We start from the raw sequence: 54,627 nt of genomic DNA, 5'->3' as shown, positions 1-54,627 counted from the left end.
GCGATCGCGTCGGCGGCCTCCTGACCGCCGTTCACCTCTGGAGCCAGGCTTGCCCGGTCGACCGTGGGGACCACCGCGCCGGGTGTGGCGACCACGACCTCGTGACCTGCCGCGGTGAAGGCGCGGTAGGGAGCCACGGCTTCCTCGCCCCAGAATCCGGTGGGGTGCCGGGTGCCGTCGGCCAGCGTCCAGTGGTCGGCACCGGTCATCACGAACAGGATCTTTGCCATGTCACATCTCTCCACGGGGGGCGACGGGCTGACGTTCCGCACGCGGAAGGTCAGCCCGCTGTTGACGTCGAACGTAGGCCGTCGATCCATCGAAATCCAATAGAATCACCACCATGACCGATAGAAATCCCAATGGATCGGAGCCGCCGGGCCCGGGGACGGGACCCGTGGACCTCACCTTGCTGCGGACCTTCCTGGCCGTGCACCGCGCCGGCTCCTTCACCGCCGGCGCGAAGCTGCTCGGCCTGTCCCAGCCGACCGTGACCACCCAGGTGCGCGCCCTGGAGGAGCGACTGGGGCGTCAGCTCTTCGAACGCCTCCCCCGCGGAGTCGCCTCCACCGCGGTCGCCGACCAACTGGCGGCCGACGTCGCGGGCCCGCTGGACGCCCTTGCCGCGGTCGCCGGCGGCCGTGACCACTTCGACCGGCGGATACCCGCCGAGCCGGTGCACCTGGCCGGTCCCGCCGAGCTGCTGTGTGTCCTCGCGCTGCCGGCCCTGGCTCCGCTGGCCGACCGGGGCGTCCGGCTGCGGATCACCACCGGCCTCACCGACGACCTGCTCGAGGGACTCCGCGCGGGCCGCTACGACCTGGTCGTCTCCACCACCCGGCCCCGCGGACGCAGCGTCACCGCGGTCCCTCTCATGGACGAGGAGTTCGTCCTCGTCGCGGCACCCGCCTGGGCCGAGCGGATCGGTCCCGGCCGCGTCGCCGCCGAGGGACCGTCCGCACTGCGCGACGCTCCGCTGATCAGCTACGCCGACGACCTGCCCATCGCCCGCCGCTACTGGCGCCACGTCTTCGGCACCCGGCTGACCGGACAGGCCGCCATCACCATCCCCGACCTTCGCGGCGTCCTCGCCGCGGTCGTCGCCGGCGCCGGTTTCAGCGTCCTCCCGCGCTATCTGTGCCTCGGCGAACTCGCCTCGGGCGCCATCGTCGCGCTCCTGGAACCCGGCGAACCCCCGATCAACACCGGGTACCTCGCCCAGCGCCCCGGCGCCGGCGAACTCCCGCACGTCGCCCTGGTCCGCGACCACCTTCTCCGGGCGGGCCGCACCTGGTAGCCGTGCGCCACAACTGTCGGGGGCCGCAACCACAGTCCGCGCACTCGGAGGTGGCGATTCCGCTGGAAAGATTGGATGACTTCCCATATCGCGCGGAGCAAGGGTCCTGAAAATCGCCGGGGATTGGCGTTTTTCCGGCAACTTCTCTTGACGGGCATCGCTGACGCCCACTAGACATCGGATGAAAGTTCCCGCTCCCGTTATTCGGATGAACCCTGTATCCACGCATCAACGGAGATGCCCATGATCCGCTCAGCACGCACGCTCCACCTGGTACTCGCCTTCGTGGTCGCGCTGGTCGCGGCCCTGAGCCTGGCCGGCGGTCCGGCCACCGCCGCGTCGGCCGCCGCGTCCACAACTCGGGCCGCCGCACCGGCCGTCGCCGGTCCCGGCACGAACTACGCCTACGACGATCCCTTCACCAGCGCGCGCACCCAGTGGTGGCGCGACGACCGGTTCGGCATGTTCATCCACTACGGCGCCTACTCCCAGTTGCAGGGGTCGTACACCCGCCCCGACGGGACGGTGTGCCGGGACGCCGAATGGATCGAGCGCAACTGCGCCATCCCGAAGCCGGAGTACGAGAACATCGCCGCCCGGTTCAACCCCGCGGCCTTCGACGCGAACGCGATCGTGAAGCTGGCCAAGGACTCGGGCCAGCGCTACATCGTGCAGACGGCCAAGCACCACGAGGGCTATGCGATGTGGCCGACGAAGGTCAACACCTGGAATCTGCGGGACCATTCGTCGTTCAGCAAGAGCCGCGACATGCTGGCCGAGATGAAGGCCGCCGCCGACTCCCAGGGGATCAAGTTCGGCCTCTACTACTCGATCTGGGACTGGCACAACCCGAACTTCACCGCCGACTTCACGCAGTACAAGAAAGACATGTACGCCCAGCTCAAGGAGCTGGTCGACAACTACCACCCGGCGGTCCTGTGGTTCGACGGCGAGTGGGCGACCGACAACCCGGCCAACCCGTGGTCGAGCGCCGACGGCGAGGCGCTGCAGACCTATCTGCACGGCCTCGACCCCAATCTAGTGATCAACAACCGGGTCGACAAGCGCCGGATCGCCGACGGCGACTATGGCACCCCGGAACAGGAGATCCCCTCGGCCCCGGTCGGCGGACAGCTCTGGGAATCCTGCATGACCCTCAACGACCACTGGGGTTACGCCAGTTACGACACCAACTGGAAGTCCGCGACCACGCTGACCCGCAACGTCATCAACATCGCCTCCCGCAGCGGCAATTACCTCCTCAACATCGGTCCCGACAAGACCGGTGCGGTGCCCGCGGCGGCGGCCGACCGGCTGCGTTCGATGGGATCCTGGCTCGCCGGCAACGGGCAGGGCGCCGCGGTCCACGGCGCGAGCGCGGCCAGGAACGTGGCCACGCCCTCATGGGGAGCGGTGGCCGCCGCACCGGGCAACAAGCTCGAGGCATCGGTCTACTCCTGGCCGGGCGCCGGTAAACCGCTGCACCTGACCGCCACCGCGGCCCTGGCCATCACCGGGGCACGGGTACTCGGCAGCGGTCAGCAGGTCACCTGGAAGGCGGCGGGCGACGGCTACGACATCACGCCGTCCGGATCGGCGACGAACGCGGTTGCCACCGTCATCGAGCTGACCTACGCCCCGCCGCGGCCGGCGACCGGTAACGGCACCGGACTGACCGCGCAGTACTGGGACAACGCCTCGTTCAGCGGAAGCCCGAAGGTGACCCGCACCGACAAGACGCTGAACTTCGTATGGCGCTACCTCGGCTCGCCCGACCCGGCCGTTCCGACCGACAACTTCTCCGCCCGGTGGACCGGATCGATCCAGCCCCGGTACAGCCAGGCGTACACCTTCCTCACCGTCTCCGACGACACGGTGCAGGTCTGGATCGACGGCAAGCAGCTCATCAGCAACACCACTCCGCATGACGCCGCCGTCGACACCGGCACGGTGGCTTTGCAGGCCGGAAAGAAGTACTCCATCCGCGTCGACTTCACCGAACGCACCGGTGAAGCGGCCATGAAACTGCTCTGGTATGCCCCCGACGAGGCACAGCGCATCGTGCCGGCAAGCGCGCTGTACCCGTTCTGACCGCATGACCGGGAGCGGCGGCCGTCCTTCCGACGGCCGCCGCTCCGCCGCGCCGGGCTCAGTCCTGCTTCGGGACGAACGGAGTGCCCGTTCGAGAGGAGACAGCGAGCGTGTGGACCAATCCGTCGGCGCCGATCTCGATGACGGGGACGGCCTTGTCCTGGGGAGAGCCGTCATTGCCGAAGGAGATGTACCCGCTGGCGCCATGCACCGCGTCGACCCGGTGCAGCGACTGCCAGATCTGGATCATCCGGGAGCCGGTCACCCGGCCGTTGGATGTCCTGGAGTCCAGACGGGCTCCCACGACAGCTGTGGTGACGGCGTCATAGCCCATGATCGCCTGACCGTCGTCGAGCGACTCCAGCGGGAACGTCGCCTGGAAGTAGCCCTTTCTGCCGAGGGTGCCGGAGGCACCGGTGACCGGGGCCGGGAACGCGGCGGGACGCCTGGCCCAGGCCTCGGGGTGGGCGAGGCCGGTGTACAGCAGCCGGACGGTGCCGCTCCGCAGGGTCTCCTTTATCTCGTCGAAGCCGGCGGCCTGGGCAACCTGCGAGGCGTCGTCGCCGGACAGCACGATGAGTTTGCGGTCGGGGCAGGGCCGGTTCTTGAGCGGGGCCAGGAAGCTGGGCAGGTCCACACCGCGGCCGGCGAAGTAGATGACATCCGGTTTCACCGCGCACAGATTCGCCATCCGGGTCGCGAACGCGGTGGCGACGCCGTCCTGCGAGGAGTCGTACTGCTCGACCTGTCCGGCCAGCCGTTCGGACGGGAGGACCGCCAGGAACGCCGCGCCGAGAGTGCGGCTGTACTGGTCGTCGGCGCGGGCGTCCTGGACCATCAGGACCTTCAACCCGGCGTACGGCGGCTGCTTGAGGAACGAGGCGGCGGCCGCCGCCTCGTCGGCGTTGGTCGGGGCGGTGCGGACCAGCCCGTGGATCTTGGCGAGGGTGTCCGCGGTGATGACGGAGCCGACCGCGGCCAGCTGCAGTCCGCCGGACTCCGGGTCACCCGTCACCTTCCCTATCATCCTCGCGGTCTCGTCGGTACTGGTGCCCAGTCCGGCCACAGCGACGATATGGTCCGGGCCGATCCGGCCGCGGATCTCCTCCAGCGCGGCGTCCCGCTGCTCATCGGTACCGCCGCAGTTGGCCAGCAGCAGCCGGATACGGGGGACATCGCCGCCGCCGAGTTTGTTGTCGGCCTCGTACAGGGCGGAATAGGCGCCCTGGACCTCGTGCCGTACGGAGTCGGGGGTGGTGGTGTCCTTGGGGCCGGGGATCATCGGCATGAGGTAGACGATGCTCACGAAGGACCGGCCGTCCTTGTCGACCGCCTCGTTCTGCGTACGGATCAGGTCGGAGACCGCCGCCAGGTTGTCGGAGAAGTGGTACGAGCCGTCCGTCACGCCGACGCACTGCCCGTCGGCCCCCACCTGCCGCACGGCGGCAGCGCATGAGGTGTCCTTCGGCCACAGCACCCAGGTGACGGTGGAGCCGGCGAGCGCGAGCACCAGAACGGCCAGCACCACGTTCCACGGCCACCGTATCCACAGGCGGCTGCCGGTCACCCATTGGCCCCGGGTCGGCATAGCGCGTTCCTCCTCAGACGGAACAGAGCGGATCAGAACTGCGGTCGGGTCCTCAGTCGGTGAACCGGGCGGCCTCGTCCAGCAGCGTGTCGGTGTCGGCGTCCGCCGCCAGCGCCAGCTGCCGGAACATGGCGCTGATCTTGTAGTTGAGTTCGGGACGGCCCGGTGGCAGCCGGTTACGGGGGTCGCCCGCGAGCCACAGCGCGGCGGTCAGTTCGGCCAGGGGCCGGCCGGTGACCGGCTCGGCGTACGCGGCCGGCGCGTGCTCGCGGGCCAGCCGGCCCGCGTTGTGCGACGGCTGGGCGTCCGTCAGCTGCACACGGTGCATGGGGGCCGCGGTGACGTGGTAGAGCTCGCGCAGCCACGGCGCCGCGTCGGCGGCGCCGAAACCCTGGGCGAAATGCTCTACCACCGCGTCGAGTTCGTTCAGCGCCAGCCGGTGGTAGAGGGCGTCCAGCGGGCGGCCGTGGCGCTCGTGCCAGGCGCGCAGCGCGTGGTGCGCCTGCTGCCAGGCGGCCGGGTCGTCGGCCCGGGCCGACGACCCGGCCAGCTCCTCGAGCAGCAGCAGCCGCAGCCATGGATGCAGGACGGGCCGCTCCTCCGGGGCATCGGCCGGCAGGAGATAGCCGGACGGGCCGCGGCCACCGCGGGTGTTGGCGTCCTCCGGTACCGGCGCGAACAGCCACAGCTCGTTGCGCAGTTCGAGCATGACGGTGTCCCGGGCGTGCTCGGACAGGTCATTGAGCAGACCGGAGTTGACAGCGGCCGACGGGGTCCGGGCCGCGGCGAGCGGTATCGCGGCGGCCCGCTGGTCGGCGGTCAGTCCGCTGAGCAGGTAATCGCGGACCACGGCGCCCAGCGGCGGCCTGTGGGCCGGATCGCCGTCCGCGCCCGGGACCGGGGGGTCCAGCAGACCGTACAGATCGCGGTCCGAGACACCCGCGGCGAGCAGCTCGCCGATGGCGGTGTGCACCTGCTGGACGCTCCACGGGTGGCCGTAGGTGAGCCGGTGCACCAGCGGGGTGGCGCGGGCGAGTTGCGTGGCGTGCAGGGGATGCCGCCCCGCCTCCAGTGACACCTCGACCTCGTACAGGTCGCGTAACCGGACCGGGTACCACCAGTCCGCGGGCGGGGCGTCGGCGCGCGGCCGCCAGTCGGCGTACGAGGCGCGGTCGGCCACCTGGATATGGGGGTCCGAGGGCCGGCCGTCGGCGGGGCCCGGGACCGCGCGGGTGGTGGCGCTGGTCGCCACGATCAGCAGCGGATCGTAGGTGCCGGGGTGCGACACGGCGTGCTCGGCGCGCAGCCGTACCAGCAGGTCGAGGAAGCGGGTGCCGTGGCTGTGGTCGATGTTGTCCAGCAGCACCAGGCAGTTGTGGTCGCGGCGGGCGTGGCCGTACGCGGCGCGCAGATCGGCGAGGAAGGCCTCGCACAGCCGCCGGTCCACGGCCTCGCGGTGCTCCTCCGTCGTGCTGCGGCTGCGCAGGTTCAGCTCGACCAGTTCGTCCATCGCGGTGGGCGGTCCGAGCGTTCCGTACCAGTGGTACGTCTGGTTGAGGAAGGTGCGGGTCGGCATGTACTCGAATCCGCGCAGCAGCACACCGATGATGAGGTCGGTACCGGGAATCGGGGACAGGCCGAGCGAATCGATGATCGAGCTGACCTCGCCCGCGTCGACCGAGACGCCCCGGCTGCGTGCCTGACGAAGCGCCTTGCGCAGTTCGCGGGTGGCCTGTTCCCGGTCGATCAGCGACAGCTCGGGCTGTACGGCGAGCAGCCCGAGCAGCAGCCGGGGGAAGCGCAGCGGCTTGAGGCCGCTGTGCCGGCGCGCCAGCAGGAACGCGAGATGCACGGCGACTTCGTACGGCCGCTGTTCGTCCGCGGCGGCGAAGTCGACCCGGGCGGCCGGGGCCCCGCGCGTCACGGCCTCGAAGTGGTCGAGCGCGAACGTCTTGCCGCTGCCGGGCCGTCCCAGCAGGGCTATCACCGGCAGCGCCCGATCCGGTGCGCGGGGCGGTCGCGACCAGCATTCGTGCACCAGGGCGTCGATCTCGCCCAGCCCAGGGGGTGGCGCCTGCACCATGCCGGTCCCCCTCGCGGCGAGCGTGATCGCAGAGACAGCATCGTGCCATGAAGCGCCCCGCGAGGCAGGGGGTTTGACGTACCGGGCCGCACCGGGAGGTGGTGCGCGGGGCGCGCGGCGGGGTGTGCGCCCGGGATCGTGGGGCAGGCGCGCTATCGGGACACGCTCATCCAGTTTCCGGACAGCTTCCGGACGAGCTCTCCCGCACGATGCGAAGGGCAACGGAAGGCATCTTGTGACTGCCGGCAGGCCGGCGGCTGCGACCGGACTCCGTCTGCCGGAAGGAGTCACACATTCATGATCCTCATGGATTCGGAGACGGGCGACACCGCTGAGGCCCGTGACGCGACGGCCCTGTTCGTGGCCCGGGTGTGCCCATGGGCCGATCTCGACGCGGTGGTCCTGGTCGTCTCCGAACTGGTGACCAACGCCGTACGGCACACCACCGGTTGGTGGCAGCTCAGTGTGGACGGACGCCGCGACCGCCTGACCGTACGGGTCGACGACTCCAGCCACACCCCGCCCACCGCGCGCATCCCCGATCTGTCCGGGGGCGGCGGCCTGGGATGGACCGTGGTGCGCGCCCTCACCACCACCGTGGAGGTCGTACAGCGCCCCGGCGGCAAGGCGGTTCGCGCTCAGTGGTGGCGCCCGGCGGCCGGCACCGCGGCCGGCTGAGTCCGTCCCGTTCAGGAAGTGCCGGGCGGGCCGGGGCATCAGCGGGATATCCGGGGACGTCACAGGGGCATGGAGTCGGGGATCGCGGGCAGACGAACGGTCGTCGGACCGAGCGAATGCCAACCGCACTGGGAGATTCACCTCATGGGCACTGCAGCCAAGGCGACGGTCCGAGCGCTCACTGGAATCGCGCCGGAGCGGGAGCTGCCCTGGGTGGAGGATGCCGGCACGGTCGCTCCGGCCGACGCGAGGGCACTGTCGAAGATCTTCTTCGACCGGCTGCGGACCCTCGACGAGGGCACGCGCGACCACCAGTACGCGCGCAACACCCTGATCGAGCTGAACATGGCCCTGGTGAAGTTCGCCGCCCGGCGCTTCCGCAACCGGGGTCCGAGCCCTTCGAGGACATCGTCCAGGTCGGCACCATCGGACTGATCAAGGCCATCGACCGCTTCGACCTGTCGCGCGAGGTAGAGTTCCCCACCTTCGCCGTGCCGTACATCATCGGTGAGATCAAGCGGTTCTTCCGCGACACCAGTTGGGCCGTCCATGTACCGCGCCGCCTGCAGGAGCTGCGACTGTCGCTGGCCAAGGCCGTCGATGAGCTGTCCGCCCGCCTGGACCGCTCCCCCACCACCGCCGAGCTGGCCGCCCACCTGCAGCTGACCTCCGAAGAGGTCATCGAGGGACTGGTCGCCAGCAACGGCTACACCGCCGGATCGCTGGACACCCCCACCTCCGAGGACGACGAGAGGGGCGGCGGCCTCGCCGACCGGATCGGCGATCTGGACCCCGCCATGACCGGCATCGAGAACCTGCAGACCCTCAAGCCTCTGATGGCCCGGCTGGGTGAACGCGACCGCCACATCCTGCAGATGCGCTTCGGCGACGAGTTGACGCAGGCACAGATCGGCCAGGAACTCGGTGTCTCCCAGATGCACGTCTCCCGCCTGCTCAACTCCGTCCTGACCCGGCTGCGCCGGGGCATGCTCGCCGGCACCTGCTGACCCGCCCCCTCAGCGCACCGTCAGGCCCGGGGAGCGCCCGGCGGACGGCTGAGAGCGTCGGCGAGGGTGGCATGGACGGTGAAGACCTCGGTGGTACCCGTGGTGTCCAGCAACTTCGCGATGGGCTCCGGCACGGGAGCGGTGAAGCTGAGGCCCGGGCTGGTGCGTGCGGCGAGGAACAGGGCGAGGACGTCGATGTTGGCGTAGCTGACGCCCGACAGATCAACCACCAGACGGCGGTGACTGCGGCGGGCGTGCTCGATGGCGTCGCGCAGGAACTCCTCGGTCCGCCAGTCGAGGATCCCCCGCAGCACGATCACATGCGCGTCGTCACCGTGGTCGTAGTGGGCGGCGAACGCCTCGCCGAAGGCCTCTTCCTCCGGATCGTCGTGCACGGCGCTCATCACTGCGCTCCCTCTTCCGGGGCGGATGCTGGGGCGGCGCGGGCGGTTCGGGCCCGGCGGAACCGTCTCCTGGGGACCCCTCCGTCGGTGCGCAGGGCGAGCAGCACCATGTCGTCGCTGTTGTCGGGGCCCGCGACTTCACGGGCCAGCCGCTGGAGGAGCTGCGGCAGCGGCAGGTCACGGTGGGCGGCCAGCAGTTCGGCGGTGCGTTCGAGGGAGGCGGTGATGCCGCGGTCCCGGCGCTCGACGAGTCCGTCGGTGTAGAGCAAGAGGGTGGAACCGGGTTCCAGCAGGAGATGGTGGTCGGCACGCGGGGCGTGGTCCAGGCCGGGGTAGAGCATCATGTCGTGCTGGTCCAGGAGGGTGGTGCGGCCGTCCGGATGCAGCAGCAGCGGTGGCGGGTGGCCGGCGTTGGTCCAGGTCAGTGACCAGGCGTCACCCTGCCGCTCGAGGTGGGCGTGCACCACGGTGCCGCTGGCGTGCAGCGACAGCGTCGCGCAGGCCTGCTCCAGGGCGGACAGCGCTGCCGCGGGGCCCTGGGCGGGGTGGTCCAGGACGGACTGGCGCAGCATGCTGCGGACCTGTCCCATGATGGCGGCCGCGTGGACATCGTGTCCCGTGATGTCACCGACGGTCACCGCCAGCGCGGGGCCGTGGCCGGGGGCCGTGGGGAGCGGAAAGCTGTCGTACCAGTCGCCGCCGACCATGTCGTCGATCGCCGCGGGCAGGTACAGGGCCGCGCAGTCCAGGTACGCGACGGCAGGGAGATCGGTGAGCATGGCACGCTGCAGCTGATGGGCGACGTTGATGCGTTCGCCGAGGAAGACCGCGCGTTCCACGGCCTGCGCGGTGTATCCGGCCACCGACGTCAGGACGGCGCTCTCCTGCAGGTCGACCGCGTGCGGTTCGCCCCAGCCCAGGATCAGGACCCCAACCGGGCCCCGGGTGGCGGACAGCGGCAGACAGACGGCGGACTGCAGGCCGAGGGAGTCGAACCCGTCGACCGCGTCGGGCCCGTAACGGCTCATCATGTGGGCGCGGTCCGGGACGGTGATCATCCGCCGCTCACGCAGGGCCCGCGCAGTGGGGAAATCGGCGTCCAGGCCGAACACCTCGAAGTCGGACTCCACCGCGTGGGGCGCGTCGGGGTCCTGCACGCGCCGCAACTGGTCGCCCTCCAGGAGGATCAGGCCCACGTAGGTCGGTTTGAGGTCCCCGCTGACCAGCTCTCCGACCTGGCGCCGCACATCCTCCACGCTCGTGGTGCCCGTCAGGTCCTCCGCGGCACGCAGCAGGAGCTCCGCGCTCTTGAGCGCCTGGTGGGCCGTCCGGGCCAGTCCCTGCGCAAGGCCGCGCGCCTCCTCCGCCTCCCGCCGGGCCAGTTCGGCCGCCGCTCGGGCCGACTCCGCTTCCCGTCGCGCGTCCTCCGCGAGCCCCTGGGCGTAGACGGCGTGCTGGGAGACGATGCGCAGCCGCAGTTCCGCCGAGCAGGCCGCCGCCAGGTCGGCCAGGTCCTGGAGTTCGCGCGGGGTCCACTGCCGCACCGTGGTGTCGATCGCGCACAGCGACCCCAGGACGTGTCCGTTCCCGTCGGTCAGCGGCATTCCGGCATAGGCGACGACCCCGAGGTCGGGGATGGCCAGGCTGTCGCACGTCCGCGCGTCACGCCGGGCGTCCGGCAGGACCAGGGGACGCCCGGTGGCGATGACGTGTTGGCACAGCGAGTGGGTCAGCGGGGTCTCACGGCGGGTGGCCCACGGCTCGGCCAGTCCGACCATCCCGGGAAAGACCTGACGGTCCTCCCCCACCAGGGACACCAGCGACATCGGTACGCGCAGGCTGCGCGCCACCAATTGGGCGAACCGTTCCATGTCCGCGTCCGAGGACGCCGTCAGGCCCGCCTCGCGCAATGCCTGCAGCCGGGCCTGCCCGGCGTCGGAATCCGGATGCTCAGCGCTGGAACCGTCTGCCACATCCGCCTCCCACATCCGTCGGAGTACGCCACCCGCCGTGGCCATCTACAGAACGCCACATCCTAAGCCGTCCCCCGCCCCGGCGCGGTGCCGCTTCGCCGCCGCACGGCGGACATGCCGGCAGGCCCGGCGGAACCGGGCCTGCGGCGAAACCACGCGCGGGGTTGACGGCGGACGTGACGGCCATCCCTGGCACCGCAGTGCGCGTGACCGGACTGGATGAATTCACTCCCCCGTGAAGTGATAACCCTGCGGAAGCCCGAACCGGCTCACGCCGGCCGTCGCCACGATCTTGGCCTCACGGCCTACGCCCGGAAAGGATCACTGACCCAAGGCGGCGCGATACTCGCTCATCCTCTTTTGGAATTCAATATTCCTTCTCAGTTCGCCCATGAGCCTTTCCTGAGCCTGAATATCTGTGATCATCTTCCTGTCCTCGGCGAGGATCTTCTTGGCGACATCGTTGACGATCATGGACAGCGTGGCCCCGACAATGGCCATGAGCTGCGGGTCTTTAGCCGAATAGCGTTGAGCGAAGACGTATCCCGCAAAGCCACCCAGGGCTGCACCAACAGCGTCTTCGACGACGTCAAAAATCGACTCGGCTCAGCCATGATCGAACTCCCCCATTGCGCCCTCCGGGCCGCACTTTTAGATCCGAGTGCGTCTGGATGGGCTGCTTACTTGCTGGCCAAATGGAGAGTAGAGCAGAATTTCATGATTATTCTACGGAATCGACAAGAATCGTTCTGCCCATTCGGTCTTTTCGGGTTGTCGTCCGACCGGGGGTCGGCGAGTCCGCACGCGTGGCCGGGAGCGCGGGCGGGGCTCCCGCGCAGCGCGTCGGTGGCCGAGTACCAAAACGGTGGGCCCCAAGTAGAGCGCGCGCCCGGGACCGTGCCGCCCTACAGTGATGCGATGGCCCGCACGCATCCCACCGGGACCGGTCTCGTATCACCCGGGTCCCGTTCCCGACGGCACGCCGACGCCCGCTCGCCGCGCGCGGCGAGGACCGCCGCGGCGGGCGCCGTCACCGCCTGGGCCGTTGCCGGCATCCTGCTCGGGTCGGGCCCGGCACAGGGCGCGACGCCGCCGCCCGTTCCCGCACCGCACTTCCCGGTGCCGGTGATGGTGGGCACGGCCGGCCAGGTGATCAGCGTCCAGGCGCGGGGAACCTACGCGACCGTCATCGCCTGGCAGAAGACGGGCGCCATCTGGGTGAAGCGGTACACGACCACGGCGGCCAGGGTGGGTTCGCACGGCATCACCGACGGCGCCACCCGCAAGCAGGGCACCTACACGACGCCGACCGGCACCTATACCGTCAGCCAGGGCTTCGGGGTCGCCGCCAACCCCGGTACGAAGATGCCGTATCACCAGGTCACCGCGGCGGACTGGTGGGTGGAGGACCCCGACTCTGCCTACTACAACCGGATGCGCCGGGCCGAGCAGGGCGGCTTCCCCCTCACGGAGAAGGGCGATCACGGCAGCGAACGCCTGGTCAACTACCCGGTCCAGTACCGCAATGCCCTGGTCATCGACTTCAACAACCGTCCCGCGGTCAAGGGCCGGGGCGCCGGCATGTTCCTGCACGCGCTCGGGCCCGCGGCCGGCCCCACCGCGGGCTGCGTCGCCCTCCCCCAGGCGGTCCTCACGAGCGTCATGCGCTGGATCGACCCGGCGCAGCACCCCGTGATCGCCGTCGGCTGACGAACCGGCGGCAACGGGGTCTCCAGTCCGGTCCGCAGTCCTGCTCAAAGATTCCTGGGCGCGCCCTCTCCGCCGTCCTACTGGACGTCGAACTCGTTGCCCTCCGGGTCGGCCATGGTGACGTGGCTGCTGCCGTGCTCGGCCACCACGTGCAGGACGGTGGCGCCGAGCCCTTCCAGCCGCTTGACCTCGGCCTCCCGGGCCTCCGCACCGACGTGGAGGTCGATGTGCAGACGGTTCTTGCACTGCTTGGGCTCCGGAACGGCCTGCAAGAGCAGCCGCCGGCCCAGGCCGGTTCCGCTGGCGGGGTCCACCGGGTCCTCCGGGTGCCGTACCGCCGCCAATGTCGGCCAGGCCCGGCGGCCGTCGGCCAGGACGAAGTCGCCGTCCCCGATGGCCCCGAGACCGAGCAGCCGGTCGATGAGCACGCTGTTGTCCTCGACCTCATAGCCCAGCGCCTGTGCCCAGAATCCGGCGAGCCGCAGCGGATCCGCACAGTCGATGACGAGTTTCCAGTGCACGGCCATGAGTTCCTCCTGGTATCAGCGGGCCGGAGCGCTCCAGCCCAGCCGTCGTGAAACCAATTATAGTGGTTACATGACTGAGCCGGCAACCGGACTGGTGCTCCACCCACCCGAGGGCACCAGCTATCACTTCGACCCCGGAACCCTGTGCCTGGAATTCCTCACCACCGGGGGACCCGGTGCACTGGCCCGCCACGAGGTCCTGCACGAGCCCGGCAATCTGGCCGGCTGGCTCGCCCTGTCCCGGCTGCGCCTCGATCCCTCCCGCGTTCAGATCACCGCGGACGAACTGCTCCGGGCGCGACGGCTGCGCGACGCGCTGTGGCGGCTGGCCCGCGGCCGTGCGCAGGGCCACCCCGACGGGCCGGACGACCTGGCGACGGTCAATGACGCCGCCACCGGCGCCCCGCTGGTCCCGCGGTTCGCCCCGGACGGCGCGCGTGTGTGGACCCTGCCGGCCACCGGCGGCCAGGCGGTCTCCACCCTCGCCCGTGATGCCATCGACCTGTTCACCGGCCCGTTCGCAAACCGGATCCGCGAATGCGGCGCCCATGACTGCTACCTGATCTTCGTCGACACCTCCCGCCCGGGGCGCCGCCGATGGTGCGCCATGGAGCGCTGCGGGAACCGCCACAAGGTGCGTGCGCTGCGCGCGCGCCGCGAACTCGAGGAGGCACCGACCTCATGACGCCACGGCCCCCGCCCGGTCCGCACATGTCACAGGGCTCACCCAGGACGCCGGATTCCAGGTCGGTGTGTCCAAGACCCTCCGGCGACCCCCGCGGCTGGTCTGGCAGTTCCTCACCGGCCCCGAAGGCATCGCCCTGTGGCTCGGCGCCGGTGCCCGGCTCGGAGCGGAGCGCGGAGCGGTCTACTCGACGGCCGACGGTACGACCGGCGAGATCCGCGGCTACCACGTCGGTTCCCGTATCCGCCTCACCCACCGCCCCGCCGGCCGGCCGTACGAGACCACCCTCCAGGTGACCGTGACCCCCAGCGGCGACGGAACGATGCTGCGTTTCCACCAGGAGCGGCTGGCCGACGCGGCCGAGCGGGAGGCTCAGCGCCTCCACTGGCGATCGGTGATGGACGCGGTGACGGACGCGCTGGCGCCCGCGCCGGACTGACGGACCGGCCCCAGGAGACCCTCCGACAACGCCCCCGCCAGTACCGGCGGAGCACGGAACCCCGGCCTGACAGATGTCACGCCAGAAGCCCTACGCCAGGCACTGCCGCCTCGCACTGACCGAGCTGGACATCCCCGACGGCGCGGAGCTGCGCATCACCAGACTCAGCCTGGTCGGCGGCGTGACGCTCCGGGTGCGCCCGGACGTACAGGTGGTCAGCGGCATCCGCCTGGGCGGAGTCAGCGACGACGGCCCCAGCGAACCGGGAGGGCCCACCGTCCGGGTGAACGTGTACGGACTGCTCGGCGGCGTGAGCGTGCACCGCGGCTGAGGCCGCCACCGTTAGTGTGCGGGCATGCCGACGTACAGCATTGGCCAGGCAGCGAAACTGCTGGGCGTGAGTCCGGAGACCGTCAGGCGGTGGGCTGACGGCGGCCAGGTGCGGATGGACCGCGATGGACCGGGGAACAGGGTCATCGACGGGGTCAGTCTTGCGGCGTTCGCCAAGGAGCGGGCCGCGGGTGCGGAGACGGTCCCTGACGAGGTGTCGACGTCGGTGCGCAACGCCTTCGTCGGGATCGTGACCGCTGTGACATTCGACGACGTGATCGCCCAGGTGGAGATCCAGGCGGGGCCGCACCGCGTGGTGTCGGTGGTGACGCGGGAGGCCGTGGAGGAGCTGGGACTGGAGGTCGGGGTCATGGCGACAGCGCGGGTGAAGTCGACGAATGTGCACGTCGATCGGCCTGGCCACAGGACGTGACCGGAGCCGGCGGACCCGCCGGGCGACGGCACAGCGCTCGGCCGCTCGGCGGCTGATCGCGTGGGCACGGGCGAGGTTGTCGTGGTGCTGGGCGATGACGTGAAGGCCGGCGCCCGGCGGGACGGCACGCTCACCGCGCTGGAACTGCGGGTGGTGTCCAACACGGGCGCGTACGGCAATCACGGCCCGGCGGTGATGTTCCACGCCTGCGGCGAATCGCTGTCGGTGTACCGCTGCCCCAACAAGAAGGCCGACGGCTACGCCGTCTACACCCACACCGTGCCGGCCGGCGCGTTCCGCGGATACGGGCTCGGCCAGGTCGTCTTCGCCATGGAATCGGTCCTGGACGAGCTCCCCGCCGCCTCGGCATCGATCCGCTCGTGCTGCGCGAGCGCAACATCATCGGCCCCGGCGAGCCGATGATCACGCCCAGCGGCGAGGAGGAGGATCTGCACATCGCCAGTTACGGCCTCGATCAGTGCCTGGGCATCGTCCGCGCCGCACAGGCCGCGGAGCCGGGACCGGCGCCGGAGGGCTGGCTGGTGGGCGAGGGCTCGGCGCTGTCGGTGATCGCGACCGGTCCGCCCGGCGGCCACATCGCCGATGCCCGCATCACGCTGCTCGAGGACGGCACCTTCGATCTGGCGGTGGGCACCGCCGAGTTCGGCAACGGCACCACCACCGTCCACCAGCAGATCGCCGCCGGCGAGCTGGCCAGTACCACCGGGCGGATCACGATCCGCCAGTCGGACACCGACTGGTCCGGCACGACACCGGTGCGTTCGGCTCCACCGGCACCGTCGTCGCGGGGAAGGCCACGCTCCGGGCATCGCAGGCTCTGGCCGGGCACCTCCTCGACTTCGCCGCCCGCCACCTGGGTGTCCCCCGGGCGGGCTGCCGGCTGACCGAGGAGGCCGTCGAGGGCGCCGGGCGGATCGTGTCCCTCAAAGAGCTGTACGAGGCGGCTCGGACGGCCGGGCAGGAGCTGGCCGCCGACGGGCACTTCGGCGGCACTCCCCGCTCGGTCGCCTTCAATGCGCAGTGGTTCCGGGTCGCCGTCGACCCCGGCACCGGGGAGATCCGGATCCTGCGCAGCGTCCACGCCGCGGACGCCGGCAAGGTGATGAACCCGATGCAGTGCCGGGACCAGGTCGAAGGCGGTGTCGCCCAGGCGCTGGGCGCCACGCTCTTCGAGAACGTCCGCCTCGACGAGCGCGGCGAGGTCACCACAGCCGCGTTCCGCCGCGAACCGCGCTTGCCGCGAAAGATCTCGTCCTGACCTACCATCCACGAGGAGAAGACATACTTTTGGTTAGCATCCACGATTTCCTGGCAGGACGATTGGGCATGACTGGGAAGCAGCCGCCGCGTGGACCGCCCGAGGGGGAATCGGATGAGCCGACTCAGGACGCCACCTCTCGCCGCCCCGCCCCGCACCCGGTCCTTCCTCCTGCGGGGCGAGGTGCACCGGCCGACGACCCTGACCGTCGCCGATCTGCGGGACGGCTGGGAGCAGCACCGTGCCGATGTGGTCTTCGACTGCGCGACCAACGGGCCGCAGCACCACAGCTTCGAGGGACCGCTGCTGCGGGAGGTCGTCGCCTCCGCGGAACCGGCGTTCGACGCCCGGCGGCGCAAGGACCGGTCACGTTTCCTGCTGGCGGTGACCGGCGGCGACGGGCATCACACAGTGCTCTCCTGGGCGGAGATCGACGCCGACTTCGGGGACGCGCCCATCCTGCTGGCCACGGTCATGGACGGCGGTGCCCTGGACATCGCCGGCAGCCAGCTGGTGGTGCCCTCCGACCGCTGCGGGGCCCGCTACGTCAGCGCGATCACCAGCGTGTGGGTCGCAGCGTGCCCGGCGCCCGATGACGTACCGGCCCCGGGACGGAACACCGAAGGGGGCGGTCGTGCGGAGTTCCGCTGACGCGTGGGACGACTTCCTGCGGACCGGCATCATCGAGGAGCCGGGGGTGGCCTACGCCGCCGCGCTGCTGGGCCCCGACGGCGCGTATGTGCGCACCGCGTCGGCAACGGCCGGGGACGACGGGTCAGGGTACTTCCGCGCCGAGGACGCCGCGGCCGCGCTGATCGTGCGGGACGCGGCGCGCGGCGGACCCGCCGTGCCGGATGCCTTCGCGCTGTGCGGCCGGAGAGTCACGATCGGCGTGATCGCCGGCGGAGCGGACCTGTGGGCAACGCCCCTGATCTGCGAGCGCACCGGTCTGAACGTCGGGGTCGTGGGCGGTACTCCTGCGGGCTATGTGGTCGTCGCCCTGTGCCATCCCATGAGCGACGACATTCCCGTGCCGGGTGTGTACGGAGCGGAGATCTCCACCTGGAGCGTTTTCCAGAGCCGGATCGGACTGGCCCTGCTGACCGCCTAGCACCCGCCCGGCCGGCCGGAGCGAAGACCGTCCGGAGCCCGACCGGCGGACGAACCGGCCGGCCGACGCACCGACCTGTCGGCGCACTCAGACGGTGGCGAGGGCGACCTCGGTGGACTTGATGAGCGCGACGACCGAGGTACCGGCGGCCAGACCCAGGTCCGCGACAGCGTCCTTGGTGATCGCAGCGGTCAGCTCGCCACCCGCGACGTTGACCTTGACGCTCGACATGGCGCCGCCGCTGGCGACGTCGGAGACCGTGCCGGGGATCTGGTTGCGAATGCTCAGGCCCGCCACCGGCCCGGTGGCCAGCGACACCTCCGTGGACTTCACCAGGGTGCGGACCGCCGTGCCCTCGGCGATGCCCAGCTCCTTCACGGCCTCCAGCGTGATGGCGGCCGTGATCTCCTGGCCGCCGTTCAGGCGAACCTTGACAGTCGCCATGACCTCGCCGGGCGTGACGGCGGTGACTGTGCCGGGGATCTGGTTGCGAATGCTCAGGCTCATGAAGGGCGCCTCACATATGGAGCGGAATGCCAGGTTTACACCTGCCGTGTCATCAGCACTGTAGCCACACTCCGCGCATCCGTCCGGGCACGCATCGCAAACACCACCAGGACCGAGGAAGCCGCCCGGCAAACCAGAGGCAACGCAGTGTCGGATACCCGGGGCGAATGGCGCCGGGTCCGGGCTATTGGACCTTTCACCGATGGAGGGGGCAACTGCTATGGAGTTTCACCCGATGAATTGCAAATGCCAGCTGATAGCCCCTACCTTGTCGCACATGCAGTCCTACACGATCGGCCAGGCGGCGAGGCTGCTCGGCGTCAGCCCTGATACCGCGCGTCGCTGGGCGGACGCCGGGCGCGTCGCGACCCACCGCGACGAAGGCGGCCGCCGGCTCATCGACGGACGGGCACTGGCCGCGTTCTCCATCGAGGTCGCCCAGAGCGGCACCGGTGAGGAGGACGCCTCCTACACCTCCGCCCGCAACGCCTTCCCCGGCATCGTCACCGCCGTGAAACTCGGTGACATCGCCGCCCAGGTCGAGATCCAGGCCGGACCGCACCGGCTGGTCTCCCTCCTGACCCGTGAAGCCGTGGAGGAACTCGGCCTGGAGGTCGGCATGCAGGCCACCGCCCGCGTGAAGTCCACCAGCGTGCACATCGACCGCGCCTGACCGATCGCTCGACCCAGCGGCGTCGCCCGTCCCCGACGCGGCCTGTCCCACCCGCTCGGGCGACATCAGTCGGCCCGTATCTTCAAGGAGTTCCACCCTCGTGTCTCTCGCCTTCAGCAGACGCCGCGCCGCCGCCGCGATCGTGACCGTTGCCCTCCTCGTCCCGCTCGCGGCAGCCTGCAGCAGCAGCGACAGCAAGAAGGACACCGGATCCACGGCGACCCCGTCCGCCACCGGCGCGCCCAAGGCCGCCCTGACGGTGCTGGCGGCCTCCTCACTCACCAACGTCTTCAAGACCGCCGGTGCCGCGTACGAGAAGAGCCACCCGGGCACCACGGTGAAGTTCTCCTTCGCCGGCTCGCAGGAACTCGCCGCCCAGGTCAAGCAGGGCGCCCCCGCCGACGCCCTCGTCACCGCGGACACCAAGACCATGACCGGCCTGAAGAGCGACACCGGCACACCGGCCGTCATCGCCAAGAACCGCCTGGTGATCGCCACCGGTAAAGGCAACCCGCTGAAGATCACGGCCCTCAAGGACCTCGCCGACACCAAGTTCAAGGTCGTGCTGGCCGCGCCCGAGGTCCCGGTCGGCCGGTACAGCAAGCAGGTCCTGGACGCCCAGAAGATCACCGTGAAGCCGGTCTCGCAGGAGCCGAACGTCCGCGCCGTGCTGAGCAAGGTCGAACTCGGCGAAGCCGACGCCGGCATCGTCTACGCCACCGACGCGGCGACCGCCACGAACAAGGTCGACGCCATCGAGATCCCCGACGCGCAGAACGCCGTCGCCTCGTACCCGGCCGCCACCTTGAAGGCCTCCAAGAACACCGAGGCCGCCACCGCGTTCGTGGCCTGGCTGAGCACCCCCGAAGCGCAGAAGATCCTGCAGGACGCGGGCTTCCAGAAGCCGTAACCCCTCCCCCAACAGCGGTAACGCCGCATGCCGCGGGGGCTGTCCGGATCGGGGGACCGGACAGCCCCCGCGGCATCAGCACCTTCTCCGACCCGATCGCAGGAACCCCTGATGAGACGCATCCGCAGCCGGGCGCGCGGCGCGCGCACTCCCGTCGCGCTGGCACTGCCCGCACTGCTCGCGATCGCGTTCCTGCTCATGCCGCTGATCGGCATCCTCGCCCGCACGTCCTGGGGCGAGATCGGCACCCATCTGACCAGCCCGGGCGTCACCGAGGCCCTGAAGCTGTCCCTGCTCGTCTCGTTCTGGGCGCTGGGCCTGTCCCTGGTGCTCGGCGTGCCGCTCGCGTGGCTGCTGGCCCGGGTGGACTTCGCCGGCAAGACACTGGTGCGTTCCCTGGTGCTGCTGCCGATGGTGCTGCCGCCCACCGTCGGCGGCGTCGCCCTGCTGCTGGGCTTCGGCCGGCGGGGCCTGCTCGGTCCCTGGCTGGAGAACACCTTCGGGATCGTGCTGCCGTTCCACACCTCCGGCGCGGTGGTGGCCGCCACCTTCGTGGCGATGCCGTTCCTGATCATCAGCCTGGAGGGCACCCTCGCCGGACTGCGCCCCAGCTACGAGGAGACCGCCGCCTCCCTGGGGGCCTCACCGGTGCGGGTGTTCTTCACCGTCACCCTGCCGATGGTCGCCCCCGGCCTGGCCGCCGGAGCCGCCCTGGCCTGGGCGCGCGCGCTGGGCGAGTTCGGTGCCACCATCACCTTCGCCGGCAATCTCCCCGGCACCACCCAGACCCTGCCGCTGCAGGTCTATCTGCTGCTCCAGGACTCACCTGAGGCCGCGACCTCCGTGTCCCTCCTGCTGCTCGCCATCGCCATGGCCGTGCTGATCGGCCTGCGGGGCCGCTGGACCGGCGCGACCACCGACCGCGCCGGCTCCTCCCCCGAACGCCCCGCCGACGATGCGCAGCCGCCGGCCGGCGCGGCGACGTCCCTCACCGCCGCATCCCTCACTGCCGCATCCCTCACGGCCAAGCCCCTGGCGGCGCCGGAGCGTTGGTCCCTGCACACCGACGTCACCGGATCCAACCAGCTCACGCTGGACGCGGAACCCGGCACCACCATCGCGGTCGTCGGACCCAACGGCGCAGGCAAGACGACTCTTCTGCGCGCCCTCCTGGGCCTCACTCCCCGCGCCTACGCCGAACTCCGCCTCGGTGACACCGATGTGAGCGCCCTGCCCCCGCACAAGCGGGGTGTCGCCTGGGTCCCGCAGGACGGCGCCCTCTTCCCGCACCTGACGGCGCTGGCCAACACCGCCTACGGCTTGCGCACCCACCACGTCCCGCGCGCCGAGGCGCGCCGCGCCGCCCAGCAATGGCTCGACCGGCTGGGCGTCGGCCATCTCGCCCACCGCAAACCCGCCCAGCTCTCCGGCGGCCAGGCCCAACGTGTCGCCCTCGCCCGGGCGCTGGCCGCCCGCCCCCGGCTGCTGCTCCTCGACGAACCCCTCGCCGCCCTCGACCAGACCACCCGCGCCCATGTCCGCCACACCCTGCGCACCCACCTCGACGGCTTCGGCGGCGTCTGCCTCATCGTCACCCACGACCCGGTAGAAGCCGTCGCCCTGGCCGATCGCGTCCTCGTCCTCGAGGACGGCCGCACTCTGCAGGACGCCTCACCCGCCGACGTGACCCGTCATCCCCGCTCGCCCTGGGTCGCCCGCATGCTCGGCCGCAACGCCTGGCCCGGCACCGCCACCACCGACGGCCTCGCGCTGGCCGGCGGCGGACACCTCGTCGTCGCCGACACCCTCACCGACGGAACCCGGGCGCTGGCGATCATCGCGCCGGAGGCCGTCTCCGTGCACCGCGAGAAACCCGGCGGCAGCCCTCGCAACGTCTGGCCCGGCACCATTCGCGAGATCACCTCCGCCGGCAGCCGGCTGCGCCTGCTCATCACCTCCGACCGGGCCCCCGACCTCGTCGCGGAGATCACCCCCCACGCCGCCACCGAACTCGGCCTCACCGACGGCACCACCGTCTGGACCAGCATCAAGGCCACCGAGGTCAGCCTCGTCACCCTCTGATCCGATGTCGCGGGGTCCGATGTCGCGGGGTCCAGTGTCGCGGGGTCCAGTGTCGCGGGGTCCAGTGTCGCGGGGTCCAGCCGGAGCGAACACACCCTGTTCCCGTGTGCCCGTCACACAGCCGTCGGCTCAGTCGCGGTCACGGCGCAGCAGATACGTGTCCATGATCCATCCCTTGCGCGCGCGGGCCTCGGCACGCAGCGTCTGGATCCGGCCCGCGACGTCGGCCAGTCGTCCCGCGACGAGGAGCTCGTCCGGTGTTCCCAGGTACGCGCCCCAGAAGATGCTGACGTCCTCGTCCTCGATGCCGGCGAATGCCTGGTGTGCGTCCAGCATGACCACGACGTCGTCGGTTCCTTCGGGGAAGCCTTCGGCCAGCTGTCTGCCGGTGGTGATCTGCACGGGCCGCGCGAGCCGGTTCAGTCCGGTCCGGTGCTTGGCGGCCAGCGCCGAGACGCTGCTGATGCCGGGGACCACCTCGTAGTCGAACGCCACCGTCCCGCGGTCGCGAACGTCCTCCAGGATGCCGAGGGTGCTGTCGTACAGGGCGGGATCGCCCCACACCAGGAAGGCACCGCATTCTCCGTCCGCGAGGTCCGTGCCGATGAAGTGCTCGTAGATGTCACCACGATGATGGCGCCAGTCCCCGACCGCGGACGCGTAGGCCGGATCCGGCGCCGTGCGGTCCCGGGGCGGGTCCTGGGCCGACACGAGCCGGTGCGGGCGCGTCACATGCTGTTCGATGATGTCGTGGCGCAGTTGGACGAGGTCGGACTTCTCCTCACCCTTGTCCAGGATGAAGAACACGTCGACCTGGTTGAGGGCCTTGACCGCCTGCAGGGTCAGATGGTCCGGGTCGCCCGCTCCGATACCGATCACAATGATCTTCCTCACGGAACGAGTCTGCACCATGGGGCCGGGGGCGGCCTGTGGACGGTGGCTCACCGCACCATCCGGTAGCCCTACGAGGAACGGGCCGCCGCCCAGCGCGCCCATCTCGGACTGCCGTTGCTGCCGCCAATGCCAGCGCCGACGCCAACCGCTGGCGCAGTGCCGCTCCGCTGCCCGGGCGAGACCGCTCCCGTTCATCCTTTCGGACTAACCTCGCCGTTTCGGTTGGGGTGCGGCTGAGGGTTGGGTAGAAACGCAAAAGTGCCTTCCTGAGCTGGGACGATGGACCTTGTCTAGGGGTTCTGTCGTCGCCAGGGGAAGGCACTTTCTGCGTGAAGGATTTCGGTTCGCGGCCCCGGCTTGTGGTGTCCGCTGACGGGTCGGGGGTGGTCGGGCACGCCGGAGCACGGTTGCTGGCGGACCTCGCCGAAGCGACCGGGCTGACGGCGGCGTATTCCACCGTGCTCCGGCCGCTTCGGCCGCCCGGGACCGGCCATGACCCAGGCCGGATCGCCACCGATCTCGCAGTGATGCTCGCCGACGGCGGCGAGGCGATCGCGGATCTGGCCGTTCTGCGGGACCAGCGCGAGGTGTTCGGCCCGGTGGCCTCCACGCCGACGGCATGGCGGCTGCTGGCCGCCGGCCACATCCTGCTGGCCGTGGTGGGGCTGGCCGCATGGGCGGTCGGCCTGAGCTCCCGGCCGAGCCCGCCCGGAAGGCCCGGAATGCGGACCCGGGCGACTGCGTGGATGCTGAAGGTGTTGTCCACCACGCAAGGAGGTCCGACATGTCCATGTTCGACAAGCTCAAAGGCATGCTCAAGGGTCACGAGGACCAGACCAAACAGGGAGTCGAGAAGGCCGGCGACTTCGTCGACCAGAAGACTGACAACAAGTACAGCGGCCAGGCCGACATGGCCCAGGAGAAGCTGAACGAGCAGCTCGGCGACCGCCCGCCCACGGACGAGGCCGGCAAGTAACCGGCTGACGCCGACGATGACGCCGCCCAGGACGCCGTCCAGGACGACGACCGATCCGCGGCCCCCTACGAGTCAGCGGACAGGAACAACGCTCCAGGCCACCTGGGGCGGGTGAACGGAGGCGCACAGCGGAAGCCCTGAGGCGTCGGTCAGTCCCAGGGCTCCTTGGAGACAGCCGCCTCCGTCGCGCGCGGCCGTCAGGTCGGTGGCGGGAATGTCGGCCAGGTGAAGTTTGGCCCGGCGGAACATCGTGAACGCTCCGCCGGGCGGCTGCTCTCCCCATGTGAGGTAGAGGAACCGGCCGCCACGGCGGCCCTGCACGTGCGGCCCGCGAAAGTCGGCCGTGCCGTCCGGAGCGGTGACGAGGGTGACGGGGGCCTCGAAGACCACCTCGCCGGCGTCCGCGGAGACCACGGCGTCCTGCACCGTCCCCCGCTGCATTCCCACATGGACGTCCTGATGGTCACCGCAGTCGGCTCCGGGCAAGTCCCGGCCCACGATGCGCACCATCACCTGTGTCATCATCCGGCTCCTCTTCGGTCGGTACCGGAGTCCATGGTGCCCGGAGCCCAGACGAAGGGACGACCCATCATGAGTGACGCCGCAGATCGGAACAGCCCCGGGCCCGACCGTTCGAATCCCGGGAGCGAAGGCAGGACCCTGGACAAGGGCGCGAAGCCGGCCGGCAAGCGGGCGCCGCTGGGTGATCCCGCGACCCGTGGCCGTACCACCATCGCCGACGGCGTGGTGGAGAAGATCGCCGGACTCGCCGCCCGTGATGTGCTGGGCGTGCACGCCATGGGCACCGGATTCGCCCGCACCTTCGGCGCCGTGCGCGACCGGGTGCCCGGCGGCGGCCAATCCGTCGCCCGGGGTGTGAAGGCGGAGGTCGGGGAGGTGCAGACCGCACTCGACCTGGACATCGTCGTCGAGTACGGGGTGTCCATCGTCGATGTGGCGCGCGCGGTGCGGGAGAACGTGATCGCGGCGGTGGAGCGGATGACCGGTCTTGAGGTCGTCGAGGTCAATGTCGCGGTCGGCGATGTGAAGCTGCCCGACGAGGAGGACGACGAGGACGACGAGCGGGAGCAGCGGGTCCAATGACGGGGTCCGGTGACGGCCCGCGAGTTGACGGAGTTTCACGGTCCTTGCCGGATCGGGCCCGGTAACTGCGAGTTCGCGCCAATATATGGCGTACTGGCGAGTAACCCTCGCGACAGGTATAGACCAATGATAGGTATGGGAAACGGATCACTCATGTGCGATCACCATGCGTCACTCCTCACGGAAAGGGATCACCCACCGTGCCCCAACCCTCCCGTCCCGCCCCGCCCGTACGCCCGCTCTATCAGCAGATCGCCGCCCGCATCCAGGCAGATCTCGACAAGGGCCGTATCGCACCGGGCGACCGGCTGCCCGCCGAGCGGCTTCTCGCCGAGCGCTTCGGCGTCAACCGGCAGACCGTGCGCCAGGCCCTGCAACTCCTGCGTGACCGCGGCATGGTCACCACCGGCCGCAGAGGCACCCGCGCCGCAGCCGTCACGCCCGGGATACCGGTCCGGCTGATCCGCGAGGCGGCCGTCACCCCGCAAGGACTCGACGACGACTGCGGGGTGCTCCGGAACGCGCCCGCGCCCGTCGACATCGCCTGCCTGCTCGGCCTCAGTCCCGGCACCACCACCTTGGTCCACCAACGGGTCGAGCACGCGCCCGGCGCCCAGCTGGCGGACGCCACGTCCTACTTCTCCCCGGTCGCGATCGCCGAGATTCCCCAGTTGGCCGAGCACCGCCGCTCCTCGTCCGAGCCCCACCGCGGCAACCTCCGTGGCCTCTACCAGTGGATGATCGACGCCGATCTGCGCCCCCACCGGCGCGACATCATCGCCCTGGCCCCGCCGTTCGGCCCACGGCCGGCCACGCCGGACCAGGCGAAGCTGACCATCCGCCGGACCATCGCCGACCAGCACGGCCGCCTCCTGGAAGTCACGGACCTCCAGTTGCCGCCAGGACCGGCCCAGCTCGTCTACGAATTCGCTCCCCCCGTCAACTAACCGTCCGGACACCGGCGTTCGTCCAGCGTGCCGGGTGCGGCTGGTGCGGACCTCGGCACGCACCAGCCGCATGTAGTCCCCCGCCGGGGGCGCCGCCGCCCGCCGGCGACCGGCGATGCCGGCACTGCCGGCGACCCACCGGGCGCCCGCGGATAGGCCGCCGGTAAGTGGTGGGGCTATGGTCATAATCCAGGACCACAATGATGAGGGGGCAGTCGGAAATGGCGCAGGACGAGGCCGTTATCGGCTGCACGGGGGAACTTCTGATCGGCACTCGTGGATCTGCCGGACCCGGCGAGATCCTGGTGCGCATCAGAGGCGGAACCGAGACCTTTCTCGCGTGGTCCGAGGAGCCCTTGCCGAGGGGGACGACGGTGCTCGTGATCGAATCCCGTGGCACTCGGCAGGTTGGCGTCATCAAGTGGGAAGATCCCCTTGATGCGTTGGGTGGCGTCGGCGACGCCCGTTAAGGAGACGAAAATGTTCGGTTATCGCGTTCCAGCCCCTGATGAGGCGATGCTGATTTCGGGCGGCAGGCGGGGACTCGAAGGTGCGCCGTTCCGTGTCGTGACCGGCCACGGCAAATTCGTACTCCCGGTCTTCCGCAAGACCCGCTTTCTCACGCTGGCGATGTGCGAGGCCGAGGTCTCCGAGACCTGCGTGACCAGGCAGGCCATCGCGCTGACGGTCCGCGCCGTGATCGCCTTCAAGGTGGGCAACGACACCGAGAGCATCGTCAACGCCGGTCAGCGGTTCCTCTCCGACCAGGACCAGATGTCGGTGCTCACCGGCCGGATCTTCGCCGGGCATCTGCGCTCCATCATCGGCTCGATGACGGTCGAGGAGATCATCACCGAACGGCAGAAGCTCGCCACCGCAGTCCTGGAGACCTCCAAGACCGAGATGGCGAAAATCGGTCTGACCGTGGATTCGCTGCAGATCCAGTCGATCGACGACGGCAACACCGGATACATCGACGCGATGTCGGCACCGCACAAGGCGTCCATCCAGCAGATGGCCCAGATCGCCCAGGCCCGGGCCACCCAGGCCTCGGTCGAGGCGGAGCAGTTTGCCGCACGGAACCAGGCCGAATACGCGCGGCAGACCGCCGTGGTGCGGGCCGAGTATTCGGCCGAGGTGGAGCGCGCGCAGGCGAAGGCCGCGCAGGCCGGACCGCTGGCGCAGGCGCACGCGACGCAAGAGGTGCTCATCGCGCAGACCGAACTGGCCGAACGTGCGGCCGAGCTCCGCCAGCAGCAGCTGCGGGCCGAGATCGTGAAGCCCGCCGAGGCCGAGGCCGAACGGATCAGGGTGCTGGCGGTAGCCGAAGCGGAACGGATGAAGATCCAGGCCGAGGCCGCGGCGTCGTACGACCGGGTGGCACTCGACCGGATGCTGATCGATCAACTGCCGCTGATCGTCAAGGAGGCCGCCACCGGCCTCGCCGGTGCCAATGTCAACGTGCTCAACGGCGCCGAGGGCCTCAGCGAGATCGCGGCGGGCCTGGTCGGCCAGGGCCTGACGATCCTGGACTCCGTCCGGAAGAACCTGAGTGGCTCCACCGAGCAGCGCCCGGGCAAGGACAACGGGCTGGTCGCGCTGCAGGGGTACCTGAAGCCGTCGGAGAACCCGTCGGAGAACCCGTCGAAGAAGGACGGCCCGGACAAGCCGGCCGACGGTCCGATCAAGATCGACTAGCGGTCCGTCCCGACGCAGTGCCCCGGGAGCGCGATCCCGGGGCACTGTCGTATCCGCATGTGGGAGACGGAGGGCGGACGGGGCGGAACCGTTGTGCGCGGTGCTCGCCGGTGAGTGCCCAGTCGGTCGCGCCCAGACAGTCGGTGAGCTGCCCAGTGGTGTACGGGCTGCGCAGGTTCCGGTGGCCTTCCCGCGCGCGACGGTGCGGCGCGCCGCCCGCGGTATCGGCCGCCTGTAGGGGCCTTTGAGCCAGGCGAAGTACATGAAGTGCCCGAAGCCTGTTCGGCGCGTTAGACACCCTGAGCGCGCTGAGTGTGCCGAGCACGTGAGATCGCTGAGACCGGCCGCACCGACCCGCGTCGGAGCCCGAGAAGCTCGCTGTTGTCGCTGCACTGGCAGAAAGGGTTCGGGCTCTTGCCCCTTGCCACCTCGCGCGTTTCCGCCCGCCGGTCCGGCCCGCTCCGCAGCCGCCGCCCCCCTTCCCATGCCGGAGGGCGGCCCGGGCCCCGGCACCGGGTGCGTACGGCGCTGATCGTGGCCGCCGCCTGGAGCGCCCTGGTCCTCACCGCGTCCCCGGCGAACGCCGTCGCCGACGTGTCACGTCCGCAGCGCGCGGGCGTGACACGTCTCGCGCCCGGTGTGGTCTATGAGACGTTCTCGCTGCCCGCCTCCCACGGCACTGCACACGGCCACCTTCTGACGGTCGATCTGGACAACGACCACGTAAGGGTCGATCTGCTCCGGCCGGGTGCGGCCGACGCGCGGGCACCGGTGTCACGGCTGGCCGACGCGCGCGGCGCCGTCGCCGCCGTCAATGGCGACTTCTTCAACATCTCCGAGAGCCAGCATCCCGGTGTCGACCCGACCTTCTCCGCGGTGGGCCCGGCCATCGCCGGCGGACGACAGCTGAAAGCCGCCGTCCCGGACGGCCAGCGGTTCGGTCCCGCGCTGGTGCCGGGTACCACCGCTGAGGACGTGTTGGGCATCGGCGCCGACCATGTGGCCCGGCTGGACCGGCTGACGCTGCAGGGCGTCATCGTCACGAAGGCCGGGGCGTCGGCCCTGGACGGATTGAATGAGTACGCGCTGCCCGTGGACGGTGTCGGCGCGTACACCCCCGCGTGGGGGCCCGCTTCGCGCTTACGCGCCACCTGCGGTACCGATACCGACCGCGGCGCCGCCTGCAGCGCCGACACGTATGAAGTGACGGTGCACGGCGACACCGTCACCGCGGTCTCGGCCGCCCCGGGGAAAGGCGCCATTCCACGCGGCTCGGTCGTGCTGGTCGGACGCGAGGCCGGCGCGCAGACACTGCGGCACCTGAGGCCCGGCGACAGGGTCCACATCCGGCACCGGCTCCAGGGCACCGGAGACGACCCGTTGGCCTTCGCGGTGGGCGGATATCCGATCCTGCGTGACGGCGTCCCGCTCGACGGCCTCAACGAGACCGTCGCCGCCACCCGTACCGCCGCCGGTATCGGCGACGACGGCCACCGGCTGTACCTGCTCGCCCTGGACGGCGGGACCGAGAGCGGTGCCGGGCTGACCCTCGGCGAACTTGCCCGCCTCCTGCTCGGCCTCGGGGCCGAGCACGCCGTCGACCTCGACGGCGGCGGCTCGTCCACGCTCGTCACCCGGACCCCGGGCAGTACGCACAGCACCGTGCGGAACCACCCAACGGGCGTGGCGGAACGTCCGGTGCCGAACGGCGTGGGCGTGCTCCTCACTCCGTGACGCGGGTCCGCGATCGCCGGTCTGCGACGTCAGACCACGACCCAGGTCCACATCTCAAGTCCACGATTCAGGTCCACGACTGACGTGCGTGAGTCAGGTCAGCCGGTCAGATCCGTGACAACCACCACACCACCCGCACGGGAGCGCCCTCATGTCCACGAGTTCCGCAGACCGCCCCACTCGCAGGGCCACCCTGCGGACGGCCGCCTCCGCGGCGCTGGCCCTCGCCGTGCCCTCGGCTGTCGCCCACGCCGCGCCCTGGTCACCCGGCAGGACGACCGGCAAGCGGAGCCTGATCATCGCCGCCGATCAGGCGTCGCGCCGTGTCCTGCTGCTCGACCCCAACACAACAACCCTGCGCGGCAGACGGGCCGCTCTGTCGACCCTGGCCTCGGTCTGGACCTGGTCGCCCGGAACGCTGACGGAATTCAGCGACCTGCAGCCGGAGCTGACCTGGCGCAATGTCAGCGAAGCCAAGTGGCACGTCGGCGCCCACCGGACCTGGGTGCTCACCTGTGCCTCGGACGGCTTCGCAGCGGTCGTGGAGTACCCGGGCGGGCGCGCCTACTGGGCCGCCGCCATTCCCGGCAACCTCCACACCATGGAAGTGCTCCCCGACGGCAACATCGCGGTGGCCGCCAGCACGGGCGGCTTCGTCCGCGTGTATGCCGCCTCGACCGGGCCCCGTCGCACCGACCATGCGGAGTTCGCCCTGCCCGGCGCCCACGGCCTGCAATGGGACCCGCTGCACCAGGTGCTCTGGGCCGTCGGTGACAACCATTTGGTGTCCCTCGCCATCAGCGGCACCCCGCAACTGCCGCAGATCACCGCGGTGTCGACCGTACCGCTGCCCGAGACCGGCGGACACGATCTGGGCACCGTCGCCCTCGACCCGAGCCGACTGTGGGTGACCACCATGACCCACGTCCGCCAGTTCTCCCTCGCCACCCGTACCTTCGTGTCGTACAGCGAACAGGCGGCCGTGGACCGCCCCCTCGTCAAGAGCATCGGCGACGACCCCCTGACGGGCCAGATCCTCTCCGTGGCACCCGACACCGACAATCCCTGCACCTGGTGCACCTCCACCGTCCGCCTCCAGGCCCCAGCCGACGTGGAGACCCTCCCCGGGTCCAGCCTGTACAAGGCCCGCTGGGCCATCACACTCTGAACGGCGGCCGGCAGCTCGTCAGGGATGCCGGTGCGGCGGAGGCGGGATCGAACCGATACCGGGTGCGGATTCGGGCCACACCAGCAGGACGGGGCAGGGCGCGTGGTCGACGACGAATCGGGTGGCGGGCCCCAGGCTCCGCGGACCCAGCCGCCGGCGGTCACCGTCCCGCGCGCAGATCAGGAGGTCGGCGCCCTCGGCCGCGCGCACGACCTCGCGTGCGACGCGCCCGTGAAGCTGACGCCGGCTCACGGGCCGGCCCAGCCGGTCGGCCGCCACGCCCAGGAGTTCGGCGGCCGCCGTCGCGGACAGGGCCTCCAGGTAGTCGCCGGGGTCGCGCTCGCGATGGCCCCGGCCGAGCAGACCCGCGAACGCGCCGTGCGCGGCGGCTTCGGCATCGTCACCGGTGACATACAGCAAGGTGATGTCCGCCGCGTCGGGGACGTGGGCGCGCGCGGCGTCCACCGTCGCCTGCCACGTGCCCTCGGTGATCCAGATGATCGCGGTCACGGGTTGGTTCAGCCTCCGATCGCCTGCGCAGCCCTCCACAGTGCCACAGCGGCGACGATCAGGGCTGCCTGCCGGCCGCGGAAACGCGCGCTCAGCGCGTCGGGGACCACCCTGCCGCGAGGGGCGCCCCGCACGACACCGCGACGCGCTTCAGCCCTTAGGGGACCCCTTGGCCCGGAGGGGCTATGGCGCGGACCGGGCGCCGGGCGGAGTGTTGAAGGATGCAGAGGAAGAAGAAACCATGGTTGTGGCTCGTCCTGCCGCTCATTCCGCTGATGGCTCTCCTCAGACTGTTCCGGCGGCGGATCCGTCCGGGCGGCGGGGGTCCCGGCGGTCCGCCGCCCGCCGGTGTCCGGGAGCCTCGGCGGCCGAAGCCGTCGCCGCCCGCGGCGGCGCTGTCCCGGTCGGAACCGGACGAATAGCCGCTTGGACGCTCCTGGAGGCGAGGGGGGAACGGCATGCCGGCGGAACACGTCGATGTGCTGATCGTCGGTGCCGGCCTGTCCGGCATCGCTGCCGCCTGCCGCCTCCGGCGGGAGACCCCGGGCAAGACGTTCGCAATCCTGGAGGCGCTATGTACAAGCGCAGCGCGCCCTGCCCGAACAGGGGCCGTCCGCGCCCTGGCGGCTCCATCAGAACTACCCGCGCGACATCCTCATACTGCGGCGCGGCCCCCTGGAGGACGAGGGCATCCGCTTCAGCCGCCCATCGGCGCGGCAGCAGACCGCCCCTCAGAAGTCTCCGTGGTTCACCTGCCAGGTTGGCAGCCCCATACGGCGCCAAATCGCTACAACTCTGTCGCGGTCATCAAGACTGACGCGAACGTTGTACCGGTGGCGGAGGTGCGCGTCGAAGAGTTCGGCCTTGACGATGTCTTCGCGGCGCGCGTCGCCCGCGTGCCGCATCCACAGTTCGTCGCAGGGCACGGCGTGCGCCGCGATCCAGGCCTCCGTCTGCGGCCGGAACTCCTCACCGCATCCCGACAGCAGCACGATCCGGTCGCAGTTCGCCTGCTGGAACGCGACGAGGGCGTCGCGCACCGAGGTGTTCAGGCCGTCCCGCTCGCAGTGGGTGAAGTCGTAGGGGTTGCGGTTCAGGTTGACCGCGAGGGTGCCGTCGATGTCGCACATCACCGCGGCGGGGAGCGTTTCGTCCGCGATGTAGGGCTCGACGGCGGGAGTGTCGTTCATCCAGTCGTCCGTGAGCCGCCAGCCGCTCCGGGCGGCCTTGATGCGCTTGCCGTCCAAGAGGCGGATGATGTCCTCGCCCACGGGGTTGTCGCGGGCCGCGTCGCGGCGCAGGCATTCATCGAGCGGCACGTCGGTGGTCGTGGATGACGAAGGCCGCCTGCCCGGCGACTGCGGCCTTGAGCCGCTCGGGGATGCGCGGCGTCAGGTGGGTGTTGTCCACGACGACGTCCTGGATGGCGAGGACGGTCTGCTCGTGCTCGTGGGACCACATCCGCCGGCTCCCACCGTCACTCCCGCCCTCACTCCCGCCGTCACGGAGCATCGCCCGCAGGTCGTCGAGGTTGACATCGGCAAGCGGATTCCGATGGTGACGATGCCGTGCGCGAACGCCGCCTACGTCCAGCACCCTCAGTTCGAGCGGTCCATCGGCGAGCTCCGGCTGGCGGGGGTGAACGTGCTGTACGGGGAAGGCGGCTTCATGCGGGACCAGCCGGGTCAGGAGCAGCCGGGCGACTATCCGTGGGAGATGGCGCTCGTGGCGGTACGGGAGGCCGGCGAGTAGCACCGCCTCGAATGTGCCCGTAGTCGGATGTGCCCGTACCGGCGGCCCAACGCGCCGGATGATACGGGTACTTCGAGGATACGGGTACTTCGAGGAGTGTGGCCCCGCCCCTCAACGGGCGGGGCGGCCCGACCGCAGCCAGCGGTGAATAGGTTGGGTCCAGGCTAAGGGGCGGCACTGACAACGGCCGGAGTTCAGCGGTGGTGGGTGACGACGGCGGCCGCGGCCGCGGCGACGCCGATGCAGGCGAGCGTGATGATCAGCCCGGTCGTGTTGCCGAGCGCCAGGTACACGATGGCCAGTGCGATCAGGCCGCAGAGCACGGCCAGCCACGGCTGCCGGCCGACCGCACGGCTCAGCGCGTCCGTGGCGCGGTGGAGAGCGGTCGTAACGGGACCGGGGCGGTCGCGGCGGGTACGGGCCATGGGGCCTCCGATGCTGGTGCGGCCCCGCCAGCGGTCGGCGGGTACTCCATCCATGGTCCCGCATCCGGCACCAAGGTCGAGCGGATCGGGAAAGGCGGGTAATATCGCCCGCGCCATGCAGATGAATGCCACATACACCAGCTTTGTCGCGGTCGGCGACTCCTTCACCGAAGGTATGTCGGACGCCCTCCCGAACGGCTCGTACCGCGGATGGGCCGATCTGGTCGCCGGTCGTCTCGCCGCCCGTGCGCCCGGCTTCCAGTACGCCAACCTCGCGGTGCGGGGCAAGCTCATCCGGCAGATCGCGGACGAGCAGGCGGAGGTGGCCGCGGCGATGGGCGCCGACCTGGTCACGCTGGTCGGCGGGCTCAATGATGTGCTGCGCCCGAAGTGCGACGTGGACGCCGTGTGCGCGCTGCTGGAGCGTGCCGTGGAGAAACTCGCACCGAGCTGCGAACAGCTGGTGCTGATGCGCAGCCCCGCGCGGCGCGGCCCGGTGGCCACGCGGTTCCTGCCGCGGATGGAGCAGCTGTTCGCCTTCATCGACGCGCTGGCGGAGCGGCACGGGGCGGTGGTCGTGGACCTGTACGGGGCCGAGGTGCTGGGTGATCCGCAGCTGTGGGCCGATGACCGGCTGCATCTGAACGCCGAGGGCCACCGGCGGGTGGCCGAGGCGGTCTGGCAGGCGCTCGGGCACGAGGCGGAGTCCGACTGGACCGACCTGCTGCCGCCCGCGGTGCCGCCGGGGTGGGTGACGCGGCGCAACGCCGACCTGCGCTTCACGCGTGAGCACCTGGTGCCGTGGATCGGCAGGCGGCTGACCGGCCGCTCCTCGGGCGACGGGATGCCGCCCAAGCGCGGCGAGCTGCTCCCGTACGAGGGCTGACGAGATCTGATGAGGTTGATGAGGTCAGACGAGCTGACCCGTGTCCGCAGGGCCTGACGGAGCCCGATCCCGGCCCGGCGCTGGCCTGCGCCGACGCGCAGTAGACTCTCTGCACGTGACTGCTAAGCCTCGTATCCCGAACGTCCTGGCCGGCCGCTACGCCTCGGCGGAGCTCGCCACCTTGTGGTCCCCCGAGCAGAAAGTGGTGCTGGAGCGCCGCCTGTGGCTCGCCGTCCTGCGGGCGCAGAAGGACCTCGGCATCGAGGTCCCCGAGCAGGCGCTCGCCGACTACGAGCGGGTGCTGGATCGGGTCGACCTCGCCTCCATCGCCGAGCGCGAGAAGGTCACCCGGCACGACGTGAAGGCCCGTATCGAGGAGTTCAACGCCCTCGCCGGGCACGAGCAGGTCCACAAGGGCATGACGTCGCGCGACCTCACCGAGAACGTCGAGCAGCTGCAGATCCGGCTGTCGCTCGAGCACGTCCGCGACCGTACGGTGGCGGTGCTGACCCGGCTCGGGAAGCTCGCGGCCGAGTACGCCGAGCTGGTCATGGCCGGCCGTTCGCACAATGTCGCCGCGCAGACCACCACACTGGGCAAGCGCTTCGCGACGACGGCCGACGAGCTGCTGGTGGCCTTCGAGCGGGTCGAGGACCTGCTCAGCCGCTATCCGCTGCGCGGTATCAAGGGCCCGGTGGGCACCTCGCAGGACATGCTGGACCTGCTGGACGGCGACACCGCCAAGCTCGCCGAGCTGGAGGACCGGATCGCCGGGCACCTGGGCTTCTCGCGGGCCTTCACCTCCGTCGGCCAGGTCTACCCGCGCTCGCTGGACTACGACGCGGTGACCGCGCTGGTGCAGCTGGCCGCGGCTCCCTCGTCGCTGGCCAAGACGATCCGGCTGATGGCCGGGCACGAGCTGGTCACCGAGGGCTTCAAGCCCGGCCAGGTCGGCTCGTCCGCGATGCCCCACAAGATGAACACCCGCTCGTGCGAGCGGGTCAACGGCCTCGCGGTGATCCTGCGCGGCTACGCCTCGATGGTCGGCGAGCTGGCCGGCGACCAGTGGAACGAGGGCGATGTGTCCTGCTCGGTGGTGCGCCGGGTCGCGCTGCCCGACGCGTTCTTCGCCTTCGACGGCCTGCTGGAAACGTTCCTGACGGTGCTGGACGAGTTCGGCGCCTTCCCGGCCGTCATCGCCCGCGAACTGGACCGCTACCTGCCGTTCCTGGCCACGACAAAGGTGCTGATGGGCGCGGTGCGCGCGGGTGTGGGCCGCGAGATCGCGCACGAGGTCATCAAGGAGCACGCGGTGGCCTCCGCGCTGGCGATGCGCGAGAAGGGCGCCGAGCGCAATGAGCTGCTGGACCGGCTCGCCGAGGACGAGCGGATGCCGCTGGACCGGGCGCAGCTGGACGCGCTGATGGCCGACCGGCTGTCGTTCACGGGCGCCGCCGCCGGTCAGGTCGCGGCCGTGGTGCAGCGGATCGCCGAGGTCGCCGAGCGGCACCCGAAGGCGGCCGCCTACACGCCCGGAGCGATCCTCTGAAACCGGAGGAACTCGAAGCCGCCCGCGACCGCACCATTGAGGATGTGGCCGCGGGCGGTCTGCGTGTGCTCTTCTGCGGGATCAATCCGGGGCTGCTGTCCGCGGCGACCGGCCATCACTTCGCCCGGCCGGGCAACCGGTTCTGGCCGGTGCTGTACGCCTCGGGCTTCACCCCGCGCCTCCTCAGCCCGTCCGAGCAGCGCGAGCTGCTCGCGTACGGGCTCGGCATCACCAACGTCGCCGCACGGGCCACCGCGCGGGCCGACGAGCTGAGCGCCGAGGAGATGCGCGAGGGCGGCCGGATCCTCGACGCCAAGGTGCGCCGGCTGGAGCCCGCCTGGCTGGCCGTGGCCGGTATCACGGCCTACCGGATCGCCTTCGGCGAGAAGAGCGCCGTGATCGGCCCGCAGGACCGGACCATCGGACGGACCCGGATCTGGGCGCTGCCGAACCCCAGTGGCCTCAACGCCCACTGGACGGCCGCGGCCATGGCGGAGGAGTTCGGACGGCTGCGCGCCGCCGCCGACGCGCGGGCGGCGGAACTCTAGCGCACGCCCGCCCGCAATCGTCATGTCGAGCGAGGCAAGGCGTTCCGTGAGGGTCCGTGACCCCAGCGGACCCCGCCAGTACGGCGATTGGCGGCGCCCCGGCACCCACCGGTGCGACCGGTGCGGTGGCGGCACTCGCCGCGCGACGGCGGGCCAGGTACGATCCGCCCACACACAGGCACAGGCTGGGAGGACATACGTTGGGGCGGCTCACCGGCGGGGACCCGTCCCTGCTGCGACGGATCAATTCCGCGGTGGTCCTCCACGCGCTGCGCGGGTCCCAGACCCCCACTCTGACCGAGCTGGTGCACAGCACCGGCCTGTCCCGGCCGACCGTCGAGGGCATCATCGAGGGGCTGACGGAGTCCCGCCTGGTGGTGGAGGCCGCGGCCGAGCCCGGCGACGCCCGTAAGCAGGGCCGGCCGGCCCGCCGCTTCCGGTTCCACGCCGAGGCCGGCCATCTGCTGGGCATCGAGATCGGCGCGCACCAGGTCCGCGCGGTGCTGTCCGACCTCAGCGGGCAGGTGCTGGGCTCGCTGGGCCATGACGTGTCGGAGTCGGCGCCCGCCGACGAACGCCTGGAGCGGGTCCGCGGCACGGTCGCCGAGCTGCTACGCAAGTGCGGAGTGGCCCGCAGCACGCTGTGGGCGGTCGGGGTCGGCAGCCCGGGCATCGTCGAGGCGGACGGCGCCGTGCGGTTGAGCACGGCGCTGCCGGGCTGGACGGGACTGCCGCTCGGGGAGCGGCTGCAGCGTTCGTTCCGCTGTCCGGTGCTGGTGGAGAACGACGCGAACGTCGCGGCCGTCGCCGAGCACTGGAAGGGCGTCGCCGTGGGAACGGACGACATGGTCTTCGTGCTGGCCGGGCTGAGCCCGGGTGCCGGGTCGCTGATCGGCGGCCGGCTGCACCGGGGCTTCGGCGGCGCGGCGGGCGAGATCGGGGCCCTGCACCTGCTGGGCCAAGAGGTGACGCCCGAGCATCTGCTGTCGACCACCGGTACGCCGCTGCATCCGCTGGACGAGACGGCCGTCGCCCGGGTCTTCGCGCTCGCGAAGCGCGGCGATTCCCAGGCGACTGAGGCCGTGGACCGGTTCCTGCGGCGGCTGGTGCACGATGTGGCGGCGCTGGTGCTCGCCCTCGACCCCGAGCTGGTCGTCATCGGCGGCTGGGCGGCCGGCCTGGACGGCGTCCTGGAGCCGCTGCGCGACCAGCTGGCGCGCTACTGCCTGCGGCCCCCCGAGGTGCGGTTGTCGGCGCTGGGCCAGGAGGCCATCGCCACCGGCGCGCTGCGGCTGGCGCTCGACCACGTCGAGGAGCAGTTGTTCGCCGTCGAGCAGACCTCGCTCGCCCGGCGCTGACCAGCCGCTGCCGCCACTCAGGCTCGGGGCTCGGGCCGGTCACCGGACCGGGAAACCACTGAGCACCGGACCACCGTCGGGCCCGGTGCTCAATCGTGCGGTGGTTCAGGACGCCTGGCGGCGTTCCTGCTGCTCGTGCGGGGTGACCTCCACCGTGCCGGAGTCACCGAAGGTGAGCCGGCAGGTGTCCGCGCGGTAGGTGGAGACCGCGATGGCGGCGACCTGGCCGGCGGCGAAGTAGCGCGTGGTCACGACGAGGACGGGGGCGCCGGGCAGCCGGTCGAGCTGTTTGGCGTCCTCGGCGCGGGCCGAGCCCAGTTCCACGGCGCGGTCCTCGCCCTCCAGGTCCAGCCGCTGCAGCTCACGCAGGACGGCGGGCGCGTGGCTCGCGGGTGAGAGCAGGCCGGGCAGTCCCGGAACGGACTCGGCGGGGACGTAGAGCAGCTCGGTGGCGACCGGCTGACCGTTCATGACGCGCTCGCGGCGGATGGTGTGCACCGGCAGACCGTCACCGCTGTCGAAGAGCCGGGCGACGGCGGCCGGGGCGACGGCCTCGGCGCAGCCGATCGTGCGCCACACGTCGGTGCCGATACCGGGCCAGGCGTTGTGGACGGGTCCGACGGCGACGCCCATGCGCGGCGGGGCGACGGTGGTGCCGACGCCGCGACGGCGCTGCAGGCGGCCCTCCAGCTCGAGCTGCTCCAGGGCCTGGCGCAGGGTGGCCCGGGCGACACCGAAACGGGCGGCGAGGTCGCGCTCGTTGGGCAGGATCTCGCCCACCGAGAACTCGGAGTCGAGCGCGTCATTGAGCACGGTCTTCAGGTGCCAGTACTTCGGCTCCTGAACCTCCTGCGTCGCCTCGAGCATCGTGGTCCCCACCCTGTCCTCACAATCGCTGGGCCCGTGCGGGCCTTGTTCAGCCTTGTTTCCGAACCACTATTTATTAAAGGTCCTTGCACTACTAGGCGACGATAGGGCGGGCCTCCCCCTTGGTCAAGACCAATCATCGATCCGGTCCGGACCAGGGGACGCCTGGTACGCATGACGTTCATGCGATGTTGACGCGGCGCTACGGGGACGACACCGCGCTACGGAACGTCGCGCTCCGCCGGGGCCGGTGAAGGTGCCTGAGCCCGTGCCGTGGGCGGCAGCACGCCGGAGAGCTTCTCCGGATTGGTGAGGAGATAGACGCGGACGATGAGTCCGTCGGCGACTTCCAGCGAGAGCACGGTGTGCGGGCGTCCGCCAGTGGTGACGAGGAGCGCTGGCGCGCCGTTGATCTCCTGGAAGACGAAGCCGGGGTCGGGCAGCGGGCTCCGGCCGATGGCGTTCAGGAAGCGGCCCACCTTGACCCGGGCGGTCTCGGCCGGGTCCGCGTCGAAACGCGGACGCCGCTCCTCGACGTGCCGGCGGCCGCGCCCGGCCGGCTGCCGTACGGCCGGCTCGGCACGGTCGAGGACGGCGGCGATCTCCGCGTAGGGGTAGCCGAATGCCTCGCGCCGGACGAACACCGCGCGTTCCAGCGGGGACAGTGACTCCAGCAGGACGAGCATCGCCAGGGAGACGGACTCCGCGAGCACTACGCGCGTCTCCGCGTCGGGCACGGTCCGTTCGAAGTCGGTGGCGACCGGCGCGGGCACCCCCCGTACGCCTCGCGCCGCGACTGCACGTGCCACAACCGGTCGATGGCGAGCCGGGACACGGTCCTGACCAGGCAGGCGCGCGGTTCGCGAACCTGGGTGCGGTCGGCCCCGGCCCAGCGCAGCCACGCCTCCTGGACGATGTCCAGGCGGGGCGGCCGGGGCCGCTGCACAATGAGGCGGGGTCGTCGTCGTGGCGGCCGTCGCAGGTAACGAAGGGGAACCGCATGCGGTACGGGGTACTGGGTACGGGCGAGGTCGGCCGGACGATCGCCGGCAAGCTCGTCGCGCTGGGGCATGAGGTGACGCTGGGCTCGCGCACGAAGGACAACGCGGCCGCGCTGGCCTGGGCGCAGGAGGCCGGCCCCGGCGGGCACAACGGCACCTTCGCGGATGCGGCGGCCTTCGGCGAAGTGGTCGTCAACGCCACCGGCGGCATGGTGTCGCTGTACGCCCTGGAGGCGGCGGGAGCGGCCAACCTCGCCGGGAAACTGCTGGTCGACGTCGCCAATCCGCTGTCGTTCGCGGACGGGGAGCTGGTGTTGGACCCGGTCGGTTCCGACAGTCTCGGCGAGCGGATCCAGCGGGCGTACCCGCAGGCCCGGGTGGTGAAGACGCTCAATACGGTCAACTCGGCGGTGATGGTGGACCCTTCGCGGGTGCCGGGTGAGCACGTGCTCTTCCTGAGCGGGGACGATGCGGCGGCGAAGGAGCAGACGGCCGCGCTGCTGGCGGAGTTCGGGTGGCCGGGCGAGCGGGTGGTGGACCTCGGCGGGATCACCTCGGCGCGCGGCACCGAGGCGTTCCTGCTGCTGTGGGTGAAGACGATGGGCGCGCTGGGGCACGCCGACTTCAACTTCGCCCTGCACCGAGCCCATTGACAGCGGCGACACAGCTATGGCCACAGCGCTGACCGCAATGTGAAGGTGATGTGAGGTTACGCGGCGGAAACCCGCGCAGCCGCTGCGGCAGGCACAATCCGTGTGCCCCGCGTCCTGCGAAACCTCGCGCGGCGCCAGAGGGCGTCACCGAGGAGTGCCATGCCAGAACCTGTCATAGAGACGGCAGCGCCGCTGTCCGCCGCCCCGCCGCCCGGCAGCCCGCTGGACCGCTATTTCCGGATCTCGGAACGCGGATCCAGCGTCGGCCGGGAGCTGCGGGGCGGCTTCGCCACGTTCTTCACGATGGCCTACATCCTCGTGCTGAACCCGATCATCCTCGGTAGTGCGACAGACAAGTTCGGGCACCATCTGTCAACCGGCCAACTGGTCACCGCCACCGCCCTGGTCGCCGCCGTCATGACGGTGATCATGGGTGTCGGCGGGAACCTGCCGCTGGCGATCGCGGCCGGGCTCGGGCTCGGCCTCAACGCCGTCGTCGCCTTCCAGATCGCGCCCCGCTGCTGGGCGCCAAGTAGCCGACGGCCGCGGCGCGGCGGCGATGAGCCGCTGCGCGCCGGCGGGAGGACGCCCCGACCGAGACGGGGGCGCCCGGTCGGGGCTGCTGGCCGGGCCGGCCGCTGTGCACCGGCCCGTATCCAGTCAACTCACGGTGCCCCATAGGAGTTCCCCCGGATTCGCCGATAACCTTCCTGACGTCATGTCTACCAACGGTCAGGAGCGCCGCATGCCCCGAACCGCCTCGCTCATCGAGGTCTCCCCCGCCGGTCTCCCGCCCGTCACCGTCGCCTACGAGCGGCGCGGCTCAGGCGAGCCGCTGGTGCTGCTGCACGGCATCGGGCACCACCTGCAGGCATGGGACCCGGTGGCCGGCCTGCTCGCCGGCGAGCGGGACGTCATCGCCGTGGATCTCCCCGGCTTCGGCCAGTCCCCCGCGCAGCACTCGTCGGTGCCCAGCGACCTGCCGACGGCCGTCGCCGCGCTCGCCGCCTTCTTCGCCGCGCTCGGGCTCGGCCGCCCCCATGTGGCCGGCAATTCCCTCGGCGGGCTCATCGCCCTGCACCTGGGACGCGAGCGGCTGGTCCGCAGTGTCACCGCGCTGTCCCCCGCCGGATTCTGGACCGAGCCGGAACGGCGCTACGCCTTCACCGTGTTGGGCGCCATGCGGCGCGGCGCCCGGCTCCTGCCGCCGCCCACCGTCGAGCGGATGTCCCGCAGCGCCGCCGGCCGCGCCGCGCTCACCAGCGCGATCTACGCCCGCCCCGGACTGCGCACACCCGAAGCGGTGGTGGCCGAGACCCGCGCCCTGCGCGAGGCCGCCGGCTTCGAGGCCACCTTGGCGGCGGGCCGCGCGGGCGTGGTCTTCGGACACGACATCCCCGATGTCCCCGTGACCATCGCCTGGGGCAGCCAGGACCGTGTCCTGCTGCGCCGCCAGGGGATCCGCGCCAAGCACACCATCCCCGGCGCCCGGCTGATCCGGCTGCCGGGCTGCGGCCATGTCCCGATGAACGACGAACCCGCGCTGGTGGCCCGGGTCATCCTGGACGGCTCCCGCCAGCGGTGACCGGCAGGGTCACCGGGTTGCGCGTTTCTCCGGCCGCGCTGTCCTCGTAGGCCGGAGGGGCTGAATTCCGGGCTGCCACGGTTCCGGAGTGCTCGCTGGGCGTGCGTCGGGCGAGCATTCCGGAGCCCACCGCGACCCCGGCCGCCACCAGCAGGCTGCCCCCCAGCCGGCCAGGACCGAAGGTGCCCACGCCCACCAGGGGCGCGGTCAGGGCCGCGGAGACCGGGATCAGCCCCGAGAACAGCGTGGCGCGCTCGGCGCCGATGCGCTGCATCCCGGCGTACCAGCACACGAAGCCGATCACGGTCGCCACGACGACCTGCCAGCCCAGCGCCACGGCCTCACTCACTTCCGGCATCCGCAGTGCGGCCCGCCCGTCGAGCAGCAGGCCGAGCAGCCCGGCCTCGGCGGTGGCCAAGCCGCAGACGCACGTCGACAGCAGTCGCGGACCCAGCGGTCCGACCAGCGGTACGGCGACCACCGCGAAGGCGACCTCACCGGCCAGCGCCGCCACGGACCAGACCAGTCCCGCGGTGTCCGTCCCGCCCCACCCCTGGACCGCGAAGGCTCCGCCCGCCACGAGCAGCGCCCCGGCCGGCACCGCGCGCTCGGGCCGTCTGCCGTTCAGCAGCGGCACCAGTACGGCCACCACGATCGGCGCGCAGCCCACCAGCACGCCGGGCACCGCGGGTTCCGCGGTGGCCTCGGCGGCGAGTATCGAGAGGTTGAAGCCGACCATGCCGGTCGCGGCCAGCACCGCGATCCGCAGCCACTGACGGCCGGTCAGCGCACGCAACCGGACGGCCGCACGCGTCGCGCCCCGGAGCGTGATCAGGGCGAGCAGGACGAAGGCGATGCCGTATCGCAGCGCCTGGCCCCCGGCGTGCGGGTAGCCAGTGAGTGCGCCATTGGCGGTGAAGGAGCCGCCGACCAGGACACAGGCGAGGGCGGCCAGGAGCGCTCCACGGCGCTGGAATGAGTTCATGGGATGACGCTATGAAGCGAATCGGTCCGGATTAAGGTCCAATCCCATGGCTGCTTCGAGGACCACTTCCGACACCGGGGCCGGCGGGACCGCCGCCTGGGAACTGCTGCTCCCCTCGGCCGCCGCTCCGGCCCGCAGCCGCGGCCGCGCGCTCCAGGCGGCGCTGCGGGACGCGGTGCGCGCGGGCCGGCTGACACCCGGCACGCAGCTGCCGTCGAGCCGGGAACTGGCCGCCGATCTGCGGGTGTCGCGGGGGCTGGTGACGGACGCCTACGCGCAGCTGACCGCCGAGGGCTATCTGAGCAGCCGGCAGGGCGCCGGGACCTGGGTGACCAGCGTGTGCGCGGGCCCCGGGGCGCCCGTCCCGGGTCCGTTCGCGGCGGACGACCGGGGCGGTCCTTCGGACTTCCGGCCCGGACTGCCGGACCTGTCGCTCTTTCCGCGCGCCGCCTGGTCGGCCGCCCACCGCCGCGTCCTGACCCGGCTTCCGCACCGGGCGTTCGGCTATCCCGACCCCCGCGGTCTGCCCGAACTGCGCGCCGCCCTCACCGATCTGCTGGCCCGCCGCCGCGGGGTCGCGGTGGACCCGGACCGGGTCGTGGTCTGCTCCGGGGTAGCCCAGGCGCACACCCTGATCGGTCTGGTCCTGCGGGACCGGGGGGAGCGCCGGGTGGCGGTGGAGGATCCCGGCAGCCCCGAGCACACGGCGCTGTTCGCGGCGGCCGGACTGGAGGCCGTCCCGGTGCCGGTCGACGGCGACGGCCTCGACCCGGCGGCGCTGGCCGCCACCGGGGTACGAGCGGCCGTGATCACGCCTGCCCACCAGTTCCCGTCCGGGGTGGCGTACACGGCGCGGCGGCGCGGCGAACTGGCCGACTGGGCCCGGGAGCGCGACGGACTGCTGATCGAGGACGACTACGACGGGGACTTCCGCTACGACCGGGCGCCGGTCGGCGCCCTCCAGGGCCTGGCCCCCGACCGGGTCGCCTACACCGGGTCGGTCAGCAAGTCGCTCGCTCCGGGCCTGCGACTGGGCTGGCTGGTGGCGCCGCCCGCCCTGGCGGCCGAGGTCGCGGCGCGCAAGCGGACCATGGATCTCGGCAATCCGGTGACCGAGCAGGCCGTGCTGGCCGAGTTCATCGTCAGCGGCCACTACGACCGGCAGCTGCGGCGCTGCCAGCGGCTCTACCGCACCCGCCGCAACGCGCTGGCGGAGGCGCTGGAGCGACGCTTTCCCGGCGCGCGGGTCAGCGGCATCGCGGCGGGGCTGCATGTGATCGTGGCCCTGCCCGCGCGGTACGGGCCCGAGCCGCGCTTCCTCACCGCGGCCGCGGCGGCGGGCGTGGCAGTGCGCCCGCTGTCCGACTACACCCGCCGCGGAACCGGCGGGGACGACGGCCGGGTACGCCTGGTCATGGGGTACGCGCACCTGTCTCCGGCGGAAATCGACCGGGCGGTACGACTGCTGCCGCAGGACGTTTGATCTCGAATCGGCAACAGTGGGTTTAAGTTCCCGATACCACCTTCTGTCGCGGTCCTCCCACTTGATAGATATGGCTCTGCGCGTTCCTGTCGGTCGATAGGCGCTCCACCCCCCTTTGGCCTTCGTCCTGTTGAGAGGTACGCCCATGCCTCCGCGCCCCCGCGCGGCGGTCCTGCCCCTGGTCGTGGTCTTCGCCGCCGGGTATCTCGCCGCCTATCTTCTGCCCACCATCGTCGGCCGCCTCGGATCCTCCCCGGGCGGGCTCGGCCTGAGCGCCACGCACGCGGGCGCTGTCGGCAGCGCCCTTCTGCTCTCCTCCGCGACTGCCGGCCTGACGCTCGCCTCTCGCGTGGACTGCGCCGGGCCCGTCCGTCTCGCCCGTGCCGGGCTCCTCCTCATGGTGGCCGGCTTCGCGCTGGCCGCCGCGACCGCCCACGTCCCGCTGGTGGTCGCCGGCTGCGTCATCGGCGGCTTCGGCTCAGGGACGGCGACCGCGGTGGCCGCCGTCGGAATCGCCGCCCGTCCTGATCCGCACCGTGCCTCGGTGCTGGGCCTGTTGACCACTTCGGCGACCGCCGGCGCACTGTACCTGGTGCTGCCGCGGCTCGGCGGCGGCCACGCGCTGCCGTTCGCCGCCATCGCCTGCGCCGCGGCGCTGGTCCTCCCCGCGGCGGGCCGGCTCCCGTCCGCGCCGGACCGGACCGGCTCACCACGGCGCGGCGCCCCGGGCCGGCTGCCGCACCGGCGCTCCGGCACCGTGCTGGCCGGCGCGATGCTCTGCTGGTCGATGGCGCAGAACGCCCTGTGGGGCGTGAGCGGACGCATCGGCCTCGACCGGGCCGGTCTGTCGGAAGCCGCGCTCGGCCTGGTCTTCGCCGTCGCGCTCGGCGGCGGCCGCGCCGGCTTCCCGGCTCGGCCGCGCCATCCCGGTCGGCGTGGGCACCGCGGTCATCGCCTGCTGCGTCGCGGTGAGCGCCTCGGCCGGCGGAGCCGTGCCGTTCGCCGCCGGCGAGGTGCTGTGGAACACCGTCTACCCGGTGGTGCTCTCCTACGTGATCGGCCTGGCCGCATCCCTCGACGGACAGGGCCGGTGGGCCGTGCTGGCCGGCTCGGCCTCCAATGTCGGCGTCGCATGCGGACCACTGGCCGGGACGCTGCTCTCCACCCACGTCGGCTACCCGGTCATGGGAGCGGTGCTGGCCTGCGCGCTGCTCGCCACCGCCGTGCCGCTCACCGCCGTCGCGCTGCACAGCGGCGGCCGCGTGCTGCTGCCCGGTGCCATACGCCGACGCGGCGGAGCGGCGGCCGCGGCTGTCGCGGGCGCGGCCGGCGCCCCGGCGGGTGCGGTCCCCGAACTGGGCGGCACCGAACTGGTCGTGACCGCCATCGAGGTCGGCCCGCCGCCGGGCGACGCGACCGCGCCCGTGCACGATCCCCTGCCGGAACCGGCGCCCGGGCCGGAGCCCTTGCCCCAGCCGGAACCGTTGTCGGAGCCGGTGCTTCACGGGGAACAAGCCGCGCTCGTCACAGCGTGAGGTAGTCGAAGGACTCCCCGCGCCCGAGCGGGAACACGTCACCGATGCGGAGGCCGCGTGTGGGCAGTTTCCCGGCGATCCCGGCATCGCTCAGCGGCGGGCCGAGAGGCGCCTCGGCGTGGCCCCGGTCGTCCTGGTGCCAGGTGCCCCTTCGGTGACAAGCCGGACCCGGACGAGGGTGCCGGCCGCCACGTAGACCATCGCCCTGACGAAACGCCGCCGGGCCGAGGCGATCGGCCACCACTTGCGGTCGGCCTCCAACTGCCACCTCTCACCGAGCGCGGCCTCGAGCGCCCGCCGGTCCACGGGCCCGCCCGCGGAGGGGAGGAACGCTTCCAGCCCGGACGCGTCGGCCAGTAGCGCCGGCGATAGCGTCTGCACCATGTCCTCGCAGCGCTCCGCCCCCTTCACGTACGCGGAGGTGGGTGCGACCCGGCACATCGCCGGGTCGCCGCCTCCCGGCTACCACTACTTCCGGGTCCGCACCCGGCTGGGCAGCGGTCCCCGGCTGGTGGAGACGGCAGGGCGTGCGGTCCTGGAGTGGCGGATGCACCGTGCCATGGGCGTGACGATGGACGCGACCGCGCCGGAGGCCGCGCCCGGGGTTCGGGTCGTGGTCGGCCTGGGCATCGGACGGCTGCGGCTCCGGGCGCCCTGCGAGGTGGTGTGGACCGTACGGGACGAGGAGCGGACCGGTTTCGCGTACGGGACCCTGGCCGGCCACCCGGAGTGCGGCGAGGAGTCCTTCATCGTCGAACGCCTGCCGGACGGTTCGGCGTGGCTGAGCGTGACGGCGTTCAGCCGGTCGGCGAGCTGGTACATGCGCGCGTCGGGTCCGCTGGGCCGCGCCCTGCAACGGGCCTACGCGCGCAGGTGCGGCCGCGTGCTGCGGCGGCTGGCGGGCGGTGACCGACGACCGTCAGCGGCCGGCGGGCGGCAAACCAGTTGAAAGCGCAAATTAACCACCAGGAACCACCCTTAACCCACCGGTCATAGAACGTTCGTGATCACGCAACACGCGTTCGACATGGTGTTCTCATGCCTCAGTTGACTCCTGCGAAGAACCGTTCCCGCCGCCACCACTGGCGGCACGACCTGGTCGAACTCGCCGCGCTGTTCACTGCGTTGGCCACCGCCGACCTGCTGGCCAATCTGGTGGCGCACGGCCCGGACGGGCCCGTGCTGCTGGTCGCCTCGGCCGCCGCACTGCTGGCGACGGCCGGATTCCACACATGGTGGGCACGCCGCCACAGCCATTCGCCTCCCGGCCCGGCCCCCGCGGCCGGCGCGACAGAGCCGGGCACGGCGGCCCTGTGGCGGATGCGCACCACCGTGCGGGACACCCCCGGGAGCCTCGGTGCGGTATGCATGGCACTGGCCGACGCGGGCGTCGCCATCCTGACGCTGCAGACGCATCCGCTGGCCGACGGCACGGTGGACGAGTTCCTGCTGCGGGCACCCGCCTCGGTGCCGGCCACCGCGCTGGCCGAGGCCGTCAGGGCGGCCGGCGGACGCGACACCTGGACGGAGCGTGCCGACGCCCACGATCTGGTGGACACCCCCACCCGGATGCTGACGCTCGCCACCCGCACCGCCCTGGACGCCGCGGAGCTGCCGCTCGCCCTGCGCCAGCTCTTCGGCCGGTGCACGATCCGCTCGGTCCCGGCCGCCAAGGACGGCTCGGCGCCGCCGGAGGACTCCCTGACGGACACGGTGATGCGGCTGCGCGACCCGTCCAGCGGCACGATCACCGTCGAGCGGGCCTATCTGCCGTTCACCCCGACCGAGTTCGCCCGCGCCCGCGCGCTGGTGGAGCTCGACGCGCGGCTGGGCGTGCGGATGCCCGACAGCAAGGACGTGCTGACGCTGCCGGAGGGCAACGAGATCACGATCCGCCGGGCAGGACCCGAGGATCTGCCCGCCGCCCGCGCCATGCACGAGCGCTGCTCCCCCGCGACCCTCGCGCAGCGCTACCACGGCCCGGTTCCCGACGCGGACCGCTATCTGACCCATCTGCTCAGCCCGCGCTTCGGCCGGACGCTGGCCGTCGAGACGGCGTCGGGCCGGCTGGTCGCGCTCGCGCACCTGCTGTGGGACGGGGACGAGAACGAGGTCGCCCTGCTGGTCGAGGACGACTGGCAGCGGCGCGGCATCGGGACGGAACTGCTGCGCAAGCTCGTCGGCCTCGCCGTCGAGGCGGGCCGGGGCAGCGTCTACGCCGTCACCCAGGCGACCAACACCGGCATGGTGGCGACCATGCGCGATCTGGGACTCCCGCTGGACTACCAGGTCGAGGACGGCACGCTGGTCATCACCGCGTCGCTGTCGGCGTCGGAAGTGCCCTCCCCGGCCGTGGTCACGAGCCGGAAGTGACCGCAGGGGTGCGGGCCGCGGCCCGCAGCGCCCCGTCGAGGTCGTGCCACAGGTCCTCGACGTCCTCCAGCCCGACCGACATCCGCAGCAGCCGGTCGCTGACTCCCGCCGACCGGCGGTCCCGCTCGTCCACGATGCGGTGGCTGATCGAGGCGGGGTGCTGGATGAGGGTGTCGACACTGCCGAGGCTGACGGCCGGGGTGATCAGCCGTACCGCGGCGATCACCTCGTGCGGGTCGCCGCACACCTCGAACGCGACCATGGCCCCGCCGATCCGCGGGTAGTGGACCGCCGCCACCCGCGGATCGTCGGCCAGCCGCCCGGCGAGCAGCGCGGCGCTCTGCGAGGCCGCCCGCATCCGCACCGGCAGCGTCGACAGTCCCCTCAGCAGCAGATAGCCGGCCAGCGGATGCAGCACGCCGCCGGTGGCGAACCGGACCTGGCGCAGCCGCCGGGCGAACTCCTCGTCGCAGGCCACCACCCCGCCGAGCACATCGCCGTGACCGCCGAGGTACTTCGTCGCACTGTGCAGCACAACGCTCGCGCCCAGTTGGACGGGGCGCTGCAGGACGGGCGTGGCGAAGGTGTTGTCCGCGAGCAGCGGCACCGTCCCGCAGGCGTGCGCGATCGCGCGCAGGTCGAGTTCGGCCAGGGTGGGATTGGCGGGGGTCTCGACCAGTACCAGACCGGTGTCGGGCCGGATCGCGGCGGCGATGCCCGCCGGGTCCACCCAGGTCACCTCGGTGCCCAGCAGCCCGCCGGACAGCAGATGGTCGCTGCACCCGTACAGCGGGCGCACCGCGACGACATGGCGCAGCCCCAGGGAGCCGCGCGCCAGCAGGCAGGCACTCAGCGCCGCCATGCCGCTGGCGACGGCGACCGCGTCCTGGGTGCCTTCCAGCCGGGCCAGCGCGGTCTCGAAACGGCTGACGGTCGGATTGTCCAGCCGGCCGTAGACGGGCGGGCCCTCCAGCCGGGCGCCGGTGGCCGCGAACGCGTCGAGCCGGGCGGCCTCACCGCGGCTGTCGTACGACGGATAGGTGGTGGACAGGTCCAGGGGCACGGCATGCACACCGAGTCCCGCGAGGTCTTCGCGGCCGGCGTGCACCGCTTCGGTGGCCAATGAGCGGGGCGTTATCACAGCTGGGTTCTCCATGCCCCGATCCTGAATAATCAGCGGTCATGTTCGATTGCCTCCCGTGTTACATTCGGCCGATGACCGATTCCATCATCCTGGATCCGATCGATCTCGACATTCTCCGCCTTCTGCAGAACGATTCCCGGACCACCAATCGCGACCTCGCGGCGGCGGTCGGCGTCGCCCCGTCCACCTGCCTGGACCGGGTGGCACGGCTGCGCCGCACCGGAGTGATCCTCGGGCACGAGCTGCGGCTGGATCCGGCCAAGCTCGGGCGCGGTCTGGAGGCCCTGCTGTCGGTGCAGGTACGGCCGCACCGAAGGGAACTGATCAGCCCGTTCGTCGCACGGATCCGCTCCCTCCCCGAGTCGCGGGCGCTGTTCCACCTCACCGGACCTGACGACTACCTCGTCCATGTCGCGGTGACCGGTACCGCCGACCTGCAGCGGCTGGTGATCGACGAGTTCACCTCCCGCCCCGAGGTCGCCCGGGTGGAGACCCGGCTGATCTTCCAGCAATGGGACTGCGGCCCCCTGCTGCCTCCCATGTCAGGCACGTAACCAGTAAGAATGATGACGCGGCGGCCCATCCGTACGAGGATGGCCGCATGTCCAATTTCACCAGCAGCCCCCTGCCCCGCGAGGTCGCCGACACCTACGTCGACCACCTCATCGAACTCGACCCGATCATGGGTACCTACCTCGGCCTGGCGCAGTGCAATGCCCTTCTGCCGGACTTCTCCCCCGCCGGAACGCGGGCGCTCGCCGACCTGGCCCGCGCCACCCTCGACCGGCTGACGGAGGCCGAGGCGAGGCCGGGCGCGGACAGTGAAGCGGAGCGGCGCTGCGCCCGGTTGCTGCGGGAGCGCCTCAACGCCGAACTCGCCGTGCACGAGGCGTCCGAAGGGCTGCGCGTGGTCAGCAACATCCATTCGCCCCTGCATGTGGTGCGCGAGGTCTTCACCGTCACTCCGGCCGAGACCACCGAGGACTGGACCGCGATCGCCGCCCGGCTGCGTGCCGTCCCGGCGGCGCTGGAGAGCTATCGCGCCTCGCTCGCCGAGGGCATCGACCGCAAGCTGCCCGCCGGTCCCCTCCAAGTGACGACCGTCATCGGCCAGATGGCGGAGTGGATCGGCACCCACAGCAGCTGGTTCGCGGACTTCACCGCGGGCGGCCCCGAGGAGCTGCGCGGCGAGCTCGACGCCGCGGCCGCCACGGCCACCGACGCCGTCACCCAACTGCGCGACTGGCTGCGTGACAGCTACGCGCCGAGCGTCGAGGGCGCCCCCGAAACCGTCGGCCGCGAGCGCTACGCCCGCTGGTCGCGGTACTGGAACGGCACCGACCTCGACCTCGACGAGGCCTACGCCTACGGCTGGTCCGAATACCACCGCATCCACGGCGAGATGAAGACCGAAGCCGCCAAGATCCTGCCCGGCGCGACCCCTTGGGAGGCGCTGTCGCACCTGGACAAGCACGGCACCCACATCGAAGGGGTCGAGGAGGTCAGGAGCTGGCTCCAGGCGCTGATGGACGAGGCCATCGAGGCCCTGGACGGCACCCACTTCGAACTGGCCGACCGTGTCAAGCGCGTCGAGTCGCGGATCGCCCCGCCCGGCGGCGCCGCGGCCCCCTACTACCTGCAGCCGTCGGAGGACTTCTCCCGTCCCGGCACCACCTGGCTGCCGACGATGGGCAAGACCAGCTTCCCCGTCTACGACCTGGTCTCCACCTGGTACCACGAGGGCGTGCCCGGCCATCATCTGCAGCTCGCGCAGTGGGCACATGTGGCCGACACCCTGTCGCGCTACCAGGCGACCGTCGGCATGGTCAGCGCCAACGCCGAGGGCTGGGCGCTGTACGCCGAGCGGCTCATGGACGAACTGGGCTTCCTCACCGATCCCGAGCGCCGGCTGGGCTACCTCGACGCGCAGATGATGAGGTCGACCCGGATCATCGTCGACATCGGCATGCACCTGGAGCTGGAGATCCCCGCCGACTCCCCCTTCCACCCCGGCGAGCGCTGGACGCCGGAGCTGGGCCGGGAGTTCTTCGGCATGCACAGCGGCCGCCCCGCCGACTTCGTCGACAGCGAGCTGATCCGCTACCTGGGCATGCCCGGCCAGGCCATCGGCTACAAGCTCGGCGAGCGCGCCTGGCTGACCGGCCGTGAGGCCGCCCGCAAGGCCCACGGCGAAGCCTTCGACGCCAAGGCCTGGCACATGGCCGCCCTCTCCCAGGGCTCCCTCGGCCTCGACGACCTGGTCACCGAACTCTCCGCCCTGTAGCACTTCCCGGCGGCCGGGCCCCGGGGCCCGGCCGCCATGCGGGTTCGCGGGCCCGCGGGCCACCCGATGCTTTCGCGCACCGGGGCCGGTCTAGGCTGCCCGTATGGGGGCCACCATCATCTTCTGCATCTTCTGCGCGGATCCGCTGAATCCGCGGCGTCCCGACCCGCACTTCGCACTCGAGGCGCAGGCCGCGCGTGACCTGGGCATCACGGTCGCGCTGCTCGACCACGACGCGCTGCTCGCCGGGGATCCGGCGGCCGTCGTCGGCCGGGTCCCGCGCGGCGCGGGACCCGCCTGGTACCGCGGCTGGATGATCCCCGGAACCGGACCGCGTACGGCCGCTGGTGGCCGCGCTCGGCTGCCGGTTCGTCACGACCGATCTGGCGTTGCGGACCGATGGGCGGTGGCGGGTGGTCGAGGTTGGGGACGGGCAGGTCAGCGACCTGCCGCAGGGGACGGACCCGGCCGGGCTGATCAGGGAACTCAGCTCCGGCTGAGGTCCGCGGGAGGTATTCTGCAGCTCCTTTGCCTTCTTCGACAGGACGGTTCCGATCCATGACCCTGCGTGTCTCCCACGACGACGACGGCCGGCTGGTGCTCGACTCCGGGCGGGTGACGCTGCGCGAGCAACTGCCCGCCGACTGCGCGCTGCTGGCCGAGGGCAAGCCCGCCGAGCTCGTCTGGATCGACGGCATACCCGGTGAGGGCACGATCGGCGCCGCCGGGATGACCGTCACGGCGGGCGTGGCGGGGATGTACCGGCCCGGGTGGGGAGTGTTCGCGATACAGCGGTCCGAGGACGGGGTCGCGCTCGGCGGCATCGGCTTCCACGGGCCGCCCTCCGAGGGCGTGGCCGAGATCGGCTACGACCTGTCGGTGTCCGCCCGGGGCGCCGGCTGGGCCACCGACGCGCTCCGGGTACTGGTGGAGTGGGCGCTCGGCCGGCCCGGCGTCCGGACCCTCCTGGCGACCACCGACCCGGAGAACCTCCCGTCCCAGCGGGTGCTGGAACGGGCGGGCTTCACCCGCGTCGCGGACCGCGGGGAACTGCGCGCCTTCGAACTGGCCGGCCCGACGGCCTGAGTCCCCCGGTACCGGCCGCAACCCCCTCTGCCGTCGGATCCGTTCAGCAGCCGCAGTCGTCGGCGCCGACCGGAGCGGTGAGCAGGTCCGCGTCGCGCTGCTCGGTGCCCTCGAAGGTCTCGAAGGCGAAGCCCTCACGGATCCAGTACTCCATACCGCCGAGCATCTCCTTGACCTGGTAGCCCAGTCCGGCCAGGGCGTACGCGGCGCGGGTCGCGCCGTTGCAGCCGGGGCCCCAGCAGTACACGACCACCGGGACCTCACGGTCCAGGAATTCCGCGGCGAGCTGCGGGATCTGGGCGGTCGGCAGGTGCACCGCGCCGGGCACATGGCCCTGGTCCCACGATTCGGTGCTACGCGAGTCGACCACGACGAACCCGGGGTTCTCGGCCTGCAGACCGGCCGCGACGTCGGAGACATCGGCGTGGAAGGCGAGGCTGGCGCCGAAGTAGGCGGCCGCCGCCGCGGGCGTGGCCGGCGGGACGCGGAGGACGGGGTTCTCAGAAACGATCATCTTTGTCATGGCTGGAAATCTACGGAACCCGGTCCCGGCCCGGAAGTGAGATTCCCCGGCGATCTTCTTGCCCGGCCGGGTTTTCCCCTGCTATTCATCAGTCATGGCCACTGAATCCCTCGACACAACCGACTGGCGCATCCTGGAAGCCCTGCAGCACGACGGCCGGGCCAGTTACGCCGACCTGGCACGTGCCGTCTCCATGTCGCCCAGCGCCGTCACCGAGCGGGTCCGCCGCCTGGAGGAGACCGGAGTGATCACCGGCTATTCCGCGGTCATCGACCACGACCGGATCGGCCTGCCGATCCTGGCCCTGGTGCGGCTGCGCTATCCGACCGGCAACTACAAGCCGTTCCACGACCTGCTGGCGTCGACGCCCGAGATCCTGGAGGCGCACCACGTCACGGGCGACGACTGCTTCGTGATGAAGGTGGCGGCCCGCTCGATGCGGCACCTGGAGGAGACCGCAGGCCGGATCTCGGGCCTGGGCTCGGTCACCACCAGTGTCGTCTACTCCTCCCCGCTGTCCCGCCGCCCGCTCACTTTGTGACGCGGGCGCCGCCGCCCTGCGCCACCGTGGAGCCCGACTGTCCCTTCACGACCCGCAACTGCGCAGGGATCCGCTGCCGCAGGTCGGCGACATGGCTGACGATGCCGACGGCGCGGTCCCGTTCCCGCAGGGCGTCCAGCACGTCGAGGACCTCGTCCAGGGTCTGCTCGTCGAGGCTGCCGAAGCCCTCGTCGATGAAGAGCGTGTCCAGGCGCGTGCCGCCCGCCTCGTCGGTGACCACATCCGCGAGGCCGAGCGCCAGCGCCAGCGAGGCGGAGAACGTCTCGCCGCCCGACAGCGTCGCGGTGTCCCGCTCGGTGCCCGTCCAGGCGTCGACGGCCATCAGACCGAGACCGGACCGGGAGCGGCCCGCCGACCTGGCGTCGCTGTGGACGAGGGTGTACCGGCCCGACGACATGCGCTGCAGCCGGACGCTGGCGGCCGCGGCGACCTGCTCGAGACGGGCGGCCAGGACGTACGTCTCCAGCTCCATCTTCAGCTGGTTCTCGGTGGAGGTGCCGGCCGACAGGTCCGCCAGCCGCCGGATGCGGGCGTACTCGGCGCGGGCCGGGGCGAGTTCGGCGGCCTTCGCGGCGACCTGCGCCCCCAGCCGGTCGAGGTCGGCGCTACGGGTTCCGGCCGCGGCGTGCGCGGCAGCGGCCTCGCGCAGCCGGCCCGTCGTGGCGTCGACGGCCGCCCGCGCCCGCGCGGGATCGGCGGGCGGCAGGGCGGCGGCCGCCGCGAGTCCCGGCCCGGCCAGGTCGGCGGCGACCGCCGCCTCCTCGTCACGCCATTGCGCCACGAGGCGCTCCAGGCGCAGCCGCCGGTCGGGCGCGTACAGCGCGCGGGCCGCGTCCCCGGGGGTGTCGAAGCCCGCGCGGAACGCGGCGTCGGACAGCGCCGCGTCGGCCTCCTTCAGGCGCTGGGCGCCGTCGTGCTCCCGGTCGACGGCCTGCGCGGCCGTGGCCAGCAGCCCCACCCGCCAGGTCAGTTGCGCCCTGCGGTCGGCCACGGTGACGAAGGTGCCGCGCGCCCGCCGCAGCTGCCCGCCGAGCCGCTCGTACTGCTCGTCGAGTTCCTCGCGCCGCGAGGTTCTGGCGGCGGCGCGGCTGAGCGCCTCGTGCCGCTGGACGGTGCGGCGGTCGCGTTCCCGCTCGGCGAGGCCGAGCGCCTCGCGGGCGGCGTGGGTGTCGGCAGCGGCGCGCCCGGTG

Annotated in this window: 55 protein-coding genes and 7 pseudogenes (1 of these 62 only partly in view); 41 read left to right on the top strand and 21 right to left on the bottom strand. The window is 71.6% G+C overall.

The window, feature by feature from the left end:
- Positions 1–230: the 5' portion of a type 1 glutamine amidotransferase domain-containing protein gene (locus QMK24_RS21835; protein ID WP_283468246.1), read on the bottom strand. It extends 466 nt beyond the left edge of the window; only the first 230 of its 696 coding nucleotides appear in the window; its start codon is at positions 228–230; the stop codon falls past the left edge of the window.
- Positions 231–343: 113 nt separating this feature from the next.
- Here QMK24_RS21835 and QMK24_RS21830 point away from each other — a divergent pair, with 113 nt between their 5' ends.
- Both QMK24_RS21830 and QMK24_RS21825 read left to right on the top strand, forming a co-directional pair.
- On the top strand, positions 344–1,297 hold the full coding sequence (locus QMK24_RS21830) for a LysR family transcriptional regulator (protein ID WP_283468245.1): 954 nt from the start codon (positions 344–346) through the stop codon (positions 1,295–1,297).
- A 243-nt stretch (positions 1,298–1,540) separates the two neighbouring features.
- Positions 1,541–3,388 (top strand): alpha-L-fucosidase, encoded by a 1,848-nt coding sequence (locus QMK24_RS21825; protein ID WP_283468244.1) that lies wholly within the window; start codon positions 1,541–1,543, stop codon positions 3,386–3,388.
- Positions 3,389–3,446: 58 nt separating this feature from the next.
- Here the strand turns inward: QMK24_RS21825 and QMK24_RS21820 are convergent, their stop codons facing one another.
- Together QMK24_RS21820 and QMK24_RS21815 are read right to left on the bottom strand one after the other, a co-directional pair.
- The gene (locus tag QMK24_RS21820; RefSeq protein WP_283468243.1) at positions 3,447–4,976 is read right to left on the bottom strand and encodes an ABC transporter substrate-binding protein; all 1,530 of its coding nucleotides are present in this window, start codon (positions 4,974–4,976) and stop codon (positions 3,447–3,449) included.
- 52 nt (positions 4,977–5,028) lie between these two features.
- Entirely contained in the window at positions 5,029–7,059 is a 2,031-nt protein-coding gene (locus QMK24_RS21815; protein ID WP_283468242.1) for a hypothetical protein, read from the bottom strand.
- Positions 7,060–7,356: 297 nt separating this feature from the next.
- On the opposite strand from QMK24_RS21815, the gene QMK24_RS21810 reads away from it, so the two are divergent.
- Positions 7,357–7,737 (top strand): ATP-binding protein, encoded by a 381-nt coding sequence (locus tag QMK24_RS21810; RefSeq protein WP_283468241.1) that lies wholly within the window; start codon positions 7,357–7,359, stop codon positions 7,735–7,737.
- Positions 7,738–7,881: 144 nt separating this feature from the next.
- Positions 7,882–8,744 (top strand): annotated as a pseudogene (locus QMK24_RS21805) (RNA polymerase sigma factor SigF).
- Between the two features lie 20 nt (positions 8,745–8,764).
- Here the strand turns inward: QMK24_RS21805 and QMK24_RS21800 are convergent.
- The 3 genes from QMK24_RS21800 to QMK24_RS21790 all read right to left on the bottom strand — a co-directional run bounded on the left by QMK24_RS21800 (position 8,765) and on the right by QMK24_RS21790 (position 11,622).
- A complete protein-coding gene (locus QMK24_RS21800) occupies positions 8,765–9,148 on the bottom strand; it encodes an STAS domain-containing protein (RefSeq protein ID WP_283468240.1) in 384 nt (127 codons plus the stop codon).
- The gene (locus QMK24_RS21795; protein ID WP_283468238.1) at positions 9,148–11,121 is read right to left on the bottom strand and encodes a GAF domain-containing SpoIIE family protein phosphatase; all 1,974 of its coding nucleotides are present in this window, start codon (positions 11,119–11,121) and stop codon (positions 9,148–9,150) included. Before QMK24_RS21795 ends, QMK24_RS21800 begins: the two co-directional genes overlap by 1 nt.
- A gap of 321 nt (positions 11,122–11,442) precedes the next feature.
- The gene (locus QMK24_RS21790) at positions 11,443–11,622 is read right to left on the bottom strand and encodes a hypothetical protein (protein ID WP_283468235.1); all 180 of its coding nucleotides are present in this window, start codon (positions 11,620–11,622) and stop codon (positions 11,443–11,445) included.
- 417 nt (positions 11,623–12,039) lie between these two features.
- Here QMK24_RS21790 and QMK24_RS21785 point away from each other — a divergent pair, with 417 nt between their 5' ends.
- Positions 12,040–12,831 carry a L,D-transpeptidase family protein gene (locus QMK24_RS21785; RefSeq protein ID WP_283468233.1) on the top strand — a complete coding sequence of 264 codons (792 nt, stop codon included), beginning with the start codon at positions 12,040–12,042 and terminating at the stop codon, positions 12,829–12,831.
- Positions 12,832–12,908: 77 nt separating this feature from the next.
- On the opposite strand, the gene QMK24_RS21780 is transcribed toward QMK24_RS21785, so the two are convergent.
- On the bottom strand, positions 12,909–13,358 hold the full coding sequence (locus QMK24_RS21780; RefSeq protein WP_283468232.1) for a VOC family protein: 450 nt from the start codon (positions 13,356–13,358) through the stop codon (positions 12,909–12,911).
- 70 nt (positions 13,359–13,428) lie between these two features.
- Here QMK24_RS21780 and QMK24_RS21775 point away from each other — a divergent pair, with 70 nt between their 5' ends.
- From QMK24_RS21775 to QMK24_RS21745, 7 genes and pseudogenes are all read left to right on the top strand, one after another.
- Complete coding sequence (locus QMK24_RS21775; protein ID WP_283468231.1) at positions 13,429–14,043, top strand: CGNR zinc finger domain-containing protein; 615 nt, start codon at positions 13,429–13,431, stop codon at positions 14,041–14,043.
- A 67-nt stretch (positions 14,044–14,110) separates the two neighbouring features.
- On the top strand, positions 14,111–14,482 hold the full coding sequence (locus QMK24_RS21770) for an SRPBCC family protein (protein ID WP_283468230.1): 372 nt from the start codon (positions 14,111–14,113) through the stop codon (positions 14,480–14,482).
- Positions 14,483–14,555: 73 nt separating this feature from the next.
- Positions 14,556–14,813 (top strand): hypothetical protein, encoded by a 258-nt coding sequence (locus QMK24_RS21765; RefSeq protein ID WP_283468229.1) that lies wholly within the window; start codon positions 14,556–14,558, stop codon positions 14,811–14,813.
- 24 nt (positions 14,814–14,837) lie between these two features.
- Positions 14,838–15,245, top strand: a complete 408-nt coding sequence (locus QMK24_RS21760; RefSeq protein WP_283468227.1) for a TOBE domain-containing protein — start codon at positions 14,838–14,840, stop codon at positions 15,243–15,245.
- Positions 15,246–15,344: 99 nt separating this feature from the next.
- Positions 15,345–16,509: pseudogene (locus tag QMK24_RS21755) on the top strand (xanthine dehydrogenase family protein molybdopterin-binding subunit); the annotation flags it as partial.
- 129 nt (positions 16,510–16,638) lie between these two features.
- Complete coding sequence (locus QMK24_RS21750; RefSeq protein WP_283468226.1) at positions 16,639–17,175, top strand: molybdopterin-dependent oxidoreductase; 537 nt, start codon at positions 16,639–16,641, stop codon at positions 17,173–17,175.
- Positions 17,159–17,635 carry a hypothetical protein gene (locus tag QMK24_RS21745; protein ID WP_283468225.1) on the top strand — a complete coding sequence of 159 codons (477 nt, stop codon included), beginning with the start codon at positions 17,159–17,161 and terminating at the stop codon, positions 17,633–17,635. Before QMK24_RS21750 ends, QMK24_RS21745 begins: the two co-directional genes overlap by 17 nt.
- Positions 17,636–17,722: 87 nt before the next feature.
- Here QMK24_RS21745 and QMK24_RS21740 read toward each other — a convergent pair whose 3' ends face one another.
- Positions 17,723–18,142, bottom strand: coding sequence for a TOBE domain-containing protein (locus tag QMK24_RS21740; protein ID WP_283468222.1), 420 nt, complete (start codon positions 18,140–18,142; stop codon positions 17,723–17,725).
- A 277-nt stretch (positions 18,143–18,419) separates the two neighbouring features.
- Here QMK24_RS21740 and QMK24_RS21735 point away from each other — a divergent pair, with 277 nt between their 5' ends.
- The 3 genes from QMK24_RS21735 (at position 18,420) to QMK24_RS21725 (ending at position 21,807) form a co-directional block, all read left to right on the top strand.
- Positions 18,420–18,815, top strand: a complete 396-nt coding sequence (locus tag QMK24_RS21735) for a TOBE domain-containing protein (RefSeq protein WP_283468220.1) — start codon at positions 18,420–18,422, stop codon at positions 18,813–18,815.
- Positions 18,816–18,915: 100 nt separating this feature from the next.
- Positions 18,916–19,725: a molybdate ABC transporter substrate-binding protein gene (gene modA / locus QMK24_RS21730; protein WP_283468218.1), complete on the top strand. Its 810-nt coding sequence runs from the start codon at positions 18,916–18,918 to the stop codon at positions 19,723–19,725.
- A gap of 111 nt (positions 19,726–19,836) precedes the next feature.
- Positions 19,837–21,807, top strand: a complete 1,971-nt coding sequence (locus QMK24_RS21725) for an ABC transporter permease (protein WP_283468217.1) — start codon at positions 19,837–19,839, stop codon at positions 21,805–21,807.
- 129 nt (positions 21,808–21,936) lie between these two features.
- Here QMK24_RS21725 and cobF read toward each other — a convergent pair whose 3' ends face one another.
- Complete coding sequence (cobF, locus tag QMK24_RS21720) at positions 21,937–22,701, bottom strand: precorrin-6A synthase (deacetylating) (RefSeq protein WP_283468215.1); 765 nt, start codon at positions 22,699–22,701, stop codon at positions 21,937–21,939.
- A 299-nt stretch (positions 22,702–23,000) separates the two neighbouring features.
- On the opposite strand from cobF, the pseudogene QMK24_RS21715 reads away from it, so the two are divergent.
- Positions 23,001–23,336, top strand: a pseudogene (locus QMK24_RS21715) (IS1380 family transposase); the annotation flags it as partial.
- A gap of 149 nt (positions 23,337–23,485) precedes the next feature.
- On the top strand, positions 23,486–23,677 hold the full coding sequence (locus QMK24_RS21710; protein ID WP_283468214.1) for an antitoxin: 192 nt from the start codon (positions 23,486–23,488) through the stop codon (positions 23,675–23,677).
- Positions 23,678–23,749: 72 nt separating this feature from the next.
- Here QMK24_RS21710 and QMK24_RS21705 read toward each other — a convergent pair whose 3' ends face one another.
- Positions 23,750–24,202, bottom strand: coding sequence for a DUF5990 family protein (locus QMK24_RS21705; RefSeq protein WP_283468212.1), 453 nt, complete (start codon positions 24,200–24,202; stop codon positions 23,750–23,752).
- A 66-nt stretch (positions 24,203–24,268) separates the two neighbouring features.
- Between QMK24_RS21705 and QMK24_RS21700 the strand changes: the two genes are divergently transcribed.
- The 6 genes from QMK24_RS21700 to QMK24_RS21675 all read left to right on the top strand — a co-directional run bounded on the left by QMK24_RS21700 (position 24,269) and on the right by QMK24_RS21675 (position 30,328).
- Positions 24,269–24,781 carry an Asp23/Gls24 family envelope stress response protein gene (locus QMK24_RS21700; RefSeq protein WP_283468210.1) on the top strand — a complete coding sequence of 171 codons (513 nt, stop codon included), beginning with the start codon at positions 24,269–24,271 and terminating at the stop codon, positions 24,779–24,781.
- A 200-nt stretch (positions 24,782–24,981) separates the two neighbouring features.
- Positions 24,982–25,728 carry a GntR family transcriptional regulator gene (locus tag QMK24_RS21695; RefSeq protein WP_283468208.1) on the top strand — a complete coding sequence of 249 codons (747 nt, stop codon included), beginning with the start codon at positions 24,982–24,984 and terminating at the stop codon, positions 25,726–25,728.
- Positions 25,729–25,949: 221 nt separating this feature from the next.
- The gene (locus QMK24_RS21690; protein ID WP_283468206.1) at positions 25,950–26,198 is read left to right on the top strand and encodes an NfeD C-terminal domain-containing protein; all 249 of its coding nucleotides are present in this window, start codon (positions 25,950–25,952) and stop codon (positions 26,196–26,198) included.
- Between the two features lie 10 nt (positions 26,199–26,208).
- Positions 26,209–27,426: a flotillin family protein gene (locus tag QMK24_RS21685; protein WP_283468205.1), complete on the top strand. Its 1,218-nt coding sequence runs from the start codon at positions 26,209–26,211 to the stop codon at positions 27,424–27,426.
- A gap of 534 nt (positions 27,427–27,960) precedes the next feature.
- On the top strand, positions 27,961–29,160 hold the full coding sequence (locus QMK24_RS21680; RefSeq protein ID WP_283468204.1) for a phosphodiester glycosidase family protein: 1,200 nt from the start codon (positions 27,961–27,963) through the stop codon (positions 29,158–29,160).
- 151 nt (positions 29,161–29,311) lie between these two features.
- Positions 29,312–30,328 carry a DUF6528 family protein gene (locus tag QMK24_RS21675; RefSeq protein ID WP_283468203.1) on the top strand — a complete coding sequence of 339 codons (1,017 nt, stop codon included), beginning with the start codon at positions 29,312–29,314 and terminating at the stop codon, positions 30,326–30,328.
- Positions 30,329–30,346: 18 nt separating this feature from the next.
- Here QMK24_RS21675 and QMK24_RS21670 read toward each other — a convergent pair whose 3' ends face one another.
- Positions 30,347–30,838, bottom strand: coding sequence for a universal stress protein (locus QMK24_RS21670; protein WP_283468202.1), 492 nt, complete (start codon positions 30,836–30,838; stop codon positions 30,347–30,349).
- A 458-nt stretch (positions 30,839–31,296) separates the two neighbouring features.
- Between QMK24_RS21670 and QMK24_RS21665 the strand changes: the two are divergent.
- Positions 31,297–31,398: pseudogene (locus QMK24_RS21665) on the top strand (NAD(P)-binding protein); the annotation flags it as partial.
- 171 nt (positions 31,399–31,569) lie between these two features.
- Here QMK24_RS21665 and QMK24_RS21660 read toward each other — a convergent pair.
- Both QMK24_RS21660 and QMK24_RS21655 read right to left on the bottom strand, forming a co-directional pair.
- A complete protein-coding gene (locus QMK24_RS21660; RefSeq protein WP_283468286.1) occupies positions 31,570–32,157 on the bottom strand; it encodes a phosphatase domain-containing protein in 588 nt (195 codons plus the stop codon).
- Entirely contained in the window at positions 32,144–32,299 is a 156-nt protein-coding gene (locus QMK24_RS21655; RefSeq protein ID WP_283468201.1) for a hypothetical protein, read from the bottom strand. The genes QMK24_RS21660 and QMK24_RS21655 overlap by 14 nt, the downstream gene beginning before the upstream one ends.
- Here QMK24_RS21655 and QMK24_RS21650 point away from each other — a divergent pair.
- Positions 32,288–32,590 carry a hypothetical protein gene (locus QMK24_RS21650; protein WP_349307807.1) on the top strand — a complete coding sequence of 101 codons (303 nt, stop codon included), beginning with the start codon at positions 32,288–32,290 and terminating at the stop codon, positions 32,588–32,590. The two genes, QMK24_RS21655 and QMK24_RS21650, sit on opposite strands and share 12 nt — an antisense overlap.
- A 194-nt stretch (positions 32,591–32,784) precedes the next feature.
- Here the strand turns inward: QMK24_RS21650 and QMK24_RS21645 are convergent, their stop codons facing one another.
- Positions 32,785–33,015, bottom strand: coding sequence for a hypothetical protein (locus QMK24_RS21645; protein WP_283468199.1), 231 nt, complete (start codon positions 33,013–33,015; stop codon positions 32,785–32,787).
- Positions 33,016–33,130: 115 nt separating this feature from the next.
- Here QMK24_RS21645 and QMK24_RS21640 point away from each other — a divergent pair, with 115 nt between their 5' ends.
- The 4 genes from QMK24_RS21640 (at position 33,131) to QMK24_RS21625 (ending at position 37,356) form a co-directional block, all read left to right on the top strand.
- Positions 33,131–33,901: an SGNH/GDSL hydrolase family protein gene (locus QMK24_RS21640; RefSeq protein WP_283468198.1), complete on the top strand. Its 771-nt coding sequence runs from the start codon at positions 33,131–33,133 to the stop codon at positions 33,899–33,901.
- 115 nt (positions 33,902–34,016) lie between these two features.
- Positions 34,017–35,450 carry an adenylosuccinate lyase gene (gene purB / locus QMK24_RS21635; protein ID WP_283468197.1) on the top strand — a complete coding sequence of 478 codons (1,434 nt, stop codon included), beginning with the start codon at positions 34,017–34,019 and terminating at the stop codon, positions 35,448–35,450.
- Positions 35,447–35,998, top strand: coding sequence for a G/U mismatch-specific DNA glycosylase (gene mug / locus QMK24_RS21630; protein ID WP_283468281.1), 552 nt, complete (start codon positions 35,447–35,449; stop codon positions 35,996–35,998). Before purB ends, mug begins: the two co-directional genes overlap by 4 nt.
- 200 nt (positions 35,999–36,198) lie before the next feature.
- Positions 36,199–37,356, top strand: coding sequence for an ROK family protein (locus QMK24_RS21625; protein WP_283468196.1), 1,158 nt, complete (start codon positions 36,199–36,201; stop codon positions 37,354–37,356).
- Positions 37,357–37,461: 105 nt separating this feature from the next.
- Here QMK24_RS21625 and QMK24_RS21620 read toward each other — a convergent pair whose 3' ends face one another.
- Together QMK24_RS21620 and QMK24_RS21615 are read right to left on the bottom strand one after the other, a co-directional pair.
- A complete protein-coding gene (locus QMK24_RS21620) occupies positions 37,462–38,235 on the bottom strand; it encodes a GntR family transcriptional regulator (protein ID WP_283468195.1) in 774 nt (257 codons plus the stop codon).
- 209 nt (positions 38,236–38,444) lie between these two features.
- Positions 38,445–39,295: pseudogene (locus tag QMK24_RS21615) on the bottom strand (sigma factor-like helix-turn-helix DNA-binding protein).
- On the opposite strand from QMK24_RS21615, the gene QMK24_RS21610 reads away from it, so the two are divergent.
- The 3 genes and pseudogenes from QMK24_RS21610 (at position 39,224) to QMK24_RS21600 (ending at position 41,462) form a co-directional block, all read left to right on the top strand.
- Entirely contained in the window at positions 39,224–39,877 is a 654-nt protein-coding gene (locus QMK24_RS21610; protein WP_283468194.1) for an NADPH-dependent F420 reductase, read from the top strand. The pseudogene QMK24_RS21615 and the gene QMK24_RS21610 overlap by 72 nt on opposite strands.
- A gap of 159 nt (positions 39,878–40,036) precedes the next feature.
- Positions 40,037–40,393: pseudogene (locus QMK24_RS21605) on the top strand (NCS2 family permease); the annotation flags it as partial.
- A gap of 229 nt (positions 40,394–40,622) precedes the next feature.
- Positions 40,623–41,462, top strand: coding sequence for an alpha/beta fold hydrolase (locus tag QMK24_RS21600; protein ID WP_283468193.1), 840 nt, complete (start codon positions 40,623–40,625; stop codon positions 41,460–41,462).
- Here QMK24_RS21600 and QMK24_RS21595 read toward each other — a convergent pair.
- Positions 41,434–42,447, bottom strand: a complete 1,014-nt coding sequence (locus QMK24_RS21595) for a DMT family transporter (protein ID WP_283468190.1) — start codon at positions 42,445–42,447, stop codon at positions 41,434–41,436. The genes QMK24_RS21600 and QMK24_RS21595 overlap by 29 nt on opposite strands.
- A gap of 46 nt (positions 42,448–42,493) precedes the next feature.
- Between QMK24_RS21595 and pdxR the strand changes: the two genes are divergently transcribed.
- Both pdxR and QMK24_RS21585 read left to right on the top strand, forming a co-directional pair.
- The gene (gene pdxR / locus QMK24_RS21590; RefSeq protein WP_283468188.1) at positions 42,494–43,930 is read left to right on the top strand and encodes a MocR-like pyridoxine biosynthesis transcription factor PdxR; all 1,437 of its coding nucleotides are present in this window, start codon (positions 42,494–42,496) and stop codon (positions 43,928–43,930) included.
- A 145-nt stretch (positions 43,931–44,075) separates the two neighbouring features.
- Positions 44,076–45,465, top strand: a pseudogene (locus tag QMK24_RS21585) (MFS transporter).
- A gap of 90 nt (positions 45,466–45,555) precedes the next feature.
- On the opposite strand, the gene QMK24_RS21580 reads toward QMK24_RS21585, so the two are convergent.
- Positions 45,556–45,849 carry a hypothetical protein gene (locus tag QMK24_RS21580; protein ID WP_283468187.1) on the bottom strand — a complete coding sequence of 98 codons (294 nt, stop codon included), beginning with the start codon at positions 45,847–45,849 and terminating at the stop codon, positions 45,556–45,558.
- Between QMK24_RS21580 and QMK24_RS21575 the strand changes: the two genes are divergently transcribed.
- Positions 45,848–46,414, top strand: coding sequence for a DUF1990 domain-containing protein (locus QMK24_RS21575; RefSeq protein WP_283468186.1), 567 nt, complete (start codon positions 45,848–45,850; stop codon positions 46,412–46,414). The genes QMK24_RS21580 and QMK24_RS21575 overlap by 2 nt on opposite strands.
- Positions 46,415–46,503: 89 nt before the next feature.
- On the top strand, positions 46,504–47,838 hold the full coding sequence (locus QMK24_RS21570; RefSeq protein ID WP_283468184.1) for a GNAT family N-acetyltransferase: 1,335 nt from the start codon (positions 46,504–46,506) through the stop codon (positions 47,836–47,838).
- On the opposite strand, the gene QMK24_RS21565 is transcribed toward QMK24_RS21570, so the two are convergent.
- Positions 47,822–48,994: a trans-sulfuration enzyme family protein gene (locus tag QMK24_RS21565; protein WP_283468183.1), complete on the bottom strand. Its 1,173-nt coding sequence runs from the start codon at positions 48,992–48,994 to the stop codon at positions 47,822–47,824. The two genes, QMK24_RS21570 and QMK24_RS21565, sit on opposite strands and share 17 nt — an antisense overlap.
- Positions 48,995–49,053: 59 nt before the next feature.
- On the opposite strand from QMK24_RS21565, the gene QMK24_RS21560 reads away from it, so the two are divergent.
- The 4 genes from QMK24_RS21560 to QMK24_RS21545 all read left to right on the top strand — a co-directional run bounded on the left by QMK24_RS21560 (position 49,054) and on the right by QMK24_RS21545 (position 52,352).
- Complete coding sequence (locus tag QMK24_RS21560) at positions 49,054–49,536, top strand: Lrp/AsnC family transcriptional regulator (RefSeq protein ID WP_283468182.1); 483 nt, start codon at positions 49,054–49,056, stop codon at positions 49,534–49,536.
- 47 nt (positions 49,537–49,583) lie between these two features.
- Complete coding sequence (locus tag QMK24_RS21555) at positions 49,584–51,266, top strand: DUF885 domain-containing protein (protein WP_283468181.1); 1,683 nt, start codon at positions 49,584–49,586, stop codon at positions 51,264–51,266.
- Between the two features lie 347 nt (positions 51,267–51,613).
- Positions 51,614–51,766, top strand: a complete 153-nt coding sequence (locus tag QMK24_RS21550; RefSeq protein ID WP_283468180.1) for an ATP-grasp domain-containing protein — start codon at positions 51,614–51,616, stop codon at positions 51,764–51,766.
- 58 nt (positions 51,767–51,824) lie between these two features.
- A complete protein-coding gene (locus QMK24_RS21545) occupies positions 51,825–52,352 on the top strand; it encodes a GNAT family N-acetyltransferase (protein WP_283468179.1) in 528 nt (175 codons plus the stop codon).
- A gap of 43 nt (positions 52,353–52,395) precedes the next feature.
- Here the strand turns inward: QMK24_RS21545 and QMK24_RS21540 are convergent, their stop codons facing one another.
- Positions 52,396–52,875: a rhodanese-like domain-containing protein gene (locus QMK24_RS21540; RefSeq protein ID WP_283468178.1), complete on the bottom strand. Its 480-nt coding sequence runs from the start codon at positions 52,873–52,875 to the stop codon at positions 52,396–52,398.
- A gap of 94 nt (positions 52,876–52,969) precedes the next feature.
- Between QMK24_RS21540 and QMK24_RS21535 the strand changes: the two genes are divergently transcribed.
- Complete coding sequence (locus QMK24_RS21535) at positions 52,970–53,416, top strand: Lrp/AsnC family transcriptional regulator (RefSeq protein WP_283468176.1); 447 nt, start codon at positions 52,970–52,972, stop codon at positions 53,414–53,416.
- On the opposite strand, the gene QMK24_RS21530 is transcribed toward QMK24_RS21535, so the two are convergent.
- A partial coding sequence (locus tag QMK24_RS21530; protein WP_283468175.1) for an SbcC/MukB-like Walker B domain-containing protein occupies positions 53,406–54,627 on the bottom strand: 1,222 nt, incomplete at its 5' end. The two genes, QMK24_RS21535 and QMK24_RS21530, sit on opposite strands and share 11 nt — an antisense overlap.

It is taken from the genome of Streptomyces sp. PH10-H1 (assembly GCF_030063355.1).
Classification (GTDB): domain Bacteria; phylum Actinomycetota; class Actinomycetes; order Streptomycetales; family Streptomycetaceae; genus Actinacidiphila.
The sequence above is the reverse complement of the archived record's forward strand: the minus strand, read 5'-3'. Positions and strand labels throughout refer to the sequence as shown.

Excerpts from the sequence above, each read along its gene's own strand:
- QMK24_RS21735 (WP_283468220.1), top strand. The coding sequence starts at position 18,420 with ATGCAGTCCTACACGATCGGCCAGGCGGCGAGGCTGCTCGGCGTCAGC.
- QMK24_RS21610 (WP_283468194.1), top strand. The coding sequence starts at position 39,224 with ATGCGGTACGGGGTACTGGGTACGGGCGAGGTCGGCCGGACGATCGCC.
- QMK24_RS21655 (WP_283468201.1), bottom strand. The coding sequence starts at position 32,299 with ATGTGGTCCCACGAGCACGAGCAGACCGTCCTCGCCATCCAGGACGTC.
- QMK24_RS21800 (WP_283468240.1), bottom strand. The coding sequence starts at position 9,148 with ATGAGCGCCGTGCACGACGATCCGGAGGAAGAGGCCTTCGGCGAGGCG.
- QMK24_RS21710 (WP_283468214.1), top strand. The coding sequence starts at position 23,486 with ATGTCCATGTTCGACAAGCTCAAAGGCATGCTCAAGGGTCACGAGGAC.
- QMK24_RS21760 (WP_283468227.1), top strand. The coding sequence starts at position 14,838 with ATGCCGACGTACAGCATTGGCCAGGCAGCGAAACTGCTGGGCGTGAGT.
- QMK24_RS21705 (WP_283468212.1), bottom strand. The coding sequence starts at position 24,202 with ATGATGACACAGGTGATGGTGCGCATCGTGGGCCGGGACTTGCCCGGA.
- QMK24_RS21830 (WP_283468245.1), top strand. The coding sequence starts at position 344 with ATGACCGATAGAAATCCCAATGGATCGGAGCCGCCGGGCCCGGGGACG.
- QMK24_RS21640 (WP_283468198.1), top strand. The coding sequence starts at position 33,131 with ATGCAGATGAATGCCACATACACCAGCTTTGTCGCGGTCGGCGACTCC.
- QMK24_RS21685 (WP_283468205.1), top strand. The coding sequence starts at position 26,209 with ATGTTCGGTTATCGCGTTCCAGCCCCTGATGAGGCGATGCTGATTTCG.
- QMK24_RS21810 (WP_283468241.1), top strand. The coding sequence starts at position 7,357 with ATGATCCTCATGGATTCGGAGACGGGCGACACCGCTGAGGCCCGTGAC.
- QMK24_RS21555 (WP_283468181.1), top strand. The coding sequence starts at position 49,584 with ATGTCCAATTTCACCAGCAGCCCCCTGCCCCGCGAGGTCGCCGACACC.
- QMK24_RS21700 (WP_283468210.1), top strand. The coding sequence starts at position 24,269 with ATGAGTGACGCCGCAGATCGGAACAGCCCCGGGCCCGACCGTTCGAAT.
- QMK24_RS21825 (WP_283468244.1), top strand. The coding sequence starts at position 1,541 with ATGATCCGCTCAGCACGCACGCTCCACCTGGTACTCGCCTTCGTGGTC.
- QMK24_RS21690 (WP_283468206.1), top strand. The coding sequence starts at position 25,950 with ATGGCGCAGGACGAGGCCGTTATCGGCTGCACGGGGGAACTTCTGATC.
- QMK24_RS21595 (WP_283468190.1), bottom strand. The coding sequence starts at position 42,447 with ATGAACTCATTCCAGCGCCGTGGAGCGCTCCTGGCCGCCCTCGCCTGT.
- QMK24_RS21570 (WP_283468184.1), top strand. The coding sequence starts at position 46,504 with ATGCCTCAGTTGACTCCTGCGAAGAACCGTTCCCGCCGCCACCACTGG.
- QMK24_RS21540 (WP_283468178.1), bottom strand. The coding sequence starts at position 52,875 with ATGACAAAGATGATCGTTTCTGAGAACCCCGTCCTCCGCGTCCCGCCG.
- QMK24_RS21535 (WP_283468176.1), top strand. The coding sequence starts at position 52,970 with ATGGCCACTGAATCCCTCGACACAACCGACTGGCGCATCCTGGAAGCC.
- QMK24_RS21560 (WP_283468182.1), top strand. The coding sequence starts at position 49,054 with ATGACCGATTCCATCATCCTGGATCCGATCGATCTCGACATTCTCCGC.
- QMK24_RS21675 (WP_283468203.1), top strand. The coding sequence starts at position 29,312 with ATGTCCACGAGTTCCGCAGACCGCCCCACTCGCAGGGCCACCCTGCGG.
- QMK24_RS21545 (WP_283468179.1), top strand. The coding sequence starts at position 51,825 with ATGACCCTGCGTGTCTCCCACGACGACGACGGCCGGCTGGTGCTCGAC.
- QMK24_RS21565 (WP_283468183.1), bottom strand. The coding sequence starts at position 48,994 with ATGGAGAACCCAGCTGTGATAACGCCCCGCTCATTGGCCACCGAAGCG.
- QMK24_RS21785 (WP_283468233.1), top strand. The coding sequence starts at position 12,040 with ATGGCCCGCACGCATCCCACCGGGACCGGTCTCGTATCACCCGGGTCC.
- QMK24_RS21815 (WP_283468242.1), bottom strand. The coding sequence starts at position 7,059 with ATGGTGCAGGCGCCACCCCCTGGGCTGGGCGAGATCGACGCCCTGGTG.
- QMK24_RS21645 (WP_283468199.1), bottom strand. The coding sequence starts at position 33,015 with ATGGCCCGTACCCGCCGCGACCGCCCCGGTCCCGTTACGACCGCTCTC.
- QMK24_RS21600 (WP_283468193.1), top strand. The coding sequence starts at position 40,623 with ATGCCCCGAACCGCCTCGCTCATCGAGGTCTCCCCCGCCGGTCTCCCG.
- QMK24_RS21780 (WP_283468232.1), bottom strand. The coding sequence starts at position 13,358 with ATGGCCGTGCACTGGAAACTCGTCATCGACTGTGCGGATCCGCTGCGG.
- QMK24_RS21740 (WP_283468222.1), bottom strand. The coding sequence starts at position 18,142 with ATGAGCCTGAGCATTCGCAACCAGATCCCCGGCACAGTCACCGCCGTC.
- QMK24_RS21765 (WP_283468229.1), top strand. The coding sequence starts at position 14,556 with ATGTCACGCCAGAAGCCCTACGCCAGGCACTGCCGCCTCGCACTGACC.
- QMK24_RS21775 (WP_283468231.1), top strand. The coding sequence starts at position 13,429 with ATGACTGAGCCGGCAACCGGACTGGTGCTCCACCCACCCGAGGGCACC.
- QMK24_RS21820 (WP_283468243.1), bottom strand. The coding sequence starts at position 4,976 with ATGCCGACCCGGGGCCAATGGGTGACCGGCAGCCGCCTGTGGATACGG.
- QMK24_RS21790 (WP_283468235.1), bottom strand. The coding sequence starts at position 11,622 with ATGGCCATTGTCGGGGCCACGCTGTCCATGATCGTCAACGATGTCGCC.
- QMK24_RS21580 (WP_283468187.1), bottom strand. The coding sequence starts at position 45,849 with ATGGTGCAGACGCTATCGCCGGCGCTACTGGCCGACGCGTCCGGGCTG.
- QMK24_RS21575 (WP_283468186.1), top strand. The coding sequence starts at position 45,848 with ATGTCCTCGCAGCGCTCCGCCCCCTTCACGTACGCGGAGGTGGGTGCG.
- QMK24_RS21750 (WP_283468226.1), top strand. The coding sequence starts at position 16,639 with ATGAGCCGACTCAGGACGCCACCTCTCGCCGCCCCGCCCCGCACCCGG.
- pdxR (WP_283468188.1), top strand. The coding sequence starts at position 42,494 with ATGGCTGCTTCGAGGACCACTTCCGACACCGGGGCCGGCGGGACCGCC.
- QMK24_RS21725 (WP_283468217.1), top strand. The coding sequence starts at position 19,837 with ATGAGACGCATCCGCAGCCGGGCGCGCGGCGCGCGCACTCCCGTCGCG.